At 71.3% G+C, this 41,187-nt stretch carries 40 protein-coding genes and 1 rRNA gene (1 of these 41 cut by a window edge); 22 read left to right on the top strand and 19 right to left on the bottom strand.

All coding sequences use genetic code 11. The features are described from left to right. The 4 genes in view from ABGB12_RS13695 to ABGB12_RS13710 are tightly spaced (each overlapping or abutting the next) and all read left to right on the top strand, a layout consistent with a single transcriptional unit that may run on beyond the window. Positions 1-724, top strand: the 3' portion of a protein-coding gene (locus ABGB12_RS13695; protein ID WP_347677622.1) for an acyl-CoA dehydrogenase family protein. 545 nt of this gene lie to the left of the window's left edge; 724 of the gene's 1,269 nt are visible here — the last part of the coding sequence; the start codon falls outside the window, past its left edge; the stop codon is at positions 722-724. Continuing rightward, complete coding sequence (locus tag ABGB12_RS13700; RefSeq protein ID WP_347677624.1) at positions 721-2,178, top strand: aldehyde dehydrogenase; 1,458 nt, start codon at positions 721-723, stop codon at positions 2,176-2,178. Before ABGB12_RS13695 ends, ABGB12_RS13700 begins: the two co-directional genes overlap by 4 nt. Continuing rightward, positions 2,178-3,311, top strand: a complete 1,134-nt coding sequence (locus ABGB12_RS13705) for an NAD(P)/FAD-dependent oxidoreductase (RefSeq protein WP_347677626.1) — start codon at positions 2,178-2,180, stop codon at positions 3,309-3,311. The genes ABGB12_RS13700 and ABGB12_RS13705 overlap by 1 nt, the downstream gene beginning before the upstream one ends. Continuing rightward, positions 3,308-4,726 carry an aldehyde dehydrogenase family protein gene (locus ABGB12_RS13710; RefSeq protein ID WP_347677628.1) on the top strand — a complete coding sequence of 473 codons (1,419 nt, stop codon included), beginning with the start codon at positions 3,308-3,310 and terminating at the stop codon, positions 4,724-4,726. Before ABGB12_RS13705 ends, ABGB12_RS13710 begins: the two co-directional genes overlap by 4 nt. A gap of 31 nt (positions 4,727-4,757) precedes the next feature. On the opposite strand, the gene ABGB12_RS13715 is transcribed toward ABGB12_RS13710, so the two are convergent. The 3 genes from ABGB12_RS13715 to ABGB12_RS13725 form a co-directional block, all read right to left on the bottom strand. After that, the gene (locus ABGB12_RS13715) at positions 4,758-6,017 is read right to left on the bottom strand and encodes a cytochrome P450 (protein WP_347677630.1); all 1,260 of its coding nucleotides are present in this window, start codon (positions 6,015-6,017) and stop codon (positions 4,758-4,760) included. A gap of 74 nt (positions 6,018-6,091) precedes the next feature. Beyond that, positions 6,092-10,165, bottom strand: a complete 4,074-nt coding sequence (locus tag ABGB12_RS13720; protein ID WP_347677632.1) for a leucine-rich repeat domain-containing protein — start codon at positions 10,163-10,165, stop codon at positions 6,092-6,094. A gap of 156 nt (positions 10,166-10,321) precedes the next feature. Further along, positions 10,322-10,597 carry a Dabb family protein gene (locus ABGB12_RS13725; protein WP_347677634.1) on the bottom strand — a complete coding sequence of 92 codons (276 nt, stop codon included), beginning with the start codon at positions 10,595-10,597 and terminating at the stop codon, positions 10,322-10,324. A 94-nt stretch (positions 10,598-10,691) separates the two neighbouring features. Between ABGB12_RS13725 and ABGB12_RS13730 the strand changes: the two genes are divergently transcribed. The 9 genes from ABGB12_RS13730 (at position 10,692) to ABGB12_RS13770 (ending at position 19,078) form a co-directional block, all read left to right on the top strand. Continuing rightward, positions 10,692-12,305 carry a nitrilase-related carbon-nitrogen hydrolase gene (locus ABGB12_RS13730; RefSeq protein ID WP_347677636.1) on the top strand — a complete coding sequence of 538 codons (1,614 nt, stop codon included), beginning with the start codon at positions 10,692-10,694 and terminating at the stop codon, positions 12,303-12,305. A gap of 81 nt (positions 12,306-12,386) precedes the next feature. Then, positions 12,387-13,190: an oxidoreductase gene (locus ABGB12_RS13735; protein ID WP_347677638.1), complete on the top strand. Its 804-nt coding sequence runs from the start codon at positions 12,387-12,389 to the stop codon at positions 13,188-13,190. Beyond that, positions 13,187-14,134, top strand: a complete 948-nt coding sequence (locus tag ABGB12_RS13740; RefSeq protein ID WP_347677640.1) for a dienelactone hydrolase family protein — start codon at positions 13,187-13,189, stop codon at positions 14,132-14,134. The genes ABGB12_RS13735 and ABGB12_RS13740 overlap by 4 nt, the downstream gene beginning before the upstream one ends. Continuing rightward, positions 14,134-15,360: an aromatic ring-hydroxylating dioxygenase subunit alpha gene (locus ABGB12_RS13745; protein WP_347677642.1), complete on the top strand. Its 1,227-nt coding sequence runs from the start codon at positions 14,134-14,136 to the stop codon at positions 15,358-15,360. Before ABGB12_RS13740 ends, ABGB12_RS13745 begins: the two co-directional genes overlap by 1 nt. After that, positions 15,357-16,082, top strand: a complete 726-nt coding sequence (locus ABGB12_RS13750) for a hypothetical protein (protein WP_347677644.1) — start codon at positions 15,357-15,359, stop codon at positions 16,080-16,082. Before ABGB12_RS13745 ends, ABGB12_RS13750 begins: the two co-directional genes overlap by 4 nt. Further along, on the top strand, positions 16,079-17,002 hold the full coding sequence (locus ABGB12_RS13755) for a hypothetical protein (RefSeq protein ID WP_347677646.1): 924 nt from the start codon (positions 16,079-16,081) through the stop codon (positions 17,000-17,002). Before ABGB12_RS13750 ends, ABGB12_RS13755 begins: the two co-directional genes overlap by 4 nt. Beyond that, positions 16,993-17,745 (top strand): SDR family oxidoreductase, encoded by a 753-nt coding sequence (locus ABGB12_RS13760; protein WP_347677648.1) that lies wholly within the window; start codon positions 16,993-16,995, stop codon positions 17,743-17,745. Before ABGB12_RS13755 ends, ABGB12_RS13760 begins: the two co-directional genes overlap by 10 nt. Then, the gene (locus tag ABGB12_RS13765; RefSeq protein WP_347677649.1) at positions 17,742-18,338 is read left to right on the top strand and encodes a hypothetical protein; all 597 of its coding nucleotides are present in this window, start codon (positions 17,742-17,744) and stop codon (positions 18,336-18,338) included. Before ABGB12_RS13760 ends, ABGB12_RS13765 begins: the two co-directional genes overlap by 4 nt. Beyond that, the gene (locus tag ABGB12_RS13770) at positions 18,335-19,078 is read left to right on the top strand and encodes an arylmalonate decarboxylase (protein WP_347677651.1); all 744 of its coding nucleotides are present in this window, start codon (positions 18,335-18,337) and stop codon (positions 19,076-19,078) included. The genes ABGB12_RS13765 and ABGB12_RS13770 overlap by 4 nt, the downstream gene beginning before the upstream one ends. A gap of 81 nt (positions 19,079-19,159) precedes the next feature. On the opposite strand, the gene ABGB12_RS13775 is transcribed toward ABGB12_RS13770, so the two are convergent. Then, positions 19,160-19,762: a Maf family nucleotide pyrophosphatase gene (locus ABGB12_RS13775; RefSeq protein WP_347677653.1), complete on the bottom strand. Its 603-nt coding sequence runs from the start codon at positions 19,760-19,762 to the stop codon at positions 19,160-19,162. Between the two features lie 151 nt (positions 19,763-19,913). Here ABGB12_RS13775 and ABGB12_RS13780 point away from each other — a divergent pair, with 151 nt between their 5' ends. After that, positions 19,914-20,396 carry a hypothetical protein gene (locus ABGB12_RS13780; RefSeq protein WP_347677655.1) on the top strand — a complete coding sequence of 161 codons (483 nt, stop codon included), beginning with the start codon at positions 19,914-19,916 and terminating at the stop codon, positions 20,394-20,396. Positions 20,397-20,532: 136 nt separating this feature from the next. Here ABGB12_RS13780 and ABGB12_RS13785 read toward each other — a convergent pair whose 3' ends face one another. Continuing rightward, positions 20,533-21,159: an alpha-ketoglutarate-dependent dioxygenase AlkB gene (locus ABGB12_RS13785; protein WP_347677657.1), complete on the bottom strand. Its 627-nt coding sequence runs from the start codon at positions 21,157-21,159 to the stop codon at positions 20,533-20,535. 79 nt (positions 21,160-21,238) lie between these two features. Between ABGB12_RS13785 and polX the strand changes: the two genes are divergently transcribed. After that, positions 21,239-22,945, top strand: coding sequence for a DNA polymerase/3'-5' exonuclease PolX (polX, locus tag ABGB12_RS13790; protein ID WP_347677659.1), 1,707 nt, complete (start codon positions 21,239-21,241; stop codon positions 22,943-22,945). Positions 22,946-22,993: 48 nt separating this feature from the next. Here the strand turns inward: polX and ABGB12_RS13795 are convergent, their stop codons facing one another. Next, positions 22,994-23,656, bottom strand: coding sequence for a thymidine kinase (locus ABGB12_RS13795; protein ID WP_347677661.1), 663 nt, complete (start codon positions 23,654-23,656; stop codon positions 22,994-22,996). Positions 23,657-23,816: 160 nt separating this feature from the next. Beyond that, positions 23,817-23,951, bottom strand: coding sequence for a hypothetical protein (locus ABGB12_RS13800; protein ID WP_347677663.1), 135 nt, complete (start codon positions 23,949-23,951; stop codon positions 23,817-23,819). A gap of 105 nt (positions 23,952-24,056) precedes the next feature. Between ABGB12_RS13800 and ABGB12_RS13805 the strand changes: the two genes are divergently transcribed. After that, positions 24,057-24,272, top strand: coding sequence for a hypothetical protein (locus tag ABGB12_RS13805; protein ID WP_347677665.1), 216 nt, complete (start codon positions 24,057-24,059; stop codon positions 24,270-24,272). Positions 24,273-24,283: 11 nt separating this feature from the next. Here the strand turns inward: ABGB12_RS13805 and ABGB12_RS13810 are convergent, their stop codons facing one another. The 5 genes from ABGB12_RS13810 to ABGB12_RS13830 all read right to left on the bottom strand — a co-directional run bounded on the left by ABGB12_RS13810 (position 24,284) and on the right by ABGB12_RS13830 (position 27,430). Continuing rightward, complete coding sequence (locus ABGB12_RS13810) at positions 24,284-24,505, bottom strand: DUF6457 domain-containing protein (RefSeq protein WP_347677667.1); 222 nt, start codon at positions 24,503-24,505, stop codon at positions 24,284-24,286. Next, a complete protein-coding gene (locus ABGB12_RS13815; protein ID WP_347677669.1) occupies positions 24,502-25,038 on the bottom strand; it encodes an NTP transferase domain-containing protein in 537 nt (178 codons plus the stop codon). The genes ABGB12_RS13810 and ABGB12_RS13815 overlap by 4 nt, the downstream gene beginning before the upstream one ends. A 4-nt stretch (positions 25,039-25,042) precedes the next feature. Then, positions 25,043-26,023, bottom strand: a complete 981-nt coding sequence (moaA, locus tag ABGB12_RS13820; RefSeq protein ID WP_347677733.1) for a GTP 3',8-cyclase MoaA — start codon at positions 26,021-26,023, stop codon at positions 25,043-25,045. 246 nt (positions 26,024-26,269) lie between these two features. Further along, positions 26,270-26,815 carry a CGNR zinc finger domain-containing protein gene (locus tag ABGB12_RS13825; protein WP_347677671.1) on the bottom strand — a complete coding sequence of 182 codons (546 nt, stop codon included), beginning with the start codon at positions 26,813-26,815 and terminating at the stop codon, positions 26,270-26,272. A 36-nt stretch (positions 26,816-26,851) separates the two neighbouring features. After that, entirely contained in the window at positions 26,852-27,430 is a 579-nt protein-coding gene (locus tag ABGB12_RS13830; RefSeq protein ID WP_347677673.1) for a hypothetical protein, read from the bottom strand. Positions 27,431-27,701: 271 nt separating this feature from the next. On the opposite strand from ABGB12_RS13830, the gene ABGB12_RS13835 reads away from it, so the two are divergent. Both ABGB12_RS13835 and ABGB12_RS13840 read left to right on the top strand, forming a co-directional pair. Further along, a complete protein-coding gene (locus ABGB12_RS13835; RefSeq protein ID WP_347677675.1) occupies positions 27,702-28,220 on the top strand; it encodes a PaaI family thioesterase in 519 nt (172 codons plus the stop codon). Positions 28,221-28,308: 88 nt separating this feature from the next. Continuing rightward, positions 28,309-29,508, top strand: a complete 1,200-nt coding sequence (locus ABGB12_RS13840) for an RtcB family protein (protein WP_347677677.1) — start codon at positions 28,309-28,311, stop codon at positions 29,506-29,508. On the opposite strand, the gene ABGB12_RS13845 is transcribed toward ABGB12_RS13840, so the two are convergent. Together ABGB12_RS13845 and ABGB12_RS13850 are read right to left on the bottom strand one after the other, a co-directional pair. Beyond that, the gene (locus ABGB12_RS13845; RefSeq protein WP_347677679.1) at positions 29,498-29,626 is read right to left on the bottom strand and encodes a hypothetical protein; all 129 of its coding nucleotides are present in this window, start codon (positions 29,624-29,626) and stop codon (positions 29,498-29,500) included. The two genes, ABGB12_RS13840 and ABGB12_RS13845, sit on opposite strands and share 11 nt — an antisense overlap. 131 nt (positions 29,627-29,757) lie before the next feature. Beyond that, entirely contained in the window at positions 29,758-30,795 is a 1,038-nt protein-coding gene (locus tag ABGB12_RS13850) for a GDP-mannose 4,6-dehydratase (protein WP_347677735.1), read from the bottom strand. Positions 30,796-31,010: 215 nt separating this feature from the next. Between ABGB12_RS13850 and folP the strand changes: the two genes are divergently transcribed. Then, positions 31,011-31,859, top strand: a complete 849-nt coding sequence (gene folP, locus ABGB12_RS13855) for a dihydropteroate synthase (RefSeq protein ID WP_347677681.1) — start codon at positions 31,011-31,013, stop codon at positions 31,857-31,859. Positions 31,860-31,887: 28 nt separating this feature from the next. On the opposite strand, the gene ABGB12_RS13860 is transcribed toward folP, so the two are convergent. The 3 genes from ABGB12_RS13860 to ABGB12_RS13870 form a co-directional block, all read right to left on the bottom strand. Further along, a complete protein-coding gene (locus ABGB12_RS13860; RefSeq protein ID WP_347677683.1) occupies positions 31,888-32,745 on the bottom strand; it encodes a LysR family transcriptional regulator in 858 nt (285 codons plus the stop codon). 105 nt (positions 32,746-32,850) lie between these two features. Further along, positions 32,851-33,747 (bottom strand): Lrp/AsnC family transcriptional regulator, encoded by an 897-nt coding sequence (locus ABGB12_RS13865; RefSeq protein WP_347677685.1) that lies wholly within the window; start codon positions 33,745-33,747, stop codon positions 32,851-32,853. Positions 33,748-33,955: 208 nt separating this feature from the next. Next, complete coding sequence (locus tag ABGB12_RS13870) at positions 33,956-35,644, bottom strand: AfsR/SARP family transcriptional regulator (RefSeq protein ID WP_347677687.1); 1,689 nt, start codon at positions 35,642-35,644, stop codon at positions 33,956-33,958. A 195-nt stretch (positions 35,645-35,839) separates the two neighbouring features. Between ABGB12_RS13870 and ABGB12_RS13875 the strand changes: the two genes are divergently transcribed. Beyond that, the gene (locus tag ABGB12_RS13875) at positions 35,840-37,276 is read left to right on the top strand and encodes a GuaB1 family IMP dehydrogenase-related protein (RefSeq protein WP_347677737.1); all 1,437 of its coding nucleotides are present in this window, start codon (positions 35,840-35,842) and stop codon (positions 37,274-37,276) included. A gap of 98 nt (positions 37,277-37,374) precedes the next feature. Continuing rightward, positions 37,375-38,808: an LCP family protein gene (locus ABGB12_RS13880; protein WP_347677689.1), complete on the top strand. Its 1,434-nt coding sequence runs from the start codon at positions 37,375-37,377 to the stop codon at positions 38,806-38,808. Between the two features lie 50 nt (positions 38,809-38,858). Here ABGB12_RS13880 and ABGB12_RS13885 read toward each other — a convergent pair whose 3' ends face one another. Further along, a complete protein-coding gene (locus ABGB12_RS13885; RefSeq protein ID WP_347677691.1) occupies positions 38,859-39,641 on the bottom strand; it encodes an SDR family oxidoreductase in 783 nt (260 codons plus the stop codon). Positions 39,642-39,744: 103 nt separating this feature from the next. Between ABGB12_RS13885 and ABGB12_RS13890 the strand changes: the two genes are divergently transcribed. Next, the gene (locus tag ABGB12_RS13890; RefSeq protein ID WP_347677693.1) at positions 39,745-40,788 is read left to right on the top strand and encodes an enolase C-terminal domain-like protein; all 1,044 of its coding nucleotides are present in this window, start codon (positions 39,745-39,747) and stop codon (positions 40,786-40,788) included. Positions 40,789-40,900: 112 nt separating this feature from the next. On the opposite strand, the gene rrf is transcribed toward ABGB12_RS13890, so the two are convergent. Next, positions 40,901-41,017 (bottom strand): 5S ribosomal RNA (rrf, locus tag ABGB12_RS13895). Positions 41,018-41,187: the final 170 nt, after the last annotated feature.

Below are 41,187 nucleotides of genomic sequence, written 5' to 3' on the forward strand. Positions count from 1 at the left end.
CGCCGACTACTACCTGGTCACCGCCAAGGTCGACGGCACCACCGACGCCGACGGCCTGGCCCTGTTCCTGGTCGGCCGCGACTACGAGGGCGTCACCAACCGGCCCAAGTGGAACGGCCTGGGCATGCGCGCCTCCGCCAACGACGGCATCATCATGGAGAACGTCTTCGTCCCCGCCGAGGACTCCCTGACCGTGCCCGGCTCGTTCGTGAAGATGCTGCAGATGAGCCGCGGCAGCTTCGTGGGCAACCAGCTGGCCATCATGGCCACCTACCTGGGCGCCGCCCAGAACGTCTACGACTACGCGCTGGAGCGCACCACCGGCAAGACCTTCGCCGACACCGGCAAGACCATCGCCAGCTCCCCCATGCACCAGGTCATCATCGGCAACATGGCCGAGCGCCTGGAGACCGCCTACCTGTGGATCCGCCGGCAGATCGAGCTGGAGACCTCCGAGCCTCCGCTCCTGCCCAAGTCCGAGGTCTACAAGCAGTGGCGCATCGCCAAGGGCGACATCTCCGAGGCCTGCTTCCAGGTCGCGCTCGGCGCGCTCAAGGCCTGCGGCACCTCCGCCGCCACCATGGACGGCGTCATCGGCCGCACCCTGCGCGACCTCGCGATGGCTCTGGTGATGACCTTCCCGGCCGAGCGCGGCAGACTGGAGGCCGCGTCGATGATCACCCAGGACAAGGAGAACGAGTTGTTCGCGAGCGTGAACTCGTGAAGGTCCCCGAACCCCGCGACCTCGTCGCCGGAACGTGGGAACCAGCCGGCGACGCCCTCGACCTGATCCTGGAGAACCCCGCCACCGGCGAGGCGCTCGGTCCCGCCGCCGCCAGCTCCGCCGAGCGGGTGGAGCAGGCCCTGGCCGCGGCGGACGCCGTGGCCGGGCGGTGGGCCGCGACCTCCGTCTCCGAGCGCGCCTCGATCCTGGAGGCCGTCGCGGCGGCGCTCGAGCCGAAGGTCGCCGAGATCGCCGCGCTGGAGTCGTTCGCCACCGGCGTGCCGATCCGGCAGACCCTGCCGCTCGGCATGATCGTCACCGGCTCGTTCCTGCTGGCCGCCGGGCAGCTGCGCGAGGGCTGGCTGACCCGAACGCTGGAGCGCGAGGACGGCAACCTCACCGAGGTGGAGCTGCTGCCCTGGGGACCGGCGTTGTGCCTGACCGCCTGGAACGCGCCGGCGCCCACCGGCGCACACAAGATCGCCAACGCGCTGGCGGCCGGCTGCCCCGTGCTGTACAAGGCCAGCGAGTACGCCCCCTACGGCAGCCAGCTGATGGCCGAGGTCATCGACGAGGCGCTGCGCGCCCAGGGCGTCCCGGACGGGGTCTTCCAGTTCCTGCACGGCGGCCCCGGCGTCGGCGGGACGATGGTCAACGACCCGCGGGTCCGCGCTGTCTCCTTCACCGGCGGCGCCAAGGGCGGGCAGGCCATCGCCGCCGCCTGCGCCACCGGGCACAAGCCGGCGCAGCTGGAGCTGGGCGGCAACAACCCTCTGGTGGTGCTGGCCGACTCCGACGTCGACGTCGCGGCCCGCGGTGTCGTCGACCTGCTGACCACGCTCAACGGCCAGTGGTGCCGGGCGCTCGGCCGGCTGATCGTGCCCGCCGAGATGGAGGAGGAGCTCGTCGCCGCGGTCGTCGCGCGGCTGGGCACCCTCAAGGCGGGCGACCCGCTGTCGGAGGACACCGACTACGGGCCGCTGGTGCACTCCCGGCACCGGGACCTCGTCGCCTCCCAGCGGGACGCGCTCGGCGGCACCGCGCACACCGGCACGAAGGTCCCCGAGGGCACCAACCACCTGGCTCCGGCGCTGGTCACCGGCGTCCCCGCCGAGCGGGCCGTGGAGGAGATCTTCGGCCCGGTCGCGACCGTCCACCCCTACACCTCGGTCGACGAGGCCGTGGCGCTGGCCAACGGCACCGTCTACGGGCTCGAGGCGTACGTGTTCGGCGCCGACACCGGGCAGGCGCTGGCCGTCGCCCGCCGGATCCGCGCGGGCGAGGTGAAGGTGAACGGGTCCAGCATCATGAGCCTGCACCTGTTCGCCCCGCGCCCGGCCTGGGGCCACTCGGGCCTGGGCGAGGAGGGCACCGCCGAGACGCTGCGCTTCTTCACCAACCCCAGGGTCGTGGGCGTGGAGAACGGCTTCGCCCTGCACTCCCGGGAGGCGTGATGCGGGTCCTGGTGGCCGGAGCGGGCCCGGTCGGGCTGACCACCGCGGTGGCGCTGGCCCGCCGCGGGTTCGAGGTGAGGGTGCTGGAGGCCGGCGACGAGCTGGCCGCCGAGTCCAGGGCCTCCACCTACCATCCGCCGACGCTGGAGATGCTGGCCGAGCTCGGCGCGCTCGACGCGCTGATGGCCAGGGGCCTGGTGTCGCACACCTTCCAGTACCGCGAGCGCAGGGGCGGCGTCGTCGCCGAACTCGACCTGCGGCTGCTGGAGAACGACACGCCGTACCCCTACCGGGTGCAGTGCGAGCAGAGCAAGCTCACGCCGATCCTGCTCGACCTGCTGCGGGCCGACGGCGGCGACGTCGTCTTCGGCTCCGCGGTCACCGGCGTCGTCCAGGACGACGGGGGCGTCACGGTCACCACCGAGGACGGCTCCGTCCACACGGGCGACTGGCTGATCGGCGCGGACGGCGCGCATTCGCGGGTCCGCAAGGAGCTCGGCGTCCCGTTCGAGGGCATCACCTACCCCGAACGGTTCCTGGTCGCCTCCACCGAGGAGGAACTGGAGACGCTGATCCCCGGCATCGCCGCGGTCAACTACGTCTTCGACCCCGAGGAGTGGCTGGTCCTGCTGCGCACGCCGGACCACTGGCGGGTGCTGTTCCCCACCCCGGACGACACCCCCGACGACGTGGAACTCGCCCGGCTGCCCGAGCGGCTGCGCGGCGTCGTCGACGTCGAGTGGAAGGTCGCGCACGCGACCCTCTACCGGGTCCACCAGCGCGTCGCCTCCCGGTTCCGCACGGGACGGGTGGTGCTGGTGGGCGACGCCGCCCACGTCAACAACCCGCTCGGCGGCATGGGCCTCAACAGCGGAATCCATGACGCCTTCGCCGTCGCCGCGGCGCTGGGCGACGATGAGGCCCTGGACCTGGCGTGCGAGCGCCGCCGGGACGTCGCCGCGTCGTTCGTGCAGAAGATCACCCACTCCAACTGGGAGCAGCTGCGCGACCCCGAGTCCCACAAGGCGGGGCTGCGCGCTCTGGCGGCCGACCCCGTCCAGGCCCGGCAGCACCTGCTGAGGACGTCGATGATCGCCTCGCTGCGCGCTCCGGAGCCCGGGAGGGCGGGGTGAGCGTGTGGCTCGAACGGGAGAACCCCGCCCGGCTGGGTGAGCTGGTCGGGCGGGTGCCCGTCGCGGAGGCCGCGGACGTCGACGAGGCGGTCCGGGCCGCGGACGCGGCGCAGCGCTCCTGGGCCCTGACCCCGGTCGCCGAACGGGTCGAGGTGCTCCGGCGGGCGGCCGCCGCCTTCGAGGACGCCTCCCTGAACGAGGAGGCGGCGGTCCTGCTGGCCGGGGAGAGCGGCAAACCGCTCGGCGACTGCCGGGGGGAGATCCGCTTCTCCGCGGTCTTCCTGCGCTGGGTCGCCGAGCGGGCTCCCGAGGTCCTGGCGGACGTGGAGACCGACGACGCGTCCGGGCGGCTGCTGCTGCGGCGGCGGCCGTACGGGGTGGTCGCGGCGATCACCCCGTGGAACGCGCCGATCATCCTGACCATGCTCAAGGTCGGCCCGGCGCTGGCGTCCGGCAACACCGTCGTGGTCAAGCCCTCGCCGCTGGCCCCGCTGGCCGTCTCCCGGCTGCTCGCCTTGTTCCCTTCCGAGCTGGTCAAGGTGGTGCACGGAGAGGCCGAGACGGGCGCCGCGCTGGTCGGGCACCCGCTCGTGCGCAAGGTCGCCTTCACCGGTGGCGAGGCGGCTGGACGCGCGATCGGCGCCCTGGCCGGTCAGATGATCACTCCGGCCGTGCTGGAGCTGGGCGGCAACGACCCGGCGGTGTTCCTGCCGGACGCCGAGTTCACCGACGCCGCGATGGACCGCCTGGTGATGGGCTCCTTCCAGAGCGCCGGGCAGGTCTGCATGGCCGCCAAGCGGCTCTACGTCCCCGCGGCGCGGGAGGCGGAGTTCCGCGACGCCTATGTGAAGGCCGCCGAACGGGTCGTCGTGCTCGGCGACCCGCTGGAGGAGACGACCACCGTCGGGCCTGTCATCACCGCGCAGGCCGCCGAGCGGATCCGGGGACTGATCTCCGTGGGCGAGGCGGTGCGGCTCGGCCGGGTCGCCTGCGACCCGAGCCGTGGCCACTATGTCCGGCCCACCCTGCTCACCGGCCTCGACGACGCCTCCCCCGTCGTCGCGGACGAGCAGTTCGGCCCGGTGGTCCCCCTGCTCACCTACTCCGGCACCGAGGAGGTCCTGGCCCGCGCCAACGCCGGCGAGCTGGGTCTGGGCGCCTCGGTGTGGTCGGCCGACGAGGAGCGGGCGTTCGACTTCGCCCGGCGCTTCGAGGCCGGCTTCACCTTCGTCAACACCCATGGCCGCACCGGGATGGCGCTGCGCGCCCCGTTCGGCGGGGTCAAGCGCTCCGGCCACGGCCGCGAGTACGGCGACGAGGGAATCCTGGAGTACGCCCAGACGTGTTCCGTGCACGCGCCCGCGGCCTTCCGCGCGGGCGGCGCGGGCATGGCCGCGGCGGCCTATCCCGTATAGGCGCCGTGGCCGGGGGCTCCCGTCCGGCGCCTCACCGGCCGGGAGCCCTCCGCAACGTGACGGGCAGGCGCTTCATGCCGCGCAGCGGCGGGCCGGGCTGCCGTACGGCCTCCCCCGCGCGCTCCACCGAGGCGTACTCGCCGCAGAAGAGGCGCTCCAGGACGATCCCGGCCTCCAGCCTGGCGAGGTGCGCGCCCAGGCAGAAATGGATGCCTGACGCGAAGGACAGGTGCACCGGCTCGGGCCGGGTGAGGTCCAGGCGGTCGGGCTCCTCGGTCACCTCGGGGTCGCGGTTGGCCGCGCCGATCACCGTCACGACGACCTGGCCCGGCCGCAGGCCCACGCCCGCGAGCTCGACGGGCTCCAGGACGGTGCGCGCGTCGATCTGCACGGGGGAGTCGTAGCGCAGGAACTCCTCGACCGCCGCGGGGACGCGGGAGGGGTCCTCGCGCAGAACGGACTGCTGGTCCGGGAGGTCCAGCAGGAGGTGCAGGGCGTTGCCCAGCAGGTTGGTCGTGGTCACGAACCCGGCGCTGAACAGCAGCAGCGCGGTGGCGATCATCTCGTCCGGCGACAGCCGGGCGTCCGCCGGGGCCGCGGCCAGGCGGGACAGCAGATCGTTCTCCGGGCGGGCGCCCTTGACGGCGAGCAGGTCGGCGAAGTAACCGCCGAGCTCGTCCCGCGCGGCGATGGCGGACCGGAACCCCTCGGCCCCGGTGCTCGCCTCCATCATCGCCAGCATGGTGCGGACCTTGGCGGTGAAGGCGGTCCGGTCCGTCTCCGGGACGCCCAGGAGGTCGGAGATGACGTTGACGGGCAGGGGCAGGGCGAGGAGTTCCACGAAGTCGGCGCCGTCCGGCTCGGAGCGGGCCGCCAGCTCGGCCAGCAGCGTGTCCGTGCGACGTTCGACGGCGGGCCGCAGCTCGTCCACGTGCCGGTGGGTGAAGGCCGGGGCGACGGCCCTGCGCAGCCGGGTGTGCTCGGGCGGGTTGGCGTTCAGCATGCTGTGCCCGAAGCGCTCCCTGGCCTGCCTCAGCTCCTCTGGGCTCGGCCCGTCCGGCCCGGTGAACCCCAGCCGCTCTTCGCCCTTGCCGAGCGCCCGGTGCCGCAGCGCCGCGTCGCAGTCGGCGTAGCGGGAGATCACCAGCGTGCCGTCCGAGGCGAGCAGCGCCGGCGCCGTCTCGCGCAGTCTCCGGTACTGCGGATAGGGGTCGTCCGGAGGATCGAGGAAGAGACCGGTGAACAGCCCCTCCGCCACCGGATCGGTCACCGTCGTCGCCTGTGCGGTCATGATTCCACCGTGCGAAGACCGTCACGGAGGGTCAACTACGGCTCTGGAAAGGAACGGGAACCTTTTCCTGACCTTCAGGACGCCCGGATCCACAGTCGTGCCGTCCCGTCGTCCCCTGCGCCGACCAGCAGACGGCCGTCCGGGTGGAAGGCCAGGTCGTTGACCTGGCGACCGTGCCCGGTGAGAGGGGCGCCGAGGCGTTCACCGGTGGACGGATCCCACAGCCACACCCCGCCGTCGTGGTAGCCGACGGCCAGCAGGCCGCCGTCGGGGTGGAAGGCCGCGCTGGTCGCCGAGTACCCCTCCCTGACGGCGAGGGGCTCTCCGACGCGTTCACCGGTGGACGGGTCCCACAGCCACACCCCGTCTTCGGAGTAGCCGGGAGCGGTGGCGAGCAGCCGGCCGTCCGGGCTGAAGGCCGCCACCTCCTGTCCATAGTGGCTGCGGGGGCCGGTGAGGGAGTCGCGGACGAGTTCACCGGTGAACGGGTCCCACAACGTCACCCCGGCGCCGGCCACGGCGAGCAGGTCTCCTCCGGGCTGGAAGACGAGGCGTTCGGCGCGGCCCGTGGGCAGGACGTGCAGGAGTTCCCCGGTGAACGGGTCCCACAGCCACACCATGCCGGTGTAGTCGCTTCTGGCGCAGTCGGTGGTGGCCAGCAGGCGTCCGCCGGGGTGGAAGGCCAGCCTCACGTGTTCCGTCAGGTCATACCCGGGGAGGGGGACGCCGACGGGTTCACCGGTGGCCAGGTCGCGCAGGCACACCGTTCCGCCGCCGGTCTCGTCCGTCTCGACGGCCGCGTACAGCCTTCCTCCGGGGTGGAAGGCCACCTCCAGGGCGCCCTCGGAGCCGGGGACGTCCCTGGAGTCGCCCGTGGCCGGGTCCCAGAAGCGCACCGGTCCCAGGGAGCCCGCGGTGGCCAGCAGGCCGCCGTCGGGGTGGAAGACCGCCGTGCGCACCCAGGGGGTCCGGTGCGGCAGCGGGGTGCCGACCGGCTCGGCGACGGTGCACCACAGCCAGGTCTCCCCGTCCCCGTGGCGTTCGATGCCGGTGGCCAGGAGATGGCCGTCCGGGTGGAAGGCCAGCGCCTGGACGCCGTCGGAGGGCTGGTCCAGTGCGCCCGGGTCCGGGGACCGGTGGGAGCCGGTGTCCGGGTCCCACACCTGCGCTCTGGCCGAGAGGCTGCTCACATGCCAGCCGCCGACGGCCAGCAGCCCTCCGTCCGGGTGGAAGGCCAGCGCCTGGGCTCTCCTGGCGGCGGAGAGGAACGGTTCGGCGGCGGGCCTGCCGGTGTCCGTCTCCCACAGCCGCACCGTGCGGACCTCGAACGAGCTGGGCGAGTCGCCGGCCAGAACGGCGAGCCGGTCGGCGTCGGGGTTGAAGAGCGCTCCGGTGACGCGGCCCGTCTGCTCGGCCAGGACCCGGGTGTCCGTCTCCCCCGTGGCCAGGTCTCTCAGCCGTATCAGCGCGCCCGGCTCGCCTCCGTCGCTGCCCGCGGTGAGCAGCCCGCCCCCGGAGTGGAAGGCCAGCGCCCACAGCCGCTCGGTGTGGCAGGCGAGGGGTCCTGCGGCGGGCTCGCCCGTGGCCGGGTCCCACAGCCACACCGTTCCGTCGTTCCCGGCGGTGGCCAGCAGGCGGCCTCCGGGGTGGAAGGCGAGATCCGCGATGCCGCTCTCATGCCGGGTGAAGGGAGCGCCGACGAGATCGCCGGTGGCGGGGTTCCACACCCTCGCCGTCCCGTCCTCGCCCGCGGACACGAGCAGATGGCTGCGGGGGTGGAAGAGCAGCCGGGTGACGGAGCCCGTGTGGCCGGTGAGGGGGCCGGTGGTGGGCCGGCACGTGGCCGGGTCCCACAACCGCACCGACCCCTTGAGGTCCGCGGTGGCCAGGAGGTCGCCGTCGGGGTGGAAGGCCAGCGCGCGGACCTCCCCGCAGTCGCTGATACCGCCGTTCCTGACGATCTGGTACGCGCCGACGGCCGGATCCCACAGCCGCGATTCCGCCCCCTTCGGCACGGGGCCGCGCCCGGTGAGGGGGTCGCCGCCCAGAGGCCGGTACAGCCCCTCCGCCACGGCTCGTTCGGGCGAGGCCTCGTAGGCCGCCTCCCACACCGGACGCAACGGCCCGGCGTCGGCGTCCAGCGCCCGCGCCAGCAGCTCCACCTGCTCCCAGGACGGCAGGATGCGGCAGTACAGCACCGTGTGCGCGGTGGAAGGCCCGATCGCCCCCTCCGTCTTCAGCCGCTCGTTGATCCGGCGGGCCAGCTCCCGCATGTCCGGCCCGCCCCCGCCGTCGTGCAGCCGCCGGAGCCGGGCACGCAGCTCGTGCAGCGCGGCCTCGGCGGCGGAGAGCTCCCTCCGCCGTCCGGGCGAGGCGGTCAGCCCGTTACCGCGCAGATCGAGTGTGGAGAGCTCGGGAAGATCCCCCAGCGACGCGGGCAGAGCGGTCAGCTCGTTGTCACTCAGGTCGAGCCGCCGGAGCGCGGTGAGCCTCCCCACGGATTCCGGCAGGGAGGTCAGCCGGTTGCCGGCCAGGTCGAGCTCTTCGAGAGCGGTGAGGTCCCCCAGCGACTCCGGCAGCGCGGCCAGCCCGTTGTCCTTCGCCGAGAGCTCGGTGAGCCCGGTGAGCCCTCCCAGGGATTCGGGGAGCGTGGTCAGCAGGTTGCCGGCCAGGTAGAGGCCGGTGAGGCCGGTCAGCCGTCCCAGCGTCTCCGGCAGGGACGTCAGCCGGTTGCCGCGCAGGTCCAGCCGGGTCAGCCGGGTGAGGGCGCCGATCGACTCGGGGAGACAGGTGAGCAGGTTGTTCCGCAGGTCGATGTGGGAGACGGCGAGGTTCCCCACCGACTCCGGCAGAGCGGTCAGCTCGTTGTCGCTCAGATCGAGCCGGTGGAGAACGGTGAGGTTCCCCACCGACTCCGGCAGTGAGCTCAGCCGGTTGCCGCTCACGTTCAGCTCGGTGAGACGGGTCAGTCTCCCTATCGACTCCGGCAGTGAGGCCAGCCGGTTGCCGCTCAGGACGAGCCGGTAGAGAGAGGTGAGATCGCCCACCGACTCCGGCAGGGAGACCAGCCGGTTGCCGCCGTACAGGGTGAGCCAGGTGAGGCCGGTGAGGTTCCCTATCGACTCCGGCAGGGACGTCAGCCGGTTGCCGCGCAGTTCCAGTCTGGTGAGGCCGGTCAGTCTCCCTATCGACTCCGGCAGTGAGACCAGGTGGTTGCCGGACAGGTTCAGCTCGGTGAGGCCTGACAGGTTCCCTATCGACTCCGGCAGGGAGACCAGCCGGTTGTCGCCCAGTTCCAGCGAGATGAGACGGGTGAGCCTCCCTGTCGACTCGGGCAGGGAGACCAACTGGTTCCTGCTCAGGTTCAGCTCGGTGAGACCGGACAGGTTCCCCACCGACTCCGGCAAGGAGACCAGCCGGTTGCCGGACAGGTTCAGCTCGGTGAGGCCTGACAGGTTCCCTATCGACTCCGGCAAGGAGACCAGCAGGTTGAATCCCAGCCTCAGTTCGGGAAGGGCGGTGAGGTCTCCCACCGATTCCGGCAGGGACGTCAACCGGTTGCCGTACAGGTCCAGCTCGGTGAGGCCTGACAGGTTCCCTATCGATTCGGGCAGGGAGGCCAGGTGGTTCTTGTGCAGGTCCAGCTCGGTGAGGCCGGACAGGTTCCCCATCGACTCCGGCAGGGAGGTCAACCGGTTCCCGCTCAGGTCGAGCCGGGTGAGGGCGGTCAGGTTCCCCACCGACTCCGGCAGGGCTATCAGCCTGTTGTCGCTCAGGATGAGCGTGGTGAGCGCGGTGAGTTCGCCGAGCCACTCGGGCGGGAGGCCGAGCAGGTTGTGGTCCAGGTCGAGCCAGGTGAGCGCGGTGAGGCTCCGCAGGTGGTCCGGCAGCAGGGTCAGCAGGTTGCGCCTCAGGCGCAGCCGCCGCAGGGCCGTGAGGTGCCGCATCGGCTTGGGCAGATAGGTCAGCCTGTTGCCGCTCAGGTCCAGGTCGGTCAGCTGGACGAGGGCCCCGATGCTCGCGGGCACCTTCTCCAGCTCCAGTCCCGCCAGGTCGAGCGCCGTCGATCCCTCACACAGGCACTCGGCGATCCTCTCCTCGGCGATCCGCGTCCTGGCGATCGTCCGGCCGACCTCTGCCCCCGTCATATGCACTCCCCGAGCTCCCCATATCGCTCGGATCACCCTATTGACCGGCTTTTTCGCCCCGCAGCTCCTTTTCCGGACCTGCAACCACTCCTCCCGGCACATCCTCGGCGCGAAGGCCGCCGCCCCGGGCGGTGCGGCGGCCTTCGCGGGGACGGGTCAGAAGTCGACGGTCGCGCGGGCGGACAGGAGGGGGCGGAGCCAGCCGGCGACCTCCAGATGGGCCGGGTGGCCCTGGTAGGCCTTCAGCTCCTCCAGGGACTCGTGCTCGGTGATCAGGACCAGGTCGTAGGAGACCTCGCCGCGCACCACGTCCAGACCGACCGTGATCTTCCGGATCTCGTCGACGACCGGGCCGAGGGCCTCCAGTTTCCCCTTGGCCTCCGGGGCGCGCTCCGGATCGGTGAACTTCATCAGGACGATGTGGGTCAACATGGCGCTCTCCCGACGTGAAATCTCTTCCCATCCAGCGGCACTGATTGTATGTTTTGGAAACAGTGTTTCGCTAGAGGAACCAGGAGGCACGAACATGCGGGTCGCAGCGGTACAGTTCGCGGCGGGCGAGGACATCACCGCCAACCTCGCCACCTGCCTGCGGATGATCGACGCGGCCGCCGCCGAAGGCGCTGACCTCATTGTTCTACCGGAGTTTTGCAATCATTTGTCCTGGTATAACAGTCGGGAAACAGCGCACCGGCGGGCCTGCACCCTGGACGGCGGGTTCCTCGGCGCCATCGCCGGGCGGGCCGCGCGGCACGGCGCGTACGTGAAGCTGAACGTCACCCTCGCCCGCGAGAACGGCCGCACCACGGCCACCAGCCTGCTGTACGGGCCGGACGGGAGCCTGCTCGGCCACTCGGACAAGCTCACCCTCATGGGCGCCGAGGGCGACCACATGGACCCCGGCGAGGAGCCCGGCCCGGTCATCGACACCCCGATCGGCCGGATCGGCCTGTACGCCTGCATGGAGGGCGTCACCTCCGACGTCTGCCGGGACCTCACCCTGCGCGGCGCGCAGCTGCTGCTCAACAGCCTGAACTCGTTCGCCACCGACGAGGCGAGCCTGCACATCCCCGTCCGGGCCGCCGAGAACAAGGTGTGGGTGGTGGCCGCCAACAAGGTCGGCCCGCTGCTGCCCGAGGCCCTCACCCCCGCCATCGCCGAGCGGCTGGGCGTCCCGCCGGAGCAGGTGCACGGCGCGGGCGAGAGCCAGATCGTCGCCCCCGACGGCACCGTCGTCGCCAAGGGCCCGCGCTCCGGCGAGGCCGTGGTCGTCGCCGACATCGACGTCTCCCTGGCCGACGTGAAGACCCGCCCGGACGGCACCGGCATCCTCGCGATGCGCAGGCCCGAGCTGTACCGGCCGATCGCCTCCGAACCGCGGGAGCGCACCGCTCCCCCCGGGGCCGAGGGGTGCCGGGTCGCCGTCGTGGCGGCCGACGACCCTCTGCCCGGGGTGGCCGAGGCCGCCGCGGCGGGCGCCGAGCTCATCGTCCTGCCGGAGCTGGCCTTCGGCGAGACCGGACGTGCGGAGGTCGCGGAGGCGCTGGCCAAGGCCCTGGTGGGCACCGGCGGATACGCCGTCACCAGCGTCCGCGACGGCGACGCCCACGCGGGCCTGGTCGTCTCGGCCGAGGGCGAGGCGGGCGTCCAGCTCCAACTGCACCGGACGGAGCGGCTGCCGTGGGTCGCCCGGCTCGGCTCCGGCGTCGAGGTCTTCGAGCTTCCCTTCGGCCGGCTCGCGCTGGTCGTCGGCGACGACTCCGTGGTGGTGGAGGCCTTCCGGCTGGCCGCGATCGCCGACGCCGACGTGGTGGCGGTGCCGCGCGCCGCGGGCGAGGACTGGGAGACCTCCCTGGGACTTCCCGAGCGGTCCGCGGAGAACCGGCTGAACGTCGTCTCCGCCTGGACCGAAGGCGGCCTGATCCTCGACCTGACCGGCGACTTCACCCTCTGGACGGCCTGGGAGGGCCCGTTCACCGGCCGGATCAGCCACCCGATCGTCACCGAGGCCGGCCACGGGGTCACCGTCGGCACCGTGCACCCCGCCCAGGCCGTCAACCGGCTCGTGTCCAAGAACACCGACCTGGTCAACGGGCGCGCCTGGCGCTCCCTGGGCACCCTGAAGGAAACCGCACCGTAACAGCGCGGCCGTTGACAGCGGCACCCCCGAATCCAAAAATGGAAACAGCGTTTCCTCTAGCGAACCAGGACGGAAAAATCGATGAGTGAGACCATCCGGAACGTCGAGCAGATGCTCGACAGTTCGCCCGTCGTCGACGTGACGGAAGCGTTCGGGAAGTACCAGGGTCTGCTCGAGGCGCTGAAGGCGAAGATCGACGCCCGGTTCGAGACCACCCGCGACCCCTCCACGGAGGAGCTGGAGTCCTACGGGACCTACCCGGACGGGCCGGGCGGAAAAGTCGCCGCCTACAGCGGCCCCGAGATCGACTGGATGGTGCACTCCTGGCTCGGCAACCCCGGCGCCAGCTTCGTCAACCTGCACCTGACCGTCTGGCTCGGCCCCCAGGTGCGCGTCCCCCACCTGGGCATCGCCCTGCTGCTGTGGCCCGAGGGCTGGTTCTACTGCGACTCGGTGCCCCGGGTCAGCCTGGTCATCGAAGACGACTACTACGACAAGTACTACGCGCCGGTCAACGACGACTGGCTGAAGTTCCAGGCCGACCACCCCGACTTCGAGTGGTTCACCAGCCCCTCGGCGTTCATCCGCACCAGCCTCTCCCCCACCGCCCAGTGCTACTCCTTCAAGTGGTCACAGGAGAACTTCCAGGCCGTCAGCGACTGGATGCACAACCACGTCGACCGCTGGCTGACCTGGGTCGACGAGGCCGAGGAGGTGCCGGAGTCCGAGCGCGAGGCGCAGCGCGAGATCGACCTGAGGATCCGCCGCAACATCGCCGACCGCGACCCCGCCAACTCCATGGGCGTGCGCTACTTCGGCGAGGAACTCACCGGCAAGCTCGTCCGCGCCCTGTGGGGCGGCGACCGGGAACTGCCGCGCCCGTGACGACCGCTCCCCTGATCCGCTCCCTGTGGTGGTCGGCTCGCACGCAGGGCGAGCCGCCGTTCGACACCGCCCACCTCAAGGTCTACTACCCCGCCCACGCCGAGGGCACCGACGCCGAGCGCCTCACCGGCGTCTTCCCGCCGGCCCCCGGCAGGCACCCGATCGTGGTGCTCTGCTCCGGCGTCAACGTCGCCCAGGACTCCTATCGTTCCCTGGCCGTCGGGATCGCCGAGGCCGGATACGCGGTGGTGACGTTCGACCGCGTCGCCGAGCTGTTCGGCGGCCAGTACGGGCTGACCTGCGGCGTCGACCTGGACGCCGCCCGGCCCGACGCCTACGGCACCCGGCCGACCTGCCCGACCATCCCCGCGATCCTCGACGCGCTGCGCGAGATCGACCTGCTGAAGGACGCGCTGGACTTCGACCGCGTCGCCCTCGGCGGGCACTCCGCCGGCGGGACCGTCGTGCTGCAGTCCGCGCGCTTCTTCCCCGGTGTGCGGGCCGCCTTCGGATTCGGCACCCACACCATGGTGGCGACCATGCTCGGCTGGCCCGCCGGCACCGTGCTGCCCGCCCAGGTCGAATGCCCCGTGTTCCTGGCCGTCGGCACCCGCGACGGCGTGATCATGGGCAGCAGTGACCGGTACGGCCAGGACGGCTTCGCCGACCCCGTCACCAGGACCTTCGACGAGGCGCTGCCCGGTGAGGGCCACCTGTTCGCCGTCCTGGAAGGCGCCAACCACTTCGCGGTCGCCGACCCCGTCGATCCGACCGCCGCGCGGGCCTTCCTCGACCTGGAGCCCGGACGTGACCCCGCCGAGAGCCGAGCCGCCTACCTGGAAGTGTTGATCGCCTTCCTGCGCGCCCGGCTGAACGGCGACCCCGATTCCCTGGAGAAGGTGCGAAAGAACCCGCCCCCCTCCGTCACCCTGCGGGAGCACTGATGCTGAAGAACTTCTGGTACGCGGTCGAGACGTCCGACCAGATCACCGGCAAGCCCAAGAAGATCACGTGTCTGGGCCAGGACTTCGTCCTGTACCGCAAGCGCGACGGCGAGGTCGTCTGCCTGTCGGACCTGTGCCCGCACCGCGGCGCGGCGCTGTCCGGCGGCTGGGTCAAGGACGACAAGATGGTCTGCCCTTACCACGGCTGGGAGTTCGTGCCCGACGGCACCTGCGTGAAGATCCCGGCCAACCTGGAGGGCCGGGGCATGCCGAAGAAGGCGCGCGTCGACTCCTACCCGACCACCGAGAAGTACGGCTTCGTGTGGGTCTTCATGGGCGACCTGGCCGAGGAGGACCGTCCCCCGATCCCCCACTGGCCCGAGTTCGACGACCTGAAGAAGGACGGCGGCCGCTGGAAGCCGGTCTACGGCGAGTACCTGTGGAACTCCAACTACGAGCGCATCCTGGAGAACGGCTGCGACATCGCGCACACCCCGTTCGTCCACGGCGGCAGGTTCGGCAACCCCGAGCGGCCCGAGGTGGAGGAGTACGAGGTCGAGACGCCCGACGAGTGGTCGGCGTTCGCGACCGTCAAGCTCTACCCGCCGAAGGCCAAGGGCCTGTGGGGACGGCTGTCGGGCAAGAGCGAGGGCCTGAAGGACCGCCCGCCGGTCGAGACCAGCGCGGGCTGGATGCTGCCGAACATGATCAAGCTGCACGTGCGGCTGCCCATGGGCAACATCATCATCTACGACAGCAACGTGCCGATCGACGAGACCACCACGCTGGTGAAGTTCGTGGCGCTGCGCGACTTCTTCACCGGTGACTGGGCCGACAAGAACGCCCTCAAGCGCATCTACGGCATCTTCGAGCAGGACGTCCCGGTCGTGGACGGCACCCGGCCCGAGCTGCTGCCGGCCGACCTGGCCGCCGAACTGCACGTCAAGTCCGACCTCATCGCGGTGCACTACCGCCGTCGCCGCCAGGAGCTGGCCGACAAGGGATGGATGCTCGGCGACGAGGACCGCATCATGGGCGACGTCCCTCGCCGCGAGGCGACCGTCATCCCCTCGCCCGCCCGCAAGAACAACCCCGAGCTCGCCCGCGCCTGGGTGCACAAGGCCAAGGGCGAGCACCCCCGCGTCGACAAGTCCATCCTCGAAGGCGAGGCCGAGCGCGCGGCCGCTGCCAAGGCCGCCGAGGAGACCAAGGGAGAAGAATCATGACCTCGCTGCCCAAGAGCCTGTTCGACCGCACTCTCGCCAAGCTCGAAGGCGTGGAGGACCTCAAGCTCGTCTACGGCGACGACCTGTTCAGCTCGATGGGCCCCGACTCCGTCGGCCGGCTCGAGGTGCGCACCGGCACCAAGCTCGCCAAGGTCGTGACGATCAGCCTGGTCGTGCCGCAGATCGGCATGGACAGCCACATGATCTTCGCGTTCACCCCGGACGGCTCGGCGCTGCCCCACTTCACCCTGGACTCCGTCGAGGCGGGCGGCACCCTCGCCTTCCACCTCGACCTCGTCCCGCGCGCCGAGCTGGCCTCCCACCTGGCCTACGTCGACGCCGTCTTCGAGCCGCTCAGCCCGGTCTTCGAGCGCTCCAAGGAGGTCTTCGGCTCGCTGCGCGCCGCGATCGGCCCGCGCCAGTACGCCATGATGTCGCCCTGGATGCTGGTGAACCGCGCCGACGAGGAGCAGTTCAAGGCGTTCGACACGTTCGTGGACGACTACTTCGCGCACTGGTCGGCGCTGCTGGAGTCCGGCCTGCCGCAGGAGGTCCTGGCGACCCTCGCCGACACGGACCTGGCCGCCCGCGACCGGGCCAACCGGACCAACCTGTTCAGCCCCGAGGTCGACCCGGTCTGGGAGCGGGTCACCCGGCTCGTCGGCCAAGAGGCCTCCGACAAGATGCGCGCCGAGCTCATCCACAACGAGGTGCAGGGGTGAGCGAACCCAGCGAATGGCAGAACCGGATCGCCGGCGAGTGGCACGGCCGGCCGTCTCTGTTCAACGACAAGGGCGTCTGGTGCGGTTACGAGGACATCCGGCGCTCGTCGGTGTTCGAGAACGGCACCACCACGTACTACATGGACGGCGGCCTCGAGGGCGGCGGCGAACTGGCCGGGCGGTTCCGGCTGGGCGCCCCGTTCGCGTTCGGGGTCATCGACTCCGACAGCGACCGCGTCTACACCGGCCCCGACTTCTTCGGAACGGGCCAGCCGTACGGCGGGTTCGTCGACGCCCACTACTACGGGCCCGGCTGGCAGGTGGACCTCAACACCTGGAACCACAACCTGCCGGACGGCGAGACCCAGGTGTACTCCTCGGTCCTCTACCAGGGCTGGACGGTCGTCGGCTGCTTCAACGGCGTCTACAAGCGCCGTGAGGAGCCGCCGCTGGACTTCCTGGAGGCCGAGACCCGCAACGGCCCGGTCCCCTTCATCCTGCCGACGAAGAAGGCCGGCGGGTACGAGGGCGTCTGCGAGCTGTGGGGCGCCGACCAGAAGCTGATCGGCGACGTCACCGTCACGCTGGAACTGGAGCCGATCGACCTGCTGCGCACCCGCGCGCACGTCACCTGGTCCGGCGCGGCCGAGCGGTCCTACACCGTCGAGCAGCGCCGCGACGGCACCCGGATGTTCTACGAGGGCCCTGACGCCTGGGGCAACGCGCAGGCGTTCGGCCGGGCGAACTTCCCGAGCGTTCACTTCTCGACCGGCACCGCCATCACCAAGATCAAGGGCCGCGAGTTCATGATCGACGCGACGCCGGGGATGAACGCGGGCGAGACGCTCGCGGTGACCTACGAGGTCTTCGACGGCAACACGCTGTCGGGCGTCATCCACGGGGTGCTGACATGGCGGTGATCGTGGTGACCGGCGGGACCCGCGGCATCGGCCGCGGCCTGGCCAAGGAGCTCATCGCCCGCGGCGCGCAGGTCGTGATCTGCGGGCGCGGCGGGGTCGACGAGGCGGCCGCCGAGCTCGGCGCGACCGGCGTCGTCTGCGACATGACCGACCGCGCCCAGGTGAAGAACCTGTGGGAGAAGGCGGCCTCGCTCGGCCCGGTCGCCCACTGGGTCAACAACGCGGGCGTCTCCACCGCGCGCAAGCCGCTCACCGAACTGCCCGCCGAGCAGATCGAGACCGTCGTCAACGCCAACCTGCTCGGCGTGCTCAACGGCAGCGCCGTCGCGGCCAGGCACATGCTCGAGCAGGGCTTCGGCACCGTCTGGAACATGGAGGGCTTCGGCAGCGACGGGCGGACCATGCCCGGCCTCGTCGCCTACGGCGCCACCAAGCGGGCCGTCACCTACGTGACGGACGGTCTGGCCAAGGAGCTGAAGGGCACCCCGGTCAAGGCCGCCCACCTGTCCCCCGGCATGGTCGTCACCGACCTGCTCGTCCAGGAGTACACGCCCGAGGAGCTGGAGAAGGCCAAGAAGATCTTCAACATCCTCGCCGACAAGGTCGAGACGGTCACGCCGTTCCTGGCCGAGGGCATCCTCAAGGGCGTCAAGAACGGCGGGCGGGTCGCCTGGCTGACCACGCCGAAGATCGCGTTCCGGTTCGCCACGGCGGGCTTCAACAAGCGGGACCTGTTCGCGTGAGCGAGATGGAATACCCCGTCATCCTGGCCCTGGAGGACTTCGTCCCGGTGGTGTTCACCGCCGCCGGGGCGCTCCTCCTGGCCAGGGTGGACGGCATCGACACCAGGCTGGCCAGGATCGCCGCGCTGCTCGTGGGCCTGGGCGGGGTCGCCAAGGCCGGATGGAAGACCGTCATCGCCACCACCGACGTCGATCTGTGGATGGTGCCGCTGGCGCTGTTCCCGTTCCTGTCCGCGGGTTTCCTCGTCCTCATCAAGGCCGTCGAGCCCCGGGTGCCCGTCCCCGCCATAGCGGGGCTCTGGATGGCCGGCCTCGGCACCGCCTTCGCGATCGGCGGCACCCTGCCGATGCTCATCCTCACCATCGCGGCCAGCACCGCCGCGGCCGTCATCCTGAGCCGCCGGCACAAGCTGTTCATCGTCTGGATCATCGGCCAGTACGCGCTCGGCCCGCTGAGCTCGGGTGAGCAGACCATCGCCCGCCAGTGGCTCGAGCAGTCCATCAACACGGTCAGCCAGGCGATGTTCCTCATCGCCGCCTGGCGGCTCGTCGCCCTCCAAAGACAGCAGACAGAGCAGGAGATCCCGTCATGACCGACGCGCTGGGCTGGCGCCGCAAGTTCGGCGTCATCGCACCCTCCACCAACACGATCGTCGAGCCCGACTTCTACCGCATGTCGGTCCCCGGGGTGACCTCGCACTTCTCCCGCATCCACATCCGCGACCAGAACATGGCCGGGGACGAGGGCATGGAGCGGCTCCTGGACCAGATCCGCGACGAGATCGGCGCGGCCTGCGAGCGGGTCATGACCTGCGAGCCCGACTACATGGTCATGGGCATGTCCGCCGAGACCTTCTGGGGCGGCGTCGAGGGCAACCGCGCGTTCATCAAGCAGATCCACGACCTGACCGGCCTGCAGGTCGCCACCGGCGCCGAGGCGTGCGAGCGCGCCCTGAAGCTGTACGGGGCGCGGCGCATCGGCGTCGTCACCCCCTACCAGCCGGTCGGCGACGAGAACGTCCGGCTCTTCTTCAACGAACTGGGCTTCGAGGTCGACAAGATCATCGGCTTGAAGTGCCCGACGGCGGTGTCGATCGCCCACGTCACCGAGGACGAGTTGCGCGGCGCGCTGCGCGAGCTGGCCGAAGGCGAGGTGGACGCGCTGATCCAGTGCGGCACCAACCTGTCCATGGTCGGCCTGGCCGACGAGGCCGAGCGCTGGCTGGGCCTGCCCACCATCGCGATCAACGCGGCGACGTGGTGGATGGCACTGCGCGAGAACGGCATCGAGGACCGGGTCGAAGGCGCGGGAAGGCTTCTGCGCGAGCACTGAGCCCCGGGATCCGGCCGATCGCCCGCCTCCACACTGCGGGCGATCAGCCGGACCCTTCTCCGCGTCGGCCGTCCCCGGCGCTCACCGGCTCCACAACTCGCTGGGCGAAATCCCCAGTTCTCCCAGCAGCTCTCGCAGCAGCGGAAGCGAAAGCCCCAGCACGTTCCCCGCGTCCCCTTCTATCCGCTCCACGAACCAGCCGCCCTTCCCGTCGATGGTGAAGGCCCCCGCCGCCCACAGCGGCTCCTCCGACGCGGCGTAAGCCCGTATCTCCGCATCGGACGGGCTCCCGAACCTCACCGCGGTCTCCCCCACCGCGCTCACCCGCCGGCCGCTTCCGGTATCGATGAGGCAGTGACCGGTGTAGAGCGTCCCTCTCCTCCCCCGCCGCTCCCGCCACCACCGCACGACCTGATCGGCGCTCTCGGGCTTGCCCAGCCCCCGCCCTTCCAGCTCCAGCAACGAATCGCACCCGATGACGAGCGCCTCCCCCACCCGCTCCGCGACGGCCTGCGCCTTGCCGATCGCCAGTGCCTCCACCAGCTCCCGCACCGACTCCGCCTCGACGGCCTCCTCGTCCACCCCGCTGGCGACCGCCTCGGCCTCCACCCCCGCCGCCCGCAACACCTCGAGCCGCGTCTTCGACGCCGATGCCAGCACCACCCTGCGCACAACGTCCTCCATCGGTCCCTCTTCACGCCCGAACCGTCGCGCCCGGCGAACCCGAGCATCTCACCCGCAGGCGGTCTCCGAATCGATCACTTAACGTGGCCGAACCGTCACCTCTCCCGGCCATCCTCTCCAAAAGAGAATCTCTCCCACCCCCGAGGAACCGATGGCCATCGAGTACTTCTACTCCGGAACACGACTCCGGCCGGTCCAGACCCGCCAGCTGGCGCGCGTCCTCCAGCCCTTCCTCGCGCCGGACGAGCCGCTGCTCGCCCTGGTCGCCACCGTGAAGACCCTTCCCAGGCTCACCCATCTGGCGGTGACGGGGCGGCGACTGCTCGGCTTCCGCGCCGACACCGCGCGAAGGTCCGGGCCGGGGCTCCAGATCGTGTTCTCCGAAGTGCTGTCGGTCGCCTCCCTGCCCTCCTTCCAGCAGCGCTGGTCTCTTTCCGTGACGACCCGTTCAGGCGAGGAACTCGACTTCGGGAGCCTCCACCCCCTGGACTCCTCTCACCTCGTCCCCCTGATCCAGAGCCTGCTCTCCCCTCCCCGCGCGGTCTCGGCACCCCCGCCCCTCCTCGCTCCTCCAGCCCCCTCCGCGGGGCTGCGCCCCATCCCTCCGGACCGCTCCGGCGAGCCTCCCGCGTAGCGCCGCGTGCCGCCGCGGCCCTCCGCTCGGACGCGGCGGGAGACGCGCCGCGCTCAGATCGCGGCCGTGCGCGGCTCTTCCCGACGGCCGTCTCCGGACCTCGAGGGACGCCTGGGGCATCCGAACGCAGGACCGGTCAGCGGACACCGCGCGGGCGGAACTGCACACTGATACGAGGCCCTCGGGCGGCGGCGGTCTTCGGGATGGAGTGGAGCCAGGTGCGCTGGCAGGAGCCGCCCATGACGAGGAGGTCGCCGTGGCCCAGGGCGTGGCGGAGGGTGGGGCCTCCGTCGGCGGCGGGGCGCAGGAGGAGGTGGCGGGGCGAGCCCAGGGAGACGATGGCGACCATGGTGTCCTCGGTGCGGCCCCTGCCGATCCTGTCCCCGTGCCAGGCGACGCCGTCCCCGCCGTCTCGGTAGAGGCAGAGGCCCGCGGTGCGGAAGGGCTCACCCAGCTCGGAGGCGTAGTGGGCGGAGAGGGCGTCCCGAAGGACGGACAGGGCGGGGTGGGGCAGGGATGCGTCCTCGCCGTAGAAGGCGGTGAGGCGCGGAACGTCGATGAGCTTGTCGTACATGACGCGTTTTTCGGCGCGCCAGGGGACGGCGTGGACCAGGGCCTGGAAGAGGTCGTCAGCTCCCGAGACCCAGGCCGGGCGGAGGTCGATCCAGGCGCCGTGGGCCAGAGGGGTGCGGTGGACGGTGCCGCCCAGGGGTCCGGGACGGGTCTCGCCCCCACAGTCCAGCAGGGATCCTTGGAAGATCATGCCTCCACTATACGAACAGGTGTTCGGATTCGGGAATGCGCGGCCGGAGAGTGTCGGGGCCGGATCGTAGGCTGGGGGTATGGCAAGGGCCAACGACGAAGTCGCCGAGGCGCTGCGCGAGTACGCCGACCTGTTCGCGCTGGAGGGCGGAGACGCCTTCCGGGTGCGGAGCTACCAGCGGGCGGCCAAGGCGATCGCGGGGCATCCGGAGGATCTGCGGGCCGGCCACGCCCGGGACGTGCCGGGGGTCGGCTCCGCGATCGCGGCGAAGGTCGAGGAGTTCCTGGGCAGGGGGAGCTTCCGGCAGCTCGACGAACTGCGGGCGAAGATCCCCGAGGGGGTGCGGCGGCTGATGACGCTCCCCTCCCTCGGACCCAAGACGGCGCTGTTCCTCTACCGGGAGCTGGGCGTCGACTCGGTGGAGTCGCTCGCCCGGGCCATCGACGAGGGGCGGCTGCGCGGCGTCCGCGGCATGGGGCCCAAGACCGTCGAGAACCTCCGGCGCGGGATCGAGCGGCGGCAGGCGGGCGAGCCGGTCCACCTGGGCGTGGCGGACCGGCTCGCCGAGAAGGTGATCGAGTCGCTGCCGGGAGCCGAGCGCGTCGCCGTCGCCGGGTCGGCGCGCCGCATGTGCGAGACCGTCGGCGACCTGGACCTCCTGGCGGTGGGGCCCGCCGAGCTGATGAGCGTCTTCACCTCCCAGCCCTATGTGGCCGAGGTCCTGGCCGTCGGCGACGCCAGGACCTCGGTGCGCACCGGGCAGGGCCTCCAGGTCGACCTCCGGCTGGTCGCGGCCGAGTCCTGGGGAGCCGCGCTCCTCTACTTCACCGGCGGCGCCGACCACAATGTCCGCCTGCGTGAACTGGCCGCGAAGAGGGGCTGGAAACTCTCCGAGTACGGCCTGTTCGACGGCGACGGCGCGACACTCGCCGCACGGACCGAGAAGGACGTCTACGCCGCGCTGGGCATGCAGTGGGTGCCGCCGCCGCTCCGCGAGGACCGCGGCGAGATCGAGGCGGCCCTCCGCCACGAGCTCCCCGTCCTGGTGGAGCTGGACGACCTCCGGGGCGACCTGCACAGCCACACCGACCTCACCGACGGGATCGCCTCCCTGGAGGACATGGTCGCCACCGCCGCGGCCCGCGGCTACTCCTACTACGCCGTCACCGACCACGCGCCCGACCTGGTGATGCAGCGCATGACCCTGGAGAAGGCCCTCGCCCAGCGCGAGCGCCTCGCCCGCCTGCAGGAGCGCCATCCCCGCATGCGGCTCCTGCACGGCACCGAGCTCAACATCGGCCCGGACGGCTCGGTCGACTGGCCGCTGGAGGTCCTCGAGGGCTTCGACGTCCGGGTCGCCAGCGTCCATTCCCATTTCACCCAGTCCCGCGACGAGATGACCCGGCGGCTCATCGCCGCCTGCGAGAACCCGGGCGTCCAGATCATCGGCCACCCCACCACCCGCAAGATCGGCAAGCGCCCCATGGTGGACGCCGACTGGCCGGCCGTCTTCCAGGCCGCGGCCCGCACCGGCACCGTCCTGGAGATCGACTCCTACCCGGACCGCGCCGACCTCCCCTCCGACCTGGTCCGCCTGGCCCGCCACCACGGCGTGAAGTTCTCCATCGACAGCGACGCGCACGCCGTCCCCCACCTGGGCTACTCCCGCTTCGGCGTCGGCATCGCCCAGCGCGCCGCCCTGACCCCCGACGACGTCGTCAACACCTGGCCCCTGGACCGCCTTCTGGCGTTCCTCGACGGCGGCGGGGCGCCCTCCCGCCCGTGACCGGGGCCGGCGGGTCCGGAGGAGCCGGTCGCGCGGTCCCGGCCGGGGTCAGGGCGCCGGGGTGTGCTTTCCGAGATCGCCGGAGCGGAAGTGGCGGCGGCAGAGGACCTGGTAGCGGACGGGCGCCTGGCCGGTGTCGGCGATGACCACCTGCTCTCCCGCGCGGACGAGTTCGCCGCCGACGGTGCGGGCGTTGAGCTGGCCGGGACGGCCGCACCAGCACAGGACCTCCACCTGGAGGCGGCAGACCTCGTCGGCCAGCTCGAAGAGACGGCGGGTGGCGGGGAAGAGCTCGGAGCGGAAGTCCGAGGCGAGGCCGAAGGCGTAGACGTCGACGTCGCAGTCGTCGACGAGGTCGGCCAGCTGCTCGATCTGCTCCACCGAGTAGAACTGCACCTCGTCGCAGATGAGGTAGTCCAGGCGGGGCGCGGTCCGGCGCAGGACCAGGGAGCTGAAGTCGAAGCCGTCCTCGACCTCGATGGCCTCGCCGTCCAGGCCGATCCGGCTGGTGACGCGGGGGCCGCCCGAGCGGTCGTGCTTGGTGACCACCAGGCCGTGGCGCCCCTGCCTGCGGTGGTTGTAGTTGATCTGAAGGGCGAGGGTGGATTTGCCGCAGTCCATCGGACCGTAGAAGAACTTGAGCACCGCGTCGCGGTGCAGGCCGCTCACCCCGGCGGGCGGTACGGAAGACAAGGCCGACAGATCACTCACGGGGCGCCAGTCTAGAGTGAACGGCGACGGTCGTGCGGGAGAGCGGAGCGTGACAAATAACGCGTTCCATCCCAACCCGACTGAAAGAGACGGGGAGAGCGCATGGAACGGACGACAAGGGGCGCGGACGCCGTCCGTCCGCGCCCCCATGGCCCGCGCCCTATTCTTCAGGCTGGACCTCGACGGGCCTGTCCTTGGGGGCCCGTTTTTCCTGCTTGGCCGCGCGTGTGGCCTTGAGCGCCGCCTTCTTGGCCTTGCCGGTGGTCTTCGCCGGCTTCTTTCTGGTGTCTCCCATGAGATCCTCCCGAATCGCTTGGGACGCCCGAAATGGGCACAAGACCCACGTTGCCGTTCTTCGCAGGGAAACGACATCCACGACCGCTAAAGAAAGACCAAAACGGTGAAAGATTCCGACCTCATCTGCTCGGCCAAAGGCTGCCGCGCCACCGCCGTCTGGGGCCTGCGCTGGAACAACCCGAAAATCCACACCCCGGAACGCCGCAAGGTGTGGCTGGCGTGCGACGAGCACCGCGACGGCCTGTCGTCCTTCCTCGACCGCCGTGGTTTCCTCAAGGACGCCGTACCGGTGGGCGAACTCGCGCCCACCGACGGCTGAGCGGGCCGCCCCTACCCCTCCTGCTTCCCCGCCAGGACGCTGAGCCGCTCCGCCAGGACCGCCGGGTCCCCGCCGCGCCCGACCGCCACTCCCAGCAGATAGGCGGTCAGCGGCGCGGCCGGACGGGCCACGCCGTGCGCGACGTCACGGGCCAGGTCGAGCACCAGGTCGCGGTCCACCGACCCCGGCTCGAGGCCCAGTTCGGCACAGGCGGTCTCGATCCACTCGTTCACTTCAGTCTCTCCTCGGCGCGCGCCAGATCCTCGGGGGTGTCGCAGTCGGTCCAATCATCGCGCCCCGGCACCCGGACGGGGTCCAGCGGCCCCAGCAGCCCCCGCAGCGACCGCCCCTCGTACCGGCCGAGCGCGTCTCTGAGCCGGTCCGTGCGCCACGCTCCGGTCAGCCACTGGTCCGCGCCCTCCCCGTCGACCAGCACGGCCTCGGGGTGCTCCAGGAGCCCGGCGACGACCTCCTCGGTGAGCAAGGGGAGGTCCGCGGCGAGCAGGACGAGCCGCGGCGCCTCGACCAGCGCCAGCCCGGCCCGCAGCGCCGGCACGGGGCCGCCTCCCGGCGGGTCCTCCCGGACGAACACCGCGTCCAGCCCCTGCCGCTCCGGCCCCACCACGATGGTCCGCCCGGCGCCCGCCACCGCCGAGGCCACCCGGACGATCAGCGGGACCCCGCCGGCCTTCGCCCCGGGCTTGTCTCCTCCGCCGAACCGCCGGGCCGCTCCGCCCGCCAGGATCACCGCGTCGTAGGGCTCCACCCGGTCAGCCTCCGATGGCGGACATGGGCCGGTCGGGCTGCAGGAAGGACGGATCGTCGATGCCGTGCCCGGCCCGCTTGGCGCGGATCGCCGCGACCCAGCGCTCCGCCAGTTCGTCGTCTCCGGCACCGCCGCGCAGGGCGTCGCGCAGGTTGGACTCCTCGCGGGCGAACAGGCAGTTGCGGATCTGGCCGTCCGCGGTCAGCCTGACCCTGTCACAGGCCCCGCAGAACGGGCGGGTGACCGAGGCGATGATGCCGACGGTGGAACCCTCCACCGCGAAGAGCTCGGCGGGCGCGCTGCCCCGCTCGGCCGAAGGCAGCGGCTGAAGGGCGAACTCCTTGGCGAGCCGCTCCTGGATCTCGTCCGCGGTGATCATGTTCTCGCGCTGCCAGCCGTGCTGGGCGTCCAGCGGCATCTGCTCGATGAACCGCAGCAGGTAGCCGTGCTCCAGGCAGAAGCGCAGCAGCGGCACCGCCTCGTCCTCGTTGACCCCGCGCATGAGCACCGCGTTGACCTTGACGGGGGTGAGCCCCGCTTCGGCCGCGGCGGCCAGCCCGTCCAGGACGTCGGGCAGCCGGTCCCGGAAGGCCAGCCGCCGGAACACCTCCTGGTCCAGGGTGTCCAGGGAGACGTTGACCCGGTCGAGCCCGGCCTCGCGCAGCGGCGCGGCCAGCCGGGCCAGCCCGATCCCGTTGGTGGTCAGCGAGATCTCGGGCCGGGGCTCCAGGGCCGCGGTGCCCGCGATGATGCCGGGCAGGCCGCGGCGCAGCAGGGGTTCACCGCCGGTGTAGCGCACCTCGGTGATGCCGAGGCGCTCCACGCCGATCCGCACCAGCCGCAGGACCTCCTCGTCGGTGAGCACTTCCGGCTTGGGCAGCCAGTCCAGCCCTTCGGGCGGCATGCAGTAAGAGCAGCGCAGGTTGCAGCGGTCCGTGAGCGACACACGGAGGTCTGTGGCCTGGCGACCATATTCGTCGAGCAACCGCACCTCTGGTCCTCTCTGCGCCTTTACCCTCACCAGAACAGCATGTTCCTGTCTACCAGCCGGGAAGAGGGCCTGCTCGGCAGGAAGGATGAATCCTGCGTTGCCTGACGTTTCACGTCATTTCAGATTAGTTAGTACGGATCCCGATATTCCGCTCCAGCTGATCTTCTCGTCCGACGCATGGTACGAGGCCCTGATCATCGCCGGTCACGGCGACCCCGGCGGACGGGCGGAGGAGGGCCGTCAGACCGCGCGGCGCCGGGCCCGGTAGGCGGCGACATGAGCCCGGTTGCCGCACGTCCTGCTGTCGCAGAACCGGCGGCACCGGTTGCGGGAGAGATCGACCAGGACGCGGTCGCAGCCCTCCGCCGCGCAGGAGCGCAGCCTGTCCAGCTCCCCGGCCGCCACCACGTACGCCAGTGCCATGCCGCACTCGACGGCCAGGTGCTCGCTCACCCGGCTCCCGGGCGCGAAGAAGTGCACGTGCCAGTCGTAACCGTCGTGGTCCGTCAGATGAGGGGTGGTCCTGACCCGGTCGAGCAGCTCGTTGATCAGCGGCACGGCGCTCGCGGGATCCGGTGCCAGGAGGATCTCGCGAAAGAAGCCGCGCAACCGCCTCACCTGGACCAGGTCCTGCTCCTCGACGGGCGGCACCCCGCTCATCCGAGAGGCGGCCACGAAGACGCGCAGCGCCTCCAGGTCGGGCAGCCCTTCCCGGCCGCCCTCGGCGCTGTTGACCAGTTCCACCATGATGCCGAGGGCGTGCTCGGTGTCATGGGTGAAAATCATGCGGCCGAGTTTAACCGTACATCCGATTCACATGGCTCATATGGAGTAATGCGGATCGGCCACCACCGGATATGCGGCGCCCTCATGCGGAATTCTCATCACGATGGCGTTGCCGTCCAGTTCGTAGCGCGCCTGGACCGGCCGGAAGAGCGCATCGCAGGCCCAGGGGGTGTAGAAGCGGCCGACCGTCGCGCCGTAGCGGAGGTTGACCACGTCGAACCCGCCGGACGGCATCGCCTCCAGGGCCAGGCCCTCGGGCAGCGACACGGAGAAGCGGAAGAACGTCGGCGCCTCGGGTCCGTGCACGACCGTCACCAGGCGGATTCCGTCGGAGAGCGTCTGGGCGACGATGTCGGTGTCGACGTCGACCCCCGCGAACACCCGCAGGCTCGGTCGCAGCACCGTCGCCGCGCGGTCACCCGCCGCGCAGTCGAGGGACACGTGGATGCGCTGCTTGTCCCGGGTGGGGGCCCACACGCCCTCACGGGCGCGCATCGCCCACTGGACGTCCGCGTTGTCGAACTCCTGGGGTTCGGCCTTGCCCCGGACGGCGAGCACCTGGGAAGCGGCGTTCATCGCCGCCGTCGCCCCGTCGAGCGCGTGCCTCTTCGGCACCAGCCACCTCCGCCTTTTCTTCCTTGTGGCCAACAACCCGCGGTTGGCGCTCTTTGGTTTATCACGTGGCGGAAGACCACGATGAACTTCGGGTAGTTCCGGCATCAACCAGTGAATGGACGTGCACGGACCGTCGTCACTCCGCCCCGGTGAAGGGGCGGGCCCGGCGGACACCGCATCATCCCATGACCGCCCCTGCGCGGGGAGCCTGTATGCCACTGTCGATAATGGTCCTCCCACGGGGTCACCGGGGGACGGAGGGGAGCAGGACATGAGCGAGCAGGCACCGGTCGGCGGCACCATCCGGGTCGCGGACCTGCCCGAGGCCGACCAGGAGTTCATCCGCACCGAGCTGCGCCGCAACACCCCCCTGCACCATTTGCTGGCGCTGGAGATCGTGGAGATCGGGGAACGGCACGCGATCATCTCGATGCCCGTCCGCGAGGAGGCCTTCAACAGCACTGCCAATCTGCACGGCGGGGCGATCGCCACCCTCATCGACGTGGCGGCCGGCACCGCGGCGGCCCGCGGCAGCAACTTCAAGCGGGGCGAGCAGAGCCTCGTCACCGCCGACCTCCACGTGCGCTACCTCGGCCGCCCCCACGGCGACGTCGTCCACGCCCACGCCGAGGTCATCAAGGTCGGCCGCCAGCTGGTCATCGTGGAGTGCCGGGTCAAGGACCCCGAGGACCGCATCGTCGCCACCGCCGACTTCTCCATGATGATCGTCCCGCAGCGCCAGCCGCTGCGCCCGATGGACGGCGCCCGGCCGCACGACCCCGATCTGTGAATCCCGGATAAAATGATTTGATCAGCCATCATCGAATATGGCTCCATAGTCCCGGCATACCGCAGGAGTTCAAGACGAGGAGCCGGTGTTGTCCTTTCATGTGCTGCCGGGCGGCACCGTTCCGATCCGGATGTGGGCGGATCCCGCCGAGGTCGAGGAACAGGCGCTCGCCCAACTGAAGAACGTGGCGGGGCTCCCGTGGATCCACGGGCTCGCCGTCATGCCCGACGTCCATTACGGCAAGGGCGCGACGGTCGGCTCCGTCATCGCCATGCGCGACGCGGTCTCCCCCGCGGCGGTGGGGGTGGACATCGGCTGCGGCATGACCGCGATGCGCAGTGACCTGACCTTGGAGGACCTGCCCGGCGATCTGGGGCGGCTGCGCTCGAGGGTCGAAAGGGTGCTGCCGGTGGGCCGGGGCTCACACCGCACCCCGGTCGACCCCTCGGGCGTCCAGGGACTGCGCGAACGCGGCTGGTACGAGTTCTGGAAGGGGTTCGAAGAACTGCACCCCGCCGTCCGCGGAAGGTCCGAGAAATTCGGCAAGGCCAGATCACAGATGGGCTCACTGGGTTCGGGCAACCATTTCTGGGAACTGTGCGCCGACACCTCGGGCTCGGTGTGGGTGGTTCTGCACTCAGGTTCCCGGGGAATCGGGAACGAACTGGCACAGCACCACATAGAGGCGGCCGGAAGGCTGCCGCACAATCAGGATCTGCCCGACCGGGACCTCGCGGTGTTCCTGGCCGGCACCGAGGAGATGGACGCCTACCGCCGGGACCTGTACTGGGCTCAGGAGTACGCCCGGCGCAACCGGGCGGTGATGCTCGCGATCACCGTCAACGCCGTCAACGAGTGCTTCCCCCGCCGGGTGAAGTGGGACGAGCCGATCTCCTGCCACCACAACTACGTGGCCGAGGAGACCTACGGCGACGTGGACGTCATCGTCACCCGCAAGGGGGCGATCCGCGCCGGCCGGGGCGAGCTGGGGATCATCCCCGGCTCGATGGCGACCGGCACGTACATCGTGCGAGGCCTGGGCAACCCGGAGTCGTTCCACTCCGCCTCCCACGGCGCGGGCCGCAGGATGAGCCGCAACCAGGCCCGCAAGCGGTTCACCGTGCGGGACCTGGAGGAGCAGACCCGGGGCGTGGAGTGCCGCAAGGACTCCGGCGTCCTGGACGAGATCCCCGGCGCCTACAAGGACCTCGACAGCGTCATCGAGGCCCAGAGCGACCTGGTGGAGGTCGTCGCCCACCTGCGGCAGCTGGTCTGCATCAAGGGCTGATCCGGGAGCGGTAGAGCGCCCGGGCCTGCTCGATCAGGTCGAACAGGGCACGGCCGGGACCCCGGCCGTGCTCCACGACCAGCGCCTCGATCCGGTCCAGCACTCCAGGCACCAGCACACGCCCTCCGGCCGGGCCACGGGCTCGGGAAGTCCGTGATCGATGCACATGTCCCCACGCTGAACGAGCGCCCCGCGCGGGGACAAGCCGCTGACCGATGGAGGCCGCCCGGTATCAGGAACCTTCTGCCGTCACCAGTGGTCGGGGCTGAAGGGTTCCGCCTCGGGCCGGTTCGAGAAGGAGAGCAGCGCCAGGTCGGACTCGACCATCATCGCCACCAGTTCCTCGAACGTGACCTCGGGCTCCCAGCCGAGCTGCTCGCGCGCCTTCTTGGGGTCGGCGCACAGCAGGTCGACCTCGGCGGGCCGGGTGTACTTGGAGTCGAGGACGACGTGGTCCTCCCAGTTCAGCCCGACGGTGGCGAAGGCCAGCTCGACCAGCTCGCGCACCGAGCGGGTGACGCCGGTGCCGATCACGTAGTCCTCGGGCCGCTCCTGGGTGAGCATCAGCCGCATCGCCTTGGCGTAGTCGCCGGCGAAGCCCCAGTCCCTGCGCGCCTCGAGATTGCCCAGCCGCAGCTCCGAGGCGAGCCCGAGCTTGATCCGGGCTGCTCCGAGGCTGACCTTGCGGGTGACGAACTCCGCGCCGCGCCGGGGCGACTCGTGGTTGAACAGGATGCCGCTCACCGCGAACATCCCGTAGGACTCACGGTAGTTCTGGGTGATGAAGTGCCCGTAGGTCTTGGCGACCCCGTACGGGCTGCGCGGGTGGAACGGCGTCAGCTCGCTCTGCGGTGTCTCCCGCACCTGGCCGAACATCTCCGAGGACGAGGCCTGGTAGAAGCGGATCTGGGCCCGCGGTTCGGTGGTGCGGGACGCGCTGATGCCGCTGACGACACGGATGGCCTCCAGCATGCGGAGCGGTCCCATGCCGGTGACCTCCGCGGTCAGCTCGGCCTGCTGCCAGGACATCGGCACATACGAAATGGCCCCGAGGTTGTAGACCTCGTCCGGCTGGACCCGCTCGACGGCGGAGATGAGCGATCCCTGGTCCAGCAGATCACCCGTGATGATCTGGACGTCACCGATGTGCTTGCGCAGCCTCGCCACGTGGGGGTTGGCCTGTCCGCGCACCAGTCCCCAGACCTCGTAGCCCTGCTCGAGCAGATGCTCGGCGAGGTAGGAGCCGTCTTGGCCGGTGATACCGGTGATGAGCGCTCGCCTGGTCAGCGGAACCCCCCTTTGATGTACCCGTAGGCACGGCCGATCTGGAACAAACACAATAAAACGTGTGAAAGACGAGGTTATCCACACGTAGATACTCCTGAGTAGTCCGGGGTCGGCTCTCAGCCGAATGGGATTCACCGCCGAGGCCTCCCGTTGGCCTCCGGCGGTCATCTGTGTGACCCTCTGACGATCGGAAGACAGCACTTCGGGGAGCGGCGATGGACGGCGACGGACGCACGGCTCGGCTCCGCCTGGGCGGGCGTGACCTGGACGGATACTCGATCATGGCGGTGCTCAACCGCACCCCGGACTCGTTCTTCGACCGGGGAGCCACCTACACCTTCGCTGCCGCGATGGCCGCGGTCGACCGGGCCGTCGCCGAAGGCGCCGACATCATCGACATCGGCGGGGTGAAGGCCGGCCCCGGCGACGAGGTGGACGTCGCCGAGGAGCTGCGGCGGGTCGTCGACACCGTCGCGGCCGTACGCGAACGCCACCCGGACGTCGTCATCAGCGTGGACACCTGGCGCGCGGAGGTCGGCGACGCGGTCGCCAGGGCCGGGGCCGACCTGCTCAACGACACCTGGGGCGGGCCCGACCCGGAACTGGCCGCGGTCGCCGCCGAGCACGGCCTGGGGCTCGTCTGCTCCCACGCGGGGCACCAGGCCCCCCGCACCCGGCCGCACCGGGTCGGCTACGACGACGTGGTGGCCGAGGTGATCGCGCACGTGACCGGCGAGGCCGAGCGTGCCCTGGCCCTGGGGGTGCGCCGCGACGGCATCCTCATCGACCCCGCCCATGACTTCGGCAAGAACACCCGGCAGTCGCTGGAGATCAGCCGCAGGCTCGGCGAGCTGGCCGACACCGGCTGGCCCGTGCTGGTGGCGGTGTCGAACAAGGACTTCATCGGCGAGACGCTCGGCCGCCCGGTGGACAAGCGGGGCGTGGGCACGATGGCCGTGCTGGGCGTCTCGGCCTGGCTGGGCGCCCGGGTCTTCCGGGTGCACGACGTGGCCGGGGCCCGCCTCGCGCTGGGACGGGTGGCGGCGCTGCGCGGCGGGAGCTGACCGCCGCCGCCCGTCCCCCGGACGGGCCTCAGCCGGTGTGCTCCTTGGCATAGGCCAGGAACTCGCGGGCCACCGGGGTGAGCGTGCGGTGGGCGTGCACCAGCCCGATGGTGCGGGTGATCGGCGGGATCAGCGACCGCACCACCAGGCCCTCGGTGTCCTCGATCTGGTTGCGGTACCACAGCAGGGAGCCGCGGCCCGCCCGCACCCAGCCGGGCCAGGCGCCCCGCTCGTCCGACTCCACCGCCACCACCGCCCTCGCGCCGATCCGGGCCAGCATGGCGTCGAGTTCGGCCCGCCGGGCGGTGCCGCGGGTCGGCATGATGAGCCGCAGCCCGTCCAACGCCGCCAGCGGCACCGGGTCGCGCAGCTTGAGCGCGGGCGCCGAGACCAGCACCACCTCCCGCTGCTCCAGCGGGTGGGCCGCCAGGTCGCCGGGGACGGGCAGGTCCGTCACCGCCAGGTCGGCCCGGCCCGCGCGGACCGCCGCCCCGACCGCCTCCCTGCCCTCGCAGCGCACCACCCTGACCCGGACGGCGGGCTGGTCCCTGGCGAACCGCGGCAGCAGCCTGCCGGTCAGCTCGGGCTCCAGCGTGGGGGTGGCCGCGATGCGCAGCTCCGCGCCCCTGCCGCCGGCTCTGGTCACCGACTCGATGGCGTCGACCGCGTCCAGCGCGATCCGGGCCTGGCGGACCACCTGCTCCCCCACCGCGGTCAGCACCACCCCCCGGCCGGACCGGGCGAAGAGCTCCGTCCCCAGTTCGCGCTCCAGCTCCCGCACGGCCCGGGAGAGAGCTGGCTGGGCGACGTAAAGCGCCTGTGCCGCCGACGTCATGGTGCCGTGGTCGGCGGTGGCCACGACATAGCGCAACTGCCGCAGATTCATGCTCCGACGGTATGGCAACCGGGGCCTCGTAGCTGGTACATGCCGGAAAGTCACCGGTTGTAACTAGTCACGTGGACGATTGACCGCCGTCGGCGAGGTACGCCCCTACCGGTCGGGGAGGTCCGCGGCGTAGGACTCCTTCACGATGTCCAGCACATGCCAGGAGTCGAGGTCCTGCACCCCGTCCACCGCGCGCACGGCGTCCAGCGCGTCCACCAGCGCCGCGGCCGAGCCCGCCTCGATCCGTCCGATGAGATCGAACCTGCCGAAGCCCGCCGACAGGTAGCGCACCGAGTCCAGCGACCCCAGCGCCCGGGCCACCCTGCGGGAGGCCGAGCCGGCCACCACGCCGAACGCGGCGAGCTCCAGATTGCCCAGGGCGGCCGGAGCGGCGAGGCCGGTCACCTGGATGACCCCCGAGCGCATCAGCCGCACCACACGCGCCCTGGTGGCCGCCTGGGAGAGCCCGATGATCCCGGCGAGCCTGGTGTAGGGGGCGCGGCCGTCCCGCTGCAGTTCCTGCAGCAGGCGCCAGTCGATGTCGTCGAGCATGACCTCGCCGAGCGGGCGCACCACCGAGTGCGCGTCCTTCACCACCTCGACCGAGCGGAACACCTCGACGGAGGCGACCCCCGGCAGCTGTCTGATGTCGTCGACGGCGGCGGCGAGGGACTCGTCGTCGCGGGCACGGGCCTCGGCGACGACGGCGTGCGGGCCGGTGGTCAGGCCGGCGAAGCAGATGGCGGGCTGCTTGGCCAGCTCCAGGGCGACGTCACGGGCGGGTCCGGCACTGGCCACGGTCAGGTGGCCGACCGCGCCGGCACCGATGACCTGGGCGTGCACGATGCCCACCACACGGACGATGCCGTCTTCGAGCAGCCCTTGCACGCGGGCCCTGACGGCGGTGCGAGAGAGCCCGACGCGATCGGCGAGAGCCTGGAACGTCGCCCGGCCGTCCCGCTGGAGCTCGCGGACCAGCACGGAGTCCACTGCATCCAGCACGGGGAGTCCTCCTGTCGTGGGGGTTCGAGGCCGGTCGGACCTTGAAGAAAGCGATGCAAGATCCTTACATTTTCCGGCCGTTCGTGGGAAATTTTGATCTTGCTCGTGTTTGTCTCGTTCCACGGCAACCGAAGCGGTTGCCAAGGGCCGGTCATCATCCGAAAAAACGGTGACGGCGGTTCCCGGCACAAGGGAACAGCACCGGCGATCAGCTTCCGTCATCGGTGGCATTTCCCACTTCTGTCCTGAAGGTCAGTTCACGGGCGAAACAACGGACCAGACCGGGGGGTCGGAAGCGCATCTGTCCGCTGTCCTCGCACCTGACCACCTCCAGCAAGCGCGCGTCGACGAGTTCCTCCAGCAGATCGTCTGGCTCACCTCGGTCGAAGGAGCCGTCGGCCAGCCGGGCGAACACTCCGCGTGCCCGTGCCGACAACCCCGCGTGACTGGCCGCCAGCCCCGGACGGACGTCCAGGTCGCCGTGCGCCAGCTCGCCCAGGCGCCGGTCCTCGTCCGCCAGCCGGAACACCAGGTCGGCCAGCCGCCAGTGCGGCTTGCCCGCCAGTCTCGCGGCGGCGGCCCGTACCGCGAGTGGCAGCCTGTCGCACAACTCCACCAGCCGACGGGCCGCCTCCGGTTCGGCGGCGGCCCTCCCGCGACCGACGATCCGCGCCAGCAGCTCCAGGGCGTCGCCGACCGGCAGGGGCTCCAGCTCGACGTGGACGGCGCCCGGCAGCGCGGTGAGCCTGTTGCGGCCGGTGACGAGCACGCCGGGGCCCCCGTCGCCGGGCAGGAGCGGCAGGACCTGCCGTTCACCGGAGGCGTCGTTGAGGATGATCAGGAGCCGCCGCCCCTGGGTGCGCGCCCGGTACAGCTCGGCGCGCTCGGCCAGGCCGGGAGGCGGCGCGGCCACTCCCAGCATGCGCAGCAGGCGGCCGAGCACCTCCAAGGGCTCGGCGGTGAAGTGCAGGTCGGTGTAGAGGCAGCCGTCGGGGAAACGGCGGCGCAGCTGGTGGGCGGCGTGCGTGGCCAGGGCGGTGGCGCCCACCCCGGGCCTGCCGCTGATCACCACGATCGGCAGCGCCGCGGAGGTGACCGCCTCGGCGACCCTGAGCGTCTCGGCCGCCCGCCCGGTGAAGTCCGCCGGATCGTGCGGCAGCGTCGTCTCTGCGGGCTCCCGGACCGACAGCACGTCGCGCTGGATCCGGCGCAGTTCGGGTCCCGGCTCCAGGCCGAGTTCGCCGACGAGGGCGTCGCGCACCCGGCGGTAGGCCTCCAGCGCGGCGGGACGCCGCCCCGACCGGGCCAGCGCCACCATGAGCTGACCGTGGAAACGTTCGCGCAACGGGTGCCCTGCGCACAGGGCCGTCAGCTCCGGGACGAGCTCGGCGGCCCGGCCCCGGGCCAGGTCGGCCTCGATCCGCTGCTCCAGCGCGAGCAGCCGCTGTTCCTCCAGCTGGGCGGCCTCGGCGTACAGTCCGGGGACGTCCTCCAGCGCGGAGCCGCGCCAGCCGCCCAGCGCCTGGCGCAGCAGCCGCGCCGCCCCCTCGTCGTCGCCTCGCCGTGTGGCCGTGCGGGCCTGGACGACCTTGCGGGCGAAGTCCAAGGCGTCCACAGCGTCGCCGTCCAGCTCCAGCAGATAGCCCGGAGGGCAGGTGACCAGCAGTTCCCGCGCCGGCCCGAACGCCCTGCGCAGCGCCGACACGCAGCCCTGGATCTGGGTGACCGCGGTCGCCGGAGGGGTGCGCTGCCAGACCGCGCGCGCCAGCCGCTCCACGCTGACCGGCCGTCCCGCGTCCAGCGCCAGGGCGGCCAGCACCGCGCGGGCCCGCGGCCCGACCGGCACAGCCCCGCGCTCGTCGCGCAGCTCGACCGGGCCGAGGAGCCTCACCTGCATGGCACGTTCTCCGCGTCTCAACCCGACTCCCCCGTCAGCCATCCTGTAAGACGGCCATGTAAGAAAAGTGCAATGATCTAACAAAGGATGTCAAGGTCTTCCGGCGGGATTTCCCGATACCCCCTCCGCGTTCCCATCGAAACCGGCGCTCCCGGGTAGGAAGAGCCCGGAATGTCCCCGACGATTGGCATGGTCTTGCGGTTGCTCAACGCGGAACGGATAGCTCACGACCTCACCTACAACGACGTCTTCATGGTCCCGGCACGCTCGTCGGTCGGGTCGCGGCTGGACGTCGACCTCACCACCGTCGACGGCAGCGGGACGACGATCCCGCTCGTCGTCGCCAACATGACCGCCGTCTCCGGCCGCCGGATGGCCGAGACCGTGGCGCGGCGCGGCGGGATCGCGGTCCTCCCCCAGGACATCCCGGTCGAGGTCGTCGCCGAGGTCGTCTCCTGGGTGAAGTCCCGGCACCCGGTGTTCGACACCCCCATCACCCTCGGACCCGGCGACACCGTCGGGGAGGCGCTGGGCCTGCTGCCCAAACGCGCGCACAACGCGGTCATCGTGGTCAAGGACGGGGAGCCGGTCGGCATCGTCACCGAGGCCGACTGCCAGGGCGTCGACAGGTTCTCCCAGCTGCGCGACGTCATGTCCCGCGACCTGCTGACCCTGCCCGACGCGGTGGAGGCCAAGGAGGCCTTCGAAGTGCTGCACGGGCGCGGGCACCGGCTGGCGCCCGTCGTGGACCCCTCCCGGCGGCTGGTGGGCGTGCTGACCCGTACCGGCGCGCTGCGGGCCACCCTCTACCGGCCCGCCGCAGACTCCGCCGGACGGCTGCGGATCGCGGTGGCCGTCGGAGTCAACGGCGACGTCGCGGGCAAGGCCAAAGCCCTGCTGGAGGCCGGAGCCGACCTGCTGGTGGTGGACACCGCGCACGGCCACCAGGAGAAGATGCTCAGCGCGCTGGAGGCGGTGCGGGGGCTGGACCCGCAGGTTCCGGTGGCGGCGGGGAACATCGTCACCGCCGAGGGCGTGCGCGACCTGGTGGCGGCGGGCGCCGACATCGTCAAGGTCGGGGTCGGACCCGGCGCCATGTGCACCACCCGGATGATGACGGGCGTCGGCCGCCCTCAGTTCTCAGCGGTAATGGAATGCGCGGCCGAGGCCCGGCGCCTGGGCCGGCACGTGTGGGCCGACGGGGGTGTCCGGCATCCACGCGACGTGGCCCTGGCGCTGGCGGCGGGCGCGTCGAACGTGATGGTCGGCTCCTGGTTCGCCGGGACGTACGAGTCCCCCGGGGACATGCAGCACGACGCCGACGGACGGCTGTACAAGGAGAACTACGGCATGGCCTCGGCCCGCGCCGTGCGGCTGCGCACCAGCGAGGACAGCCCGTTCGACCGGGCCCGCAAGGCGTTGTTCGAGGAGGGCATCTCCACCTCGAAGATGTTCCTCGACCCGCGGCGTCCGGGCGTCGAGGACCTCATCGACTGGATCGTCGCGGGCCTGCGCAGCTCCTGCACCTACGCGGGGGCCGCGACGCTCGAGGAGTTCCACGAGCGGGCCGTCGTCGGGGTGCAGGGCTCCTCCGGATACGCCGAGGGGAAACCGCTTTCCAGCAGTTGGTGACCGAAACCTTAGATGACACGCGGTAACGGGACTGGAACCCCGAGTCTCCATGACTCACCCTGATCTTACGATCTTGGTCGTGCGGGAGGGGGCCGGACATGGCACGGCGGCAGTGGGGCAGGCTGCTGGGCGCCCTGGCGCTGACCGCGGCGTCGGCACTGGTGTGGGGCGTCGCCCATCTGCGGGTGGGCCGGCGACTGACCGGCGCGACGCTCTTCACCCTCTACACGGCGCTCTCGGTCCTCTCCGCCGCCTTCTCCCTCGGCCACCGGCCGGAGCTGCTCAGGCTGGCGTTCAGCCCCGGCTGGCTGGCCTTCACGGCCGCGGGCGTCCTGGCGCTCGCCGTGGTGTGGGCGGGCGTCGTCGCCTGGTCCTGGTTCCTGGTGCGTCCCGCGGGACTGCGGGCACCGGCACGGCTCGCGGCCTTCACCCTGGTCCTCCTGCTCTGCCTGGCCGTCTCCGTACCGTTCGTGTTCGCCGCCCACACCACCTTCCTCTACCGGGGCGCGCTCCTGTCCGTCTTCACGACGCCGGACGACGCGCGTACCCAGAACCGGAACGATCCGTGGAAGGACACGCCACGCCTGAACATCCTGCTGCTCGGCGGGGACGCGGGCCGCAACCGGTACGGCGTCCGCACCGACAGCATCACGCTGGCCAGCATCGACACCCACACTGGCGACACCGTCCTGCTGAGCCTCCCGCGCAACCTGGAACGCGTCCCGATGCCCCCCGGACCGGCGGCCAAGCGCTTCCCCCACGGTTTCACCGGAGACGGGGAGGCGACCCCGGGACTGCTGAACGAGGTCTACCAGTACGCCGAGGACCATCCGCGGATGGCGCCCGGCGTCCCCCGCGGCTCACGCGGCCCGGCCCTGCTGCGTCCCACCGTCGCCGGGATCCTCGGCCAACCCGTGGACTACCACGTCCTCGTCGACATGCGGGGCTTCGCCCGGCTCATCGACGCGATGGGCGGGGTCGACCTGACCGTCGCGGAGGACATCACCTACGGCAGGCACGACGAGGGCCGCATCCCCGCAGGACGCCACCATCTGACGGGAGTCCAGGCCCTCTGGTACGGGCGCTCCCGGACCGCCAGCGACGACTACTCCCGCATGGCCCGCCAGAAGTGCCTGATGCGCGCGGTGGCCCGCCAGGCCGAACCCCGCCGGATCCTCACGCGCTTCCAGCACCTGACGGCGGCGGCCAGGCGCACCGTCTCCACCGACCTCCCGCCTTCGCTGATCCCCGCCCTTCTGGCGCTCGCGGAGAAGGTCCGGGACCAGGGAAAGATCACCAGCCTTCAGTTCGTGCCTCCGCTGATCGACACCGCCGACCCCGACTACGGGCTCATCCGCGCCCGGGCCGCCCGCGCCGTCGCCGAGAGCAGAGCGAAGACGGACTCGTCCGCCGCCGCGCGGACCGGGAAGGCCGCAAGCCACGCGGGATCTCCGCAGTCACCGCGGACGCGGCCGTCCCGTTCCCCCGATCCCGCCGATCCCGTCTCCCTCGACGCCACGTGCCCTTCCTGAACATGCCGGGACTCCCTGCCGACGCGTCGTCGGCAGGGAGTCCCGTCCGTTCAGGCGTGTTGGCTGCTGACCGAGAGGACCTCTCCGGTCATGTACGACGACTGGTCGCCGGCCAGGAAGATGATCACGTTGGCGACCTCCCACGGCTCCGCGTAGCGGCCGAAGGCCTCGCGGGAGGTGAGCTCGGCGAGGAGCTCCTCGCTGGTCACCTTCACCAGATGGGGATGCATGGCGAGGGAGGGCGCGACTGCGTTGATCCGGACCCCGTGGTCGGCGGCCTCCAGGGCCGCGCAGCGGGTGAGCGCCATGACACCGGCCTTCGCCGCGGCGTAGTGGGACTGGCCCCGCTGGGCCCGCCAGCCGATGACCGAGGCGTTGTTGACGATCGCGCCGCCGGTGCCCTGGTCGCGCATCACGCGCAAGGCCGCGCGGGTGCAGCGCATCGTCCCGTTGAGGGTGATGTCCAGGACCCGGTCCCAGCGCTCGTCGGGCATGTCGACGAGCTCGTCGGTACCGCCGAGCCCCGCGTTGTTGACCGCGACGTCGACCCTGCCGAAGGTGTCGCGTGCGTGGGCGTAGAGCGCCTGAACCTGCGCCTCGTCGGTCACGTCGCAGGGCAGTGCCGCCACCCTGTCCGCGCCGAACTCCTCGCCCAGGTCCTCCAGCGACCGCGCGAGCCTGCGCTCGTGCGCGTCACTGATCACCACCAGGGCGCCCTCCTCCAGGCAGCGGCGGGCGGTGGCGCCGCCGATGCCCGCCCCCGCCGCGGCGGTGATGACCACGACCTTGCCCGTGAGCAGGCCCCGGGCCTGCGGATACTGGGGAACCGTCATGGGAGGAGCCTACCGAGCACTTGTTAGGTGGCCGGGAGCCGGGTGGGGAACATGAGATCATGAAAGACGAAGAGCACGTCGGGGGACGGAAGGGGGAAGGGCAGTGCCCAACATCGTGGAATTCCGGGCCTACCGGGTCGCGTTGCACCGCGGCCGCCGCCCCGAGAGCGTCCTGGTGTCCCTCACCTCCGAGGACGGCACCGTAGGCTGGGGAGAAAGCGCCCTCCTCGAAGACGGAACCTGGACCGACCTCGCGCAGCGGCTCGGACCCGCCATGCCCGGCCTCGAATGGGACCACCCCGAGGACCTCGGCGGGCTCGGCGCCCTCGGCGGCCCCCGCGCCACCGCCGCCGTCGAGATCGCCGCCTGGGACCTGTGGGGCCGGGAGCACCGGGTCCCCGTCGCCCACGCCCTCGGCGGGACCCGCACCTCCGTCGTCACCGGCGCCCGCGTCCCCTGCCAGCCGTACCTCGACAGCCTCCCCTCCCTGGTCAACCGGTACATCGGCAGCGGCCACACCCGCATCACCCTGGAGGTCCGCCCCGGCTGGGACGTGGAACCCCTGCGCGTCGTCCGGCAGGCCTACCCCGCCCTCGCCCTCCAGATCGACGGAGCCTGCTCCTACACCGACTCCCCCGAGGACCTCAACGCCCTCGAATCCCTCGACGCCTACGACCTCGTCGCCATCGAACGCCCCTTCCGGGACCTCGCCCCGCACGCCGTGCTGCAACGTTCCGTGCACGCCGCCGTCGCCCCCGACATAGGCGACCTCGACGCCCTCGACGCCGCGATCACCATGGACGCCGGCCGCGCCCTCAGCCTCCGCGTCAACCGCCTCGGCGGCCTCACCACCGCCCGCAGCGCCCACGACCGCGCATACGCCGCCGGCTGGGACGTCTGGTGCGGCGGCTCCGGCGTCTTCGGCATCGGCAAAGCCGCCTCCGTCGCCCTCGCCAGCATGCCCGGCTGCACCCTCCCCAGCGACATCACCGAATTCGTCGGCGGCCCCGAATACCTCACCCCGCCGCTGCGCGCCCACGGAGGCGTCATCGCCGTCCCCCTCACCCAGCCCGGCCTCGGCCACGAGATCGACGGCCCCCGCATCACCCGCCTGGCCACCGACGAACTCCACATCACCAGCCGCTGACCACCGCAGAGCCCACTCCAAAAGAAACCGAGCCACACCGGAAAGGCCTCCGAGAACACCCCCGGAAATGCGGAAAGGCCCCGGACAGATGTCCGGGGCCTCTCGACGCTGATTGCGGCGGTGACCTACTCTCCCACACGGTCTCCCATGCAGTACCATCGGCGCTGGAGGGCTTAACTTCCGGGTTCGAGATGGGACCGGGTGTCTCCCCTCCGCCATGACCGCCGCAAGTTCTCGGGGAACTCACGACTGGCGTGGTTACAGTATTCAAATAGCGCGGGTTCGCCGGCTGTTTTCCGGGAACCGCACAGGGACGCGAGCACACAGTCAGTCTCAGAAGAATTCGGTGTGTGTAGTCAAGCCGCTCGGCCTATTAGTACCGGTCGACTCCACACGTTG

The organism is Actinocorallia sp. B10E7 (assembly GCF_039871655.1).
In the GTDB taxonomy this organism is placed as follows: domain Bacteria; phylum Actinomycetota; class Actinomycetes; order Streptosporangiales; family Streptosporangiaceae; genus Actinocorallia.

Excerpts from the sequence above, each read along its gene's own strand:
- ABGB12_RS13705 (WP_347677626.1), top strand. The coding sequence starts at position 2,178 with ATGCGGGTCCTGGTGGCCGGAGCGGGCCCGGTCGGGCTGACCACCGCG.
- ABGB12_RS13715 (WP_347677630.1), bottom strand. The coding sequence starts at position 6,017 with ATGACCGCACAGGCGACGACGGTGACCGATCCGGTGGCGGAGGGGCTG.
- ABGB12_RS13720 (WP_347677632.1), bottom strand. The coding sequence starts at position 10,165 with ATGACGGGGGCAGAGGTCGGCCGGACGATCGCCAGGACGCGGATCGCC.
- ABGB12_RS13725 (WP_347677634.1), bottom strand. The coding sequence starts at position 10,597 with ATGTTGACCCACATCGTCCTGATGAAGTTCACCGATCCGGAGCGCGCC.
- ABGB12_RS13730 (WP_347677636.1), top strand. The coding sequence starts at position 10,692 with ATGCGGGTCGCAGCGGTACAGTTCGCGGCGGGCGAGGACATCACCGCC.
- ABGB12_RS13735 (WP_347677638.1), top strand. The coding sequence starts at position 12,387 with ATGAGTGAGACCATCCGGAACGTCGAGCAGATGCTCGACAGTTCGCCC.
- ABGB12_RS13745 (WP_347677642.1), top strand. The coding sequence starts at position 14,134 with ATGCTGAAGAACTTCTGGTACGCGGTCGAGACGTCCGACCAGATCACC.
- ABGB12_RS13750 (WP_347677644.1), top strand. The coding sequence starts at position 15,357 with ATGACCTCGCTGCCCAAGAGCCTGTTCGACCGCACTCTCGCCAAGCTC.
- ABGB12_RS13760 (WP_347677648.1), top strand. The coding sequence starts at position 16,993 with ATGGCGGTGATCGTGGTGACCGGCGGGACCCGCGGCATCGGCCGCGGC.
- ABGB12_RS13770 (WP_347677651.1), top strand. The coding sequence starts at position 18,335 with ATGACCGACGCGCTGGGCTGGCGCCGCAAGTTCGGCGTCATCGCACCC.
- ABGB12_RS13775 (WP_347677653.1), bottom strand. The coding sequence starts at position 19,762 with ATGGAGGACGTTGTGCGCAGGGTGGTGCTGGCATCGGCGTCGAAGACG.
- ABGB12_RS13780 (WP_347677655.1), top strand. The coding sequence starts at position 19,914 with ATGGCCATCGAGTACTTCTACTCCGGAACACGACTCCGGCCGGTCCAG.
- ABGB12_RS13785 (WP_347677657.1), bottom strand. The coding sequence starts at position 21,159 with ATGATCTTCCAAGGATCCCTGCTGGACTGTGGGGGCGAGACCCGTCCC.
- polX (WP_347677659.1), top strand. The coding sequence starts at position 21,239 with ATGGCAAGGGCCAACGACGAAGTCGCCGAGGCGCTGCGCGAGTACGCC.
- ABGB12_RS13800 (WP_347677663.1), bottom strand. The coding sequence starts at position 23,951 with ATGGGAGACACCAGAAAGAAGCCGGCGAAGACCACCGGCAAGGCCAAG.
- ABGB12_RS13825 (WP_347677671.1), bottom strand. The coding sequence starts at position 26,815 with ATGATTTTCACCCATGACACCGAGCACGCCCTCGGCATCATGGTGGAA.
- ABGB12_RS13835 (WP_347677675.1), top strand. The coding sequence starts at position 27,702 with ATGAGCGAGCAGGCACCGGTCGGCGGCACCATCCGGGTCGCGGACCTG.
- folP (WP_347677681.1), top strand. The coding sequence starts at position 31,011 with ATGGACGGCGACGGACGCACGGCTCGGCTCCGCCTGGGCGGGCGTGAC.
- ABGB12_RS13860 (WP_347677683.1), bottom strand. The coding sequence starts at position 32,745 with ATGAATCTGCGGCAGTTGCGCTATGTCGTGGCCACCGCCGACCACGGC.
- ABGB12_RS13870 (WP_347677687.1), bottom strand. The coding sequence starts at position 35,644 with ATGCAGGTGAGGCTCCTCGGCCCGGTCGAGCTGCGCGACGAGCGCGGG.
- ABGB12_RS13880 (WP_347677689.1), top strand. The coding sequence starts at position 37,375 with ATGGCACGGCGGCAGTGGGGCAGGCTGCTGGGCGCCCTGGCGCTGACC.
- ABGB12_RS13885 (WP_347677691.1), bottom strand. The coding sequence starts at position 39,641 with ATGACGGTTCCCCAGTATCCGCAGGCCCGGGGCCTGCTCACGGGCAAG.